This window comes from Thermococcus chitonophagus (assembly GCF_002214605.1).
Classification (GTDB): domain Archaea; phylum Methanobacteriota_B; class Thermococci; order Thermococcales; family Thermococcaceae; genus Pyrococcus; species Pyrococcus chitonophagus.
In genome coordinates, this window is sequence record NZ_CP015193.1 from 775,299 (window position 1) to 828,862 (window position 53,564).

A 53,564-nucleotide genomic window follows, 5' to 3' on the forward strand; every position below is an offset into this window, starting at 1 on the left:
CACCATCTCCTGCATTATAACGGCATTTGCCCCCTTGGGAATCTTGGCCCCGGTAAGGACTTTGATGGCCTTCCCTGGGGTAACCTCCTTCTTTGGTGCCTCTCCTGCGGGAATTTCCTCAACAACCTCGAGCTCGACCGGACTGTACTCCCTAGCTTGAAATGTGTCTTCGGCCCTAACTGCATATCCATCAACGGCCGACCTGTCGAATGGAGGCACCGTAAACCTTGAAACTATGTCTTCAGCGAGCACCCTACCGATGGCTTTTTCAAGCGGTACAACTTCACCCTCTACCTCATCAATGTCTTCCAGAAGAGCCTTAAGGGCCTCCTTGTATGGAGTCAGCTTCTTGAACTCCAACGGCACCACCTGATCTTGAAAAAAGTGTTGAAAAGTTAAAAAGTTACTTGGAGTGCTTCTTGAGGAGGGCAATATAGCTGAGAAAAGTTCCCGTTGAAATTGTGTCTCCAAGCCCAACCGTTGATACCGGGTTTGGAACCAGCCTTGTAGGCACGACAACGACTTTGTACTCCCTCATCCTGAGCTTCCTCTTTGCTTCCTCGAACCTCAGCTTAACGTAGTCGCTCCTCTCATTGAAAGGAACCTTAAGCCCAACTTCATAGTCCTCTGGCTTGGTTATGTCGCCGAGAGATGCCCTCGCTGCAGCTAGCGTTGTTCCGAACTCTAGGCTTTTTGCGAGCTCTTCTTCGCTCAACGGATTGTCCCTGTGGGTTATGTACATGAGGTAGTATATCGTGTGAACCTGAAGTATCTCGAAGTTGAGCTCATCGAGAATTATCATCCCACCCAGTATTGCATCCTCAATCCTGTTGTAGGTGAATATCCTGTCCGCGAGATCCCTATAGCCGAGAACGCTGAGTATGTAGGCAATCTCGGCCTCATCCATTCCAACGCTGTCAACGAGCGGGAATATGTTTGTCACTACTTTCTTTCTGAGCTTCCTGTCTTGGATCGAGGCAAACTCCACGTGAACCTTTATGTCGGCTTCCTTAAGGAGTATTATATCCTCTTTGGCCTTCCTTAAATAGTAGTTTGCATCCTTTCCATCCGAATACTGGAGCCTTAGTCCCTGATATCCTGAAAGGATAGCCCCATCAACCTGTCTGCCTATCTCTGGGAGGAAGGGCCTGAGCTCATCCCTAGTTTCAATTCTGCTTATGCTCTCGAACCTTGAGGACACTATGAACCTCCCCGAGTGGGGAACCTCTATAACTTCCTCCCCAAGCTTGAACTTCATCCCCTTCCTGAACTCGAATATCCTGTTGACCTTGAGCGGATCCCCTTCCCTGTACGCCTCTTGGATTGGCTTCAGCTTAAGCTCTCCATCCTCCACTACTGGATACAGAATTCCCTCCCTGAAAAGCTCGGCAAGCCTCTTTGGTAGAAACGGGGTGTACGCAATTACCTTCTTAACTCTGAGCCCTGCCATGAGGTTGGCTATTATTCCAGCCTGTCCTCCTATCCTCTCCATGTCGTACTTGAACGTCTCATCGAACCATCTGTGCATCTCCTCGTTTACGAGTGGAACTGCCATTGGCTTTCCGGTTTTAAGGGCGTGGATTAGCCTTGCGACGAAGTCAATTGGTTCTTCTATTCTCCTAGGATACTCTTCAATTTTTCTTCTGATTTCATCAGCTCCAAAGGAGTCAATAAGTCCTTGAACTACCTCTGGCTTGAGGTTTACTATTGCATCAACGTTAGCGTTGTAAGCTGTATACGCGCTAAGCCCTCTTACCTCATCGAGCATAATATATCACCTGCAGTGTTATTTAACCACAAGACAATCGTGCAATCCTTTAAAAAACTTTTTCAACCTATTTATAAAGTAAGGTGCCGAGAAGTGTTCAGTCGGTGAGGCTCATGGCGAGGGATGAAGTTAGGAGAATTCTTCCCGCTGATATTAAGAGGGAAGTGCTCATCAAGGATGAGAAAGCTGAAACCAACCCAAAGTGGGGCTTTCCTCCGGACAAGAGGCCCATAGAGCTACACATGCAGTTCGGAGTTATAAACCTCGATAAACCACCCGGCCCAACGAGCCACGAGGTTGTTGCTTGGATAAAGAAGCTGTTCAACTTGGAGAAGGCTGGCCACGGTGGAACTTTGGATCCTAAGGTAAGTGGAGTTTTGCCCGTAGCTTTAGAAAAAGCAACCAGGGTTGTTCAGGCCTTACTTCCCGCTGGAAAAGAGTATGTAGCTTTGATGCATCTCCACGGTGACGTCCCTGAAGACAAAATAGTCAAGGTGATGAAGGAGTTCGAGGGTGAGATAATCCAGAGGCCCCCACTCAGGAGCGCTGTCAAGAGGAGGCTGAGAACTAGGAAGGTTTACTACATAGAGATACTTGAAATTGAGGGGAGGGACGTGCTGTTTAGGGTTGGAGTGGAGGCTGGAACTTACATAAGATCGCTTATTCACCACATTGGATTGGCTTTAGGAGTTGGAGCCCACATGGCCGAGCTCAGGAGGACTAGGAGCGGGCCATTCAAAGAGGACGAAACCCTAGTGACGCTCCACGATTTAGTTGACTACTACCACTTCTGGAAGGAGGACGGCATTGAAGAATACTTCAGGAAGGCCATACAGCCCATGGAGAAGGCCGTTGAGCATCTGCCCAAGGTGTGGATAAAGGATTCAGCCGTTGCCGCCGTTACCCACGGTGCCGATCTAGCGGTTCCCGGAATAGCCAAGCTTAACGCTGGGATAAAGAGGGGGGATCTGGTCGCGATAATGACGCTCAAGGATGAATTAGTAGCCTTAGGCAAGGCTGTGATGACAAGTCAGGAGATGCTTCAGAAGAGCAAGGGGATAGCCGTGGATGTAGAAAAGGTGTTCATGCCCAGGGACTGGTATCCAAAGATGTGGTGAATACTTAATTTTATCTTTAATTATGCCATTTATCCTTGTGGTGGGCTAAATGGAGACCCGAAAGTGTCCTCTCTGTGGTGGTACCATGGTCAAAAGCAGGAGTAAGACTGGAGGATACGCCCGCTACTTCTGGCAACCGCCATGGAAGAGCAAAACTACCGGGCTTTTAAGGCCTGTTTTGGAGGCTACTCCTTGGCTTTGCCTTGATTGCGGGGCTGTGATAGCCTATATTGAGGATGAAAAACTCCAAATCTTAAGGGAAGAGTTCGAAGAAGAAAAGCTCAAAGGTGTTCGGACTTGAAGGTTTACGTGATAGGTTTCACTCCCCAAGAAGTTGAAGAGCTAAAGAAAATCCTGGGGATGGAAGTCTTATGCATCCCGGAGTACTGCAGGGACTGGGTTCTTGCTTCAATAGTATCCCAGGAAAAGCTTGAGGGAAGGAGCGATTGGCACTTCAGAAAGTTCATAATAATCCACGGGGCCACAAATGAAGAGATCAAGAAGATCCTGGGGGCTGTAAAGAGGAAGTTTAAGAATGTTATATTCGCAACAACCACGCCAACCTCGCTAACTTGGAGGCTTGAGGATCTACTCAACGAGCTAATAAGGGAGGATGAATACTTCAAAAACTTAAGAATGAGAAGAGGTCCCTATCTAGAGCTCTGACAGCTTTCCTTTGCTTCTACCTCAAACTCTCTCTTTAGTATCCCCCTCCAGAAATCCACATCTTTACTCGCAACCTCCCTAGTGTCGTAGATTACCTCGAGCCTGTACTTTTCTCCTTTCGTGACGTTCCACCAACATAAGTCAATTCTGTATTCAGTGCTCACGCTCTCCCCGGGCTTTAAGTCAACGACGCTTTCTTTCCCTAAGGGTAGAGAGGTTGGAACCGGCCCCATAAACTTTAACTCTTCGCTGCCCTTGAACAGCCTGTACTTCACCGTTATGAAGTAGATCGGCCTCGCAACTCTAATTGTGTTGTTATCAACATTTACTATCTCTATCTTGGCCAAATACTGGTTGTTCTTGTCGTAGTGCAACTTAACTTTAAGATCAACTTTTCCAAACTTTGAAGGCGTAGTCGTTTGCTCCTGCCCTATGCACCCAACCATTAGTACGACCAACGCTATTAGGAAAAGTGAACCAATCTTCATGAGTGAAAATGTTCACAAATCCTTAAATAACTTTTGGTAGATGCTAGATCATGCCCCACTACTATTCGCGGGAGCCTCAAACTCCTTTAAAAACCAAAACAATTGAAGTCTGCATTAGAGGTTACTGCTTCAAATTTATAACGGCCAGCAGTGTCTTTTCCTTTGGCAAGCTAGATAAAGGGACAGAGCTTTTAATAGAGAGTATGATCCTCAACCCAGGATGGCGAGTTCTCGATTTAGGTTGCGGCTACGGTGCGATAGGGATAGTGGCATCGAGATTTGTTGAGCACGTCGTCATGACTGACGTAAACAGGAGGGCAGTAATGATAGCAAAGAAGAACATAAAGCTGAACAACGTTAGGAACGCTGAAGTTAGGTACGGCAACCTGTACGAGCCCGTCAAGGGAGAGAAGTTCAATTCAATAATCACTAATCCCCCGGTTCATGCGGGAAAGGATGTTCTTGAAAGAATAATAAGGGAAGCACCGTTGCACCTTGAAGATGGTGGCCTTTTGCAGATGGTTATAAAGACGAAGCAAGGGGCGAAGTGGGTAAAGGAGGTCATGGAGGACACTTTTGCCGAAGTTATTGAGCTGGCTAAGGGTAGTGGCTACAGGGTTTACGCTGGGAAGAAATAGTTATAAACGCATCACATTGAATGGTATCGAGGGTAAAGTTTATTAAAGGCTTAATGCAGGACACCTTCACCGAGTGGGAGTGCCGGGATAGCCCAGCCTGGTAGGGCGCGGGCCTTGAGAGCCCGTGGGCGTTTGCCCGCCGGGGTTCAAATCCCCGTCCCGGCGCCAGAATTATCCTTATAATTTAAGGGGTGGTAAAATGGCTGATTTCAGGCACATAGTTCGTGTTGCGGGAGTTGATTTGGATGGACACAAGCAATTAAGGTGGGCGCTCACCGGAATCAAGGGAGTTGGCATTAACTTCGCTACAATGGTCTGTAGAGTTGCAGGGCTTGATCCATTCATGAAGGCAGGCTACCTTACAGACGAGCAGGTCAAGAAAATAGAGGAGATCCTTGCAGATCCAATTGCTCATGGAATCCCAAGATGGGCAGTTAACAGACCGAAGGACTACGACACTGGTAAAGATCTACACCTCATTACGGCCAAGCTTGACATGGCCATAAGAGAGGACATCATGAGGCTTAGGAGGATAAGGGCTTACAGGGGTATCAGACACGAGCTCGGTCTACCAGTTAGGGGTCAGAGAACTAGGTCCAACTTCAGGAGAGGTCAGACAGTTGGTGTGAGCAGGAAGAAGAAGTGATGGGGTGGTGAGAAATGGGAGATCCTAAGAGGCAGAGGAAGAAGTATGAAACTCCACCTCACCCATGGATTAAGGAGAGGCTCGATAGGGAAAGAGTATTGATGGATAAGTACGAGCTGAAGAACAAGAAGGAGCTATGGAAGCACGAGACCCAGCTTAAGAACTTCAGAAGAAGGGCGAGGAGGCTACTCGCTGCAAGGGGTAAGCAGGCCGAGATCGAGAGACAACAGCTACTCGCCAGACTCAGGAGGCTTGGTCTCCTTCCAGAGGATGCAGTCCTTGATGATGTTCTCTCACTGACCATTGAGGACATCCTTGAGAGGAGGCTACAGACGATAGTCTACAAGAAGGGACTAGCTAGGACAATGAGGCAGGCTAGGCAGCTCATAGTTCACGGTCACATCGAGGTCAACGGTCAGATAATAAGGTCACCAAGCTATCTCGTCCTTAAAGAAGAGGAGGACACGATTACCTATGCCAAGACGTCACCCTTCGCGAATCCACAGCACCCCGAGAGGATGATGATTGAGAAGGCTAAGCAGGGTGGTGAGGCATGAGCGAGGAGCAGGTTAACATTAAAAAGAAGGAGAAGTGGGGAATTGCTCACATCTACTCAAGCTACAACAACACGATCATCCATATCACCGACATCACCGGAGCTGAAACGATAAGCAGGTGGAGCGGTGGTATGGTAGTTAAGGCTGACAGAGATGAGCCTTCACCCTATGCAGCCATGATCGCCGCTAAGAGGGCTGCTGAAGAAGCCCTCGAGAAGGGAATTATTGGAGTCCACATAAGGGTGAGAGCCCCAGGAGGAAGCAAGAGTAAGACTCCTGGACCAGGAGCCCAAGCGGCAATTAGAGCTCTTGCTAGGGCAGGCCTCAAGATAGGTAGGGTTGAGGACGTAACGCCAATACCCCACGATGGTACTAGGCCTAAGGGTGGTAGGAGAGGTAGGCGTGTCTGATCTCTCTATTTTATTTTCGCTGGAGGAGTGAAAATGGCTGAGATTGAGATTCTCGAAAAGAGGGATGACTCAATTAAGTTCATTCTAAAGGGTGTTCACGTTGCCTTTGCAAACGCCCTAAGGAGGACTATTCTTGCTGAAGTCCCAACGTTTGCCGTAGATGAAGTTGAATTTTATGAGAACGACTCAGCACTCTTCGATGAGATCATAGCCCACAGGCTTGCTATGATTCCGCTCACAACTCCCGTTGACAGGTTTGAACTTGATGCCCTTGAGCTTGATGATTACACTGTAACCCTCTCCCTTGAAGCTGAGGGCCCGGCAATAGTCTATTCTGGCGACTTGAAGAGTGATGATCCTGATGTTAAGCCCGTAACTCCTGATATTCCAATAGTTAAGCTGGCCAAGGGTCAGAGGCTCGTGTTCAATGCATACGCGAAGCTTGGAAGGGGAAAGGATCACGCAAAGTGGCAGCCGGGCTTTGTCTACTACAAGTACTACACTAAGATCCACATAAGCAAGGAGATTGAGGGCTGGGAAAAGCTGAAGAAGCTTGCTAAGAAGAGGGGACTGCCCATAGAGGAAACGGATTCTGAGGTTATAGTAACGACAATAAAGCCGTTCTACATTCCAAAGGAATTTGAGGAATACGAAGGAGATAAGATTTGGGAAGAGATAGTGCCCGACACTTACGTTTTCACGGTTGAAACTAATGGAGAGCTTCCCGTTGAGGAGATAGTTAGCATTGCGCTCAAGATACTCATGAGGAAGGCCGATAGGTTTATAAATGAACTTCAAAGATTAGCTGGATGATCTGAGCGGGGGTTGCCGAGCCTGGTCAAAGGCGCGGGATTTAGGGTCCCGTCCCGTAGGGGTTCCGGGGTTCAAATCCCCGCCCCCGCACCACACTTTCACGCTCACCCCGCCCTTGTCGGTTTCCCTGCGGCGAGATAATAGCTTAAGGAGGATGGCTTTATGAAGAGGACTGGTCCAACTGATCCAAACCTTAGAAGGCTCATTCGCTTCCTTAGGAAGAAGTCAAATGAGCAGGGTGTAAAGATCTGGAAGGACATAGCTTGGAGGCTCGAAAGGCCCAGAAGGCAGAGAGCGGAGGTTAACGTCAGCAAGATAAACAGGTACGCAAAGGATGGTGAAATGATAGTGGTTCCTGGGAGCGTCCTTGGTGCTGGAAGGCTTGAGAAAAAGGTTATAGTTGCGGCATGGAAGTTCAGTGAAACAGCGAAGAAGAAGATCGTGGAGGCAGGAGGGGAGGCAATAACAATTGAGGAGCTCGTCGAGAGGAACCCGAAGGGAAGTGGAGTAAGGATAATGGAGTGATGGGCCATGAGGATTATTAACGCTGATGGTTTAATCCTTGGAAGGCTCGCTTCAAAGGTTGCAAAGATGCTCCTTGAGGGCGAGGAGGTTGTAATAGTCAACGCTGAGAAGGCGGTAATAACGGGCAACAGGGATGTTATATTCAAGAAGTACAAGCAGAGGACAGGACTTAGAACTCTCACGAACCCCAGAAGAGGTCCCTTTTACCCAAAGAGGAGTGATGAAATAGTTAGGAGGACCATTAGGGGAATGCTTCCATGGAAGACTGACAGGGGGAGGAAGGCCTTCAAGAGGCTTAAGGTCTACGTCGGCGTTCCAAAGGAGTTCCAGGGGAAGCAGCTTGAGACAATAATGGAGGCTCACGTTTCAAGACTCTCAAGGCCGAAGTATGTTACAGTTGGAGAGGTAGCCAAGTTCTTAGGAGGAAAGTTCTGAGGTGGTGTGAATGAGGATCATCCAGACTACTGGTAAGAGGAAGACTGCTATCGCGAGGGCAGTTATTAGGGAAGGTAAGGGCAGGGTTAGGATCAACGGGAAGCCAGTTGAAATTATCGAGCCAGAGATTGCAAGGTTCACGATCCTTGAGCCCCTAATCCTTGCTGGGGAGGAGATATGGAACAGCGTTGATATCGACGTTAAGGTTCAGGGTGGAGGTTTCATGGGTCAGGCTGAGGCCGCTAGGATTGCAATAGCTAGGGCATTAGTAGAGTGGACTGGGGACATGAACCTCAAGGAGAAGTTCATGAAGTACGACAGGACAATGCTCGTTGGAGATCCAAGAAGGACGGAACCTCACAAGCCCAACAGGTCAACCAAGGGTCCGAGAGCGAAGAGGCAGAAGAGCTATCGTTGATCTCCCTCCGTTAATTTTAAAAACTCTTTATTATCGAAAAGCGAGTGGGGTGTTAGTCCTTGATAATCCCCGTGAGATGCTTTACCTGTGGGAAGGTAATTGGAGATAAGTATTACGAGTTCAAGAAAAGGGTTGAGGCCGGGGAGGATCCCGAGAAGGTGCTTGATGACCTTGGTCTTGAGAGATACTGTTGCAGGAGAATGCTCCTCAGTCACGTCGAGTTAATCGATGAGATAATGCACTACAGAGTTTATTAAAAACCAGCCTTTCTTTGTTTAGGCGGGGCCGTGGGGTAGCTTGGCTATCCTCCCGGCCTGGGGCGCCGGTGACCCGGGTTCAAATCCCGGCGGCCCCACCAAAATTTTAGAGGTGATGTCCGTGTTCAAGTACACGAGGTTTGAAAAAGCTAGGATTATAGGTGCGAGGGCCCTCCAGATAGCAATGGGAGCGCCTGTCCTTATAGACGTCCCAGAGGGAATAACTCCTCTTGATGCCGCAATCATGGAGTTCGAAAAGGGCGTGATACCAATAACAGTAATTAGGCCGAGCTGATGCAGAATGAGCGTCATACAGAATGTTATTGGTAGGGTTGTGGTTTTAAGAGGGGGAAAGTATTCGGTTGAAGTGGATGTTGTTACCGATGATGGTTTTGGCAGATTTGCTTCCCCTATTGAAGAGAGCCCTCTTCTCCATATTGCCGAGGCAAGGAGGGCCGTTAGTGAGGTTGATGAAATTATAGGGCCGGAGCTCATTGGCTTTGATGCCGTAGAGCAGGAGCTTATCGACAGCTACCTGTGGGAGATTGACGGGACTGATGACCTAAGCCACATAGGTGCCAACACGGCCTTAGCAGTTTCTGTTGCAATAGCAAAGGCCGCCGCGAGCTCTAGGGATCTTTCTTTGTATTCATACATTGGCGGCACATTCACGACCGAACTCCCAGTTCCAATGCTCACTTTCGCTAGAGATGAGAACTTTGAATACCACCTCATAGTTAGGGATCTTCTCGAGGTTACGGACATAATAGATGCAATCAGCAAGATATTGGAGAGTTCCTCAGGATTAAGCCTAGAAGACCTCTCTAGGGCTTCTGAAGAAGTAGGGATGGAGCTTGGTCTTGAAGTAGCCCTGGGAATTACAATGAAGAAAGAGATGGACATTGAATCTGTGCTGAGTTTAGTCGAGGACAACAACATTGCCTATATAAAACCCATAGGGAAGCCTGAGCTGTTCCTTGAGCTTATAGCTGGAACCCATGGCGTTTTTATAGATGGAGAGTACCTCTTCAGGACTAAGAACATATTGGACAGGAGGTACTACAACGCATTATCAATAAAACCTATAAACCTTGGAACGCTCACCGACTTGTACAACTTCGTGAACGATGTGAAGGCTGAAAAAATAACCCCGATTTTGGCTGAGGCTAAGTATGAGCCCGCCGATGAAACTCTCCCTCATATAGCGCTGGGCCTCAGGTGCCCAGCTATGCTGATAGACTGGAACTCGGTTGAGAAAATTAATGAATTGAATAGAATTGCCGAGGAGTTAGGTGAAAGGGGTAGGATAATAACGTTTGAAGAGTAGGGGAGGTGTTTGGGATGGCTGATGAGTATCTCGTTCCACTCGACCAGTATTTAGCGGCTGGAGTGCACATAGGGACGCAGCAGAAGACCAAAGACATGAAGAAGTTCATCTACAGAGTCAGGCAGGATGGCCTTTACGTCCTCGACGTTAGGAAGACCGATGAGAGGCTTAAAGTGGCAGGAAAGTTCCTTGCTAAGTTTGAACCCCAGAGCATTCTGGCTGTGAGCGTTAGGCTTTACGGTCAGAAGCCCGTGAAGAAGTTCGGTGAGGTTACAGGGGCAAGGGCAATGCCCGGAAGGTTCCTCCCAGGAACGATGACCAACCCAGCAGTGAAGAACTTCTTTGAGCCAGATGTGATAATCATTACAGACCCAAGAGCTGATCACCAGGCAATGAAAGAGGCAGTTGAGATTGGCATTCCAATAGTTGCCCTCGTTGACACCGAGAACCTCTTAAGCTATGTTGATCTTGCAATACCCACGAACAACAAGGGTAGGAAGGCCCTAGCTTTGATCTACTGGATACTCGCTAGGGAGATTCTGTACAACAGGGGAGAGATACAGAGCAGGGAAGACTTCAAGGTTCCGGTTGAGGAGTTCGAGATGAAGATAGTCAGAAGATGACTCCCTTTATTTTTTCTTCTTGGTGTTGAAGTTGCTCGTCTGTACTAAATGTGGAAGGAAATTTGAGGAGAAGTTCCTTCTACAGTGTGAGTGTGGAGGGACATTACTGGTTAGGAGGAACTATGATTCATTCCTTCCAGACCCCAGGTTCTTTGATATTAGGAGGTACCTGAGCTATCTCCCAGTTGATGCTAGCTTCTTGCCAAAAATACCTCCAATAATAACCCCAGTCGTTGAAATTGAGGGAATAGAGTTCAAGCTGGATTACCTCCACCCCACGGGTTCATTCAAAGACAGGGGGACCTTTGTCACAATAGCAAAGCTCAAAGAGGAAGGAATAAGCGAGGTTGTTTTAGACAGTTCTGGAAATGCCGCACTTAGCTTGGCATTTTACTCCATGATATCTGGAATTAAGGTTCACATATTCCTCTCCTATGATGCAAAGCCCGGGAAAATTTCAGCTTTGATGAATCTAAACGCGAAAGTTCACTTCGTTGAAGGTGACAGGATGAAAGTTCATGACAGTGCACTCGAATTTTCTAAAGCCACAGGAATTCCCTACGTCACCCACTGGCTGAATCCATACTTCATTGAAGGGACAAAGACCATAGCTTTTGAAATATACGAAGAAATTGGGGTTCCTGAAGAAATTTTCATACCAACTGGAAGCGGGACTGCTCTTCTAGGTGTTTGGAAGGGGTTTAAGGAGTTAATGGAGATTGGGGAGATAGAGAGACTTCCAAAACTCATTGCAGTTCAGGCGGAGGGCTTCGAAAGCCTCTGCCCGAGATCACCCAGGATCAATAAGCTTGCCGACGGAATAGCAATTCCAAATCCTCCAAGGCTTGAAGACATGAAGAAAGCCCTCGAAGAAACTGGAGGTTATTGTATAAGTGTTGGTGAAGATGATACTTTAGCAGCTCATCACTGGCTTAAAGCGAGAGGTCTTTTGGTTGAGGAAACCTCAGCTACGGCCCTTGCGGGATACTGGAAGGCAAGGGAGGAAGGCATTGCAACGGGAAATTCTTTAATCCTCCTAACCGGCGTTAAGAGGTAATTCTATAAACCTTCCCTCCTAGCATTCTCTGGTGGTGAGGATGATAAGGTATCCAGCCGTGGCAGGCCAATTTTATCCTACAGGTGATGAGCTAATAGAGATGCTCGAGAGGTTCTTCAGCGACCTTAGCGAGGAGGGAAGCGAGAGAAGGATCACCGCGGGAGTTGCTCCTCACGCTGGCTACATATTCTCGGGCTATACTGCCTCGAGAACGTACAAGGCTATATACGAAGATGGCCTTCCGGAGACCTTCGTGATCCTGGGGCCAAATCACACGGGCATGGGCTCTCCAATAGCGGTTTACCCTGAGGGCGAGTGGGAAACTCCCTTGGGGAGAGTTAAGGTTGACAGTGAGATTGCAAAAGCCATCGTTGAGCTTTCAAACATAGCAGATCTTGATGATCTAGCCCACCGCTACGAGCACTCGATTGAAGTTCAACTACCCTTCCTCCAGTATCTCGCTGAGCTGGCTGGGAAGGACTTCACAATAGTTCCAATAACCCTGGGAATTCAAGATGAAGATGTCGCCGAAACTTTGGGTAAGGCTATTTATGAGGCATCGCAATCACTTGGAAGGGACGTTGTTGTTATAGCATCAACAGACTTCATGCACTACGGCTACTTCTACGGCTATGTTCCCTTTACTGGGAGGGCCGAAGAGCTACCAAACATGGTTAAGGAGTGGGACATGAGGGTAATACGGAGGATTCTAGACTTTGATGTCAAGGGGATGTTCGAGGAGATTAGGGCCATGAACCACACCATGTGTGGCCCTGGGGGAGTTGGGGTTGGGATAGTGTACTCAAAGCTGATGGATGCAGTTGAAGCTGAGTTACTCCACTACACCACTAGCTTTGAGGTCAGCAGGAGCACTGATGCCATAGTTGGGTACGCGAGCATAGTTATGAGGAGGTAGGGGAGTTGAGGGTTCTTGCCTCAGCTCCCGCTAAGATAATCTTATTCGGCGAGCACAGTGTCGTCTATGGGAAGCCCGCTATAGCCGCCGCTATAAATCTAAGGACGTACGTTGAGGCCGAGTTAAGGGATGATAAGAAAATAAGGATAGAGGCCCATGACATTAAGGTTCCTGGGCTTACGGTTTCCTTCTCGGAGAACGAGATATACTTCGAGAGCGATTACGGTAAAGCTGCCGAAGTCCTAAGCTACGTGAGGCAGGCCATAGAATTGGCAATGGAAGAAGCTGGGGTTAGGAGGGGAATTAACGTTTCGATAACCTCTCAAATTCCTGTTGGCGCTGGCTTGGGTTCTTCAGCGGCCGTTGCCGTGGCAACCATAGGTGCAGTTTCGAAGCTTTTGGGCCTAGAACTCACGCGGGAGGAAGTGGCAAAGCTGGGCCACAAGGTTGAGCTCTTAGTTCAGGGGGCTTCCAGTGGAATTGATCCTACGGTTTCCGCGATAGGAGGTTTCCTGTACTATGAGAAGGGCAACTTCGAGCATCTCCCCTTCATGGAGCTACCGATAGTTGTGGGATACACAGGTTCAAGCGGTTCAACTAAAGAGCTGGTGGCTATGGTCAGGAGGAGATACGAGAGCATGCCCGAGCTGATAGTCCCCATACTCAACGCGATGGGAAAGCTTGTGGAGAAGGCTAGGGAAGTAATAACATCGGAACTCGACGAGGAGGAGAAGTTCGCCAAGCTTGGAGAGCTAATGAACATAAATCACGGCCTTCTGGATGCCTTAGGCGTTTCAACTAAAAAGCTCAGTGAGCTCGTTTACGCCGCAAGGACTGCCGGGGCACTCGGTGCCAAGATAACTGGAGCTGGAGGAGGAGGGTGTATGTACGCTCTGGCCCCAGGAAGGCAGAGGGAAGTTGCAACTGCAATCACGATAGCGGGAGGAACTCCGATGATAACAGAGATCAGCAGGGAAGGATTGAGGATAGAGGAGGTCATGAAATGATGGTCATAAAGATTGGTGGTAGTGTTCTAAGTGATAAGACGAGGAAGTTCCACTTTAGGGCGGAAGTCGTAAAGAGAATAGCGTACGAGCTCTCAAGGTTCTTCCCCGAGGAGAAGTTTATAGTGGTTCACGGTGGTGGCAGCTTCGGCCATCCTCTCGCTCAAAAGTTCGGAATTAGGGAGGGGCTGAGGGATTACTCAAGTAGGCACGGCTTTGTGGTTACCCACCTAGCCATGCTTGATCTGACTTCGAGAGTTGCCAAGTGTTTCCTCGAAAACAGCCTCCCAGCTTTCCCGATCTCAAGCTCTTCCATATTCATAACTGAGAACGGCAGGATAGTTAAGGGATCCCTTGAGGTGGTTAGAGAGGCTATTGAGAAGGGGTTCATTCCTCTTCTGTTTGGTGATGTCTCCTTCGACGTAAGGAAGGGAATAGAGATTGTTTCTGGGGATGAGATAATCCTCCACCTGGCGAAAGAGTTCAAGCCTGAGAAGGTGATATTCCTGATGGACGTCGACGGTATCTATGATAGGTATCCTGGGGGCCAGCTTCTGAAGGAAATAAGGGTTTCTGATTTGGAAAATCTTGAGGTTCAGGGTTCAGCTGGAATTGATGTCACGGGGGGAATAAGGAAGAAGCTTGAGGTTGCAAAAGAACTCGCAAGATACACCCAGGAGGTGTGGTTCGTTAATGGGTTGATAAAAGATAGGTTGAGCGAGGCGATAATTGGGAATGCCCTGGGCACAGTTGTCATGCCTTAAACCTTTCCCTTCATCCTTTCCTGCAGCTCATACAGCTGGGCTATTCTTTCTATCGTGTCTGCATCCTCTGGTCCCTTGTCGTCTCTCAGGGCAACGTACCTGGGGAACCTTAGGGCGAACCCGCTCCTGTACTTGGGGCTCTTCTGTATCTCTTGGTATGTCACTTCAATAACTATCTTCGGCTCGACCCACACCCTCTTTCCTTCCTCTTTGATGATCAGGGGCTTCAGCATCTTGGTAAACTCTACCAAGTCTTCATCCGTGAATCCGCTCCCGACCTTTCCGACTTCAAGGAACTCTCCCGTTTCTGGATCATATGCTCCCAGGATGAACGATCCTAGCAGGTGTGCTCTCCTTCCCTCTCCCCATTCCGCTCCTATTATAACGAGATCAAGGTTTTCCATAGTTGGCTTTATCTTGAGCCACTTCTTGCCTCTGTTACCTGGCTCGTAAACTGCATCAAGCCTCTTCGCCATTAAACCTTCATGCCCCATCTCAAGGGCCCTCTTGTAGAATGCCTCCGCCTCTTCGACTTTCTTCGTTATTAAATTCTCAGCTATCTTTATCTTTCCGTTCGGCTCTATTATCTCCTCGAGCTTCTTTCTCCTCTCTATGAACTTAGTGTCTATCATGCTGACACCATCAACGTAGAGAACGTCGAAGAGGTTCAACTCGAGCGGTATCTTCTTCATCATCTCTTCTATATTGTGCTTTCTCCTGAACCTCCTTAGGACGTACTGGAAGGGCAGTGGCCTTCCGTTCTCTCCTATCGCCACGAGCTCGCCCTCAACAATTGCCTTTTCTGGCTTTACGGCCTCTTTTATTGCCTCTACTATCTCCGGAATTGCTCTCGTGACGTTCTCCAGCCTCCTTGAGTATACTATTATCCTATCTCCATCCTTGTGCACCTGCACCCTGGCTCCGTCATATTTTATCTCAAACTCGGCCTCCCCACCCATCTCGAGGAGAGCTTCCTTTATGTTAGCGGCCTGCTGTGCCAGCATTGGCTTTATTGGCTTTCCTATCTGTATCGTAACTTTCGCTAGTCCTTCGTTGCCCTCCAACTTTGCCACTTTAGCCACAAATCCAAAGTCACTCGTGAGCATGTACGCCCTCTCAACGAGCTCCACCTTAACGTGGAATGCTAGGGCTATGGCATCCCTCAGTAGGCCTTCAGCAACTCCAGTTCTCATGGTTCCCAGGACTGTCCTCGCTATGTACTTAGCTTCAATTGGCTCGGCGTCCATGAAAAGGTTCGCTAGATACTTCATCTTCTTTTCCTGACTTCCTTCTCCAGTTGTTTCTGCGACTTTGACTAGGGTTTGATACACTCTCTTGATCGTTAGTGGTTGCGAGAAGAAGCTCTTTTGCTTCTTCCTCTTCACGGCAAGTGCTATGCTCTCTCCCAGGTCACCGGTATCTTTTACGGAGTTCTCTATTTCCTTAGCATCAACGCCCGTTGCCATGGCAACGGCCTTTATGAGTAACTTCTCACCAACACCAAGCTCCCTTTCATCCCACTCTGGAAATACGTCTCCCAGGATTAAATAGGGTATGAATTCAAGGTGATCGTCTGGAACTTTTTTAAGGAAATCTGCAACAAGTCTGGTCTTTATTAGTTTCATTGTGGTCTTCTCTAACTTCTGATAAAGTTGGGCTAACTCAAGGTACCTCATATTCACTCCCCAAAAATAAGAGGGAGAAGAGGTATAAAACCTTAGACCTTTTTAACTACAACTTCAGTGGGAGTTGGATTTACAAGGTTATCACTAACTGGGCACCTTTCCTCGACTTTTTCGAGCCATTTCTTAAGGGTTTCTTCGTCTGCATCCGCGTCAACTTTAACAACTGCCTTTATCGATTTGAACCCTGCTCTATCTCCATCTTGGCCCATGAATTTTGCTGGATTGAATATTCCAGTTACCTCTATCTCCAGGTTCCTTATTTCGAATCCCATATCCTTTGCTACCATATGGCCTACTATGTTTATGCAGCCAATTAACGCCGCAAGAACGTATTCTATGGGAGATGGTGCTTCTCCACCCAACTTGTCCATAACTATTTCGTAATCTCCTGCCTTTATAGAAGTCTTTGTTGGAGAGATAGCCTTTCCAACAACCTTAATCTCTAAGTCCTTATATTTTGCCATAGGCATCCCTCATTTCCTCCTTTGTTTTATGTACTTAAAAGTCGTTTCTTAACTTTTCGTTCTTCACTGTAAGGTCTGTATCCATGAATACATTTTCGGAGTTGGCAAAAGACTTTTGAGATTATTGGATTGAAGATAGTGGGGGGATAAGTATGAAGCTGATTGGAGAGCACAAGGCTAAGAAAGGCCTGATAAGGGTTGAAATTGATGAAGATCATGGAGTAGCTAAGAGCATCACGATTACGGGAGATTTCTTTATATATCCTGAAAGTGTCGTCGAAGACCTCGAGACATACCTAATTGGGAAGAAGATCGAGCAACTTGAGAGTGCAATAGAGGACTTTTTCTCTCTGAGGCACGACGTTGAGATGCCTTACCTCAATGTTGAAGACTTTAAAATAGCAGTCAGGAAGGCGCTGGAGGAGTACAAATGAGGAGAAAGTTGAAGTTGTTTGGCCTGCTTATTGGGATTTTTTCTTTGGGGATTATTATTGGCGTGGGAGTAGCTAAGTCAAATCCTTCCGCGGCTGAATATCTCTTCAAGTTTCTTCGAAAAGTTCTTGGCGGTGGCGAGCTACCTACCGGATTTAAACTATTCCTCCTTATCTTCCTTAATAATACAAGGGTAGCTTTGATAATGGCCTTTGGTGGTTTAATATTCGGTGTTCTTCCTCTTATGATAATGTTCTTTAATGGTGCCGTCGTTGGCATGGTGACTTATCACGTATACTCAGCTGGAGAGCCTATAAGAAAAGTTCTCCTTTCAATAATTCCTCATGGAGTTCTTGAAATTCCTGCTTTAACGATAGCAGGTGTTGGAGGCATTAACTGGTTCCTTGAGCTAGTAACTGGGGAGGGTGATCTCCAGAAGAGATTCAGAAAAGGATTTAAAGAAATGCTAAAACTTCTGCTCGTGGCTGTATTCCTTCTCTTCGTAGCTGCGCTTGTAGAGGCTTTCATAACTCCTAAGATCGCTGGAATAAGCTAGCCTCTCCACTTCTTCTATTATTACATCAACTGGATTTTCCATAGAGCTCATAATTAGCCTTATATGCTTCCTGTACATGCTGTTCTTCCTTATTATCTCCCAGGCTTTTGTTGCTACTTCTATTGGATTCGTCGAGTGGAACTTCACGCCAAGCTCGATTAGCCATTTCGTTACTGCAAGAAGCCTGCCTGGATAGGTAGAGATTGCTGGAGTTCCTAGGGCGAGGGCTTCCCTGTTCATAGTTCCTCCTGCACCTATCATGAGTTTTGCATAGAACAGCACGGACAAGGTGTCGATTACCTTTTCAGGTATTATCACATTATCAAACTTTTCAAATACTTCTCTCTGTTCTTCTGTTCTCGGGAAAAGAACTATTGGTAGGTCCGGAAGGAGAGGGATTATATCCTCCAATATGCTCTTTTCTCTGTCTCCGTTGAAGTAATTAGCTTTTACTGGTTCTGGTCTCATGACAATGTAGGAGTACTCTTTAAGTCCGAGATCTTTGAGAACTTCCTTGTTTGGGGTAAATCCGTAGACATTTGCTATCTCTGCTATACCATCTATCCCTCTAAGTGCATTTGGATCTGCTCCACACTTCAATAACTCATAAGCATCTATGACCCTGGGATATATGAGGCGGTTTGTAAATGGGAACATTAATTTATTTTGAGGTATCGCAGTTTCATTGTCAACAAAGCCTATTGATGGTATTCCTAAACCAAAGGCTATCCTAGGGGCTTCTGGATTGTTCTTGTATATTGCTATATCGGGTTTTTCTTCGATTATCAATTTTGATAGCTTATACACCCTTTCAGTGCTTGCTAGAAGCTTTCCTTCAAGTGTGGCTCCCCCATGTTTGCCTATGGATATGTACTCTATTCCGAGCATGTCGAGGACTTGGGTTAACCCATCAAATTCTCTTGTAGTAACTAACACCTCGAATCCACGCCTCTCGAGTTCCCTAATAACTCCTTTGAAAAAATGAGCATGAGGAGCATTTGTTATATCAATCCACACTTTCATAACTCGCACCTACCTTAACTTCCTTGTGGCATCAATATAAGGATTTTTTGAAGATAGCTTTCCTTGACGATTTACAACTATTTCCCATGCTTTCATAAGCGTTATAATCATGTATGATCTTTATTTTGTTTAATTATGGAAATCTTGAGGGCCATTTTTGGAAAATATATTGAATAGAGGGTTTTTAGTTTTTAGCATAATGCACTTAGGAACCCTTAAAATTCAAGCCATGGAAATGGAGGCTGGTGGTATTATGAAGATAGGTGTTATTGGTCTTGGATATATTGGCCTTCCCACCGCAATAATGTTCGCTTCTTCTGGTCATAATGTAATTGGATTGGAAATAAGGAGAGACGTCGTTGAGAAGATAAACTCTGGGAGGGCTCATATAATAGAGCCTGAGATAAATGAGAGGCTGAAAAAGGTTATCGCTGAAGAAAGGTTGAAAGCCACAACTCGACCCGAGGATCTAAGAGGTGCGGAAGCATTTATAGTATGTGTCCAGACTCCACTTTTAGATGATAGTCCTGATCTAAGCTACGTTGAGAACGCTATAAGGACAATTGCTGAGGTTATGGATAGAGGGGCTCTCATTGTTATAGAAAGCACAGTCCCTCCTGGAACAACCGTGAGAATGGCACGGCTTTTGGAAGATTTGACTGGGATGAGGGAAGGAATAGACTTCTACGTTGCTCATGCTCCAGAGCGTGTAATGCCTGGTAGAATTTTCAAGGAGCTTGTTTACAATTCAAGAATTATTGGTGGTGTGAGTCCAAAGGCCGCAGTCTTGGCTGAAAAATTGTACAGATCGTTCGTTAAGGGGAAAATTTATCTTACAACGGCAACAACAGCTGAAATGGTAAAATTAATGGAAAATACGTTCAGAGATGTCAATATAGCACTAGCCAATGAATTTGCGATTCTAGCTCAGCAGTATGGAGTTAATGTATTTGAGGCAATAAGGTTGGCAAATACTCACCCACGGGTTAGAATACACATGCCTGGCATAGGAGTGGGAGGGCATTGCCTTCCTAAGGATCCATATCTGCTCCTATCGAGTGCCAAGAAGGAATTCGGCCTAATAAGATTAGCTAGGCAAGTAAATGAGAACATGCCAAAAATTGCCGTTAACCTGCTCTTTGAAGCATTTGAAAGGGCTGGAGTTGATCCTTCACGCGCAACCGTTGTAGTTCTTGGACTTGCATACAAAGGAGGCACTGACGATACTAGGAATTCCCCAGCATTAAAGCTAGTCAAACTACTAGAGACGAGAGTCGGGGAAGTTAGAACTTACGACCCCTACGTTGGTGGCACACATAAAGACATTAAGGATGCATTGAGGGAAGCAGATGCAGCTATTATAGCGACGGATCATTTGGAATTCAAAACGTTGCCCTGGGAAGAGCTTGGGTCGTTAATGAGGACAAGAATCTTAATTGATGGTAGGGGTATTATAGCCGAACCTCCGGCCGACTTTATATTCCTTGGAATCGGGAGGGGTGACGTTTGAGGCCCGCAATAATCTTTGGTACTAGACCTGAGATAATAAAGTTGTCTCCAGTAATTAGGGCGTTTTTAGAGCGGGATATTCAGCCAATTCTAATTCACACCGGCCAGCACTATGATTATGAAATGAGTCAGGTATTCTTAGAGGAACTTGAACTCCCGGAGATAGACTACCACCTTGAGGTCGGCTCTGGTACACAGGCGGAACAAACCGGAATTGCCATGATAAAGATTGAGAAAGTTCTAATGAATGAGCAACCTGATGTGAGTATAGTTCAGGGAGATACAAACACCGTCTTAGCAGGTGCTCTAGCAAGTGTTAAGCTATTAATCCCAGTTGCACACGTTGAGGCAGGCTTAAGAAGCCATGATAGAACAATGCCGGAGGAAATAAACAGAATACTTGCTGATCATGCGAGTGAAGTCCTATTTGCCCCAACGCTCGAGGCTAAGGAAAACTTAGAGAGGGAGGGGATAAGAAGGAATGTCTACGTCGTTGGTAATACTATAGTTGATGCTGTTCTTCAGAACTCTGAAATTGCGGAGAAGAAAAGTAGAATTTTAGAGGAACTTGGTTTGTCTCCTAAGGAATACATTTTAGTAACTGCTCACAGAAAAGAGAATGTTGACAACAAAGATAGGCTCACAAAGCTTGTTGATATTCTGCTTTCTCTTCCAATTACAGTCGTGTATCCTGTTCACCCCAGGGCTGAAGAGAGGCTAAAAGAGTATGGCCTTTGGCACAAATTGAAAACTGCACCTCACATAATCCTTACGAAGCCTCTTGGCTACTTAGATTTCTTAAAGCTGGAAAAAAATGCCAGAATAATAATGACCGACTCTGGAGGGATTCAAGAGGAGGCAATAATCTTGGGGGTTCCATGCCTAACGCTTAGGTACAATACAGAGAGACCAGAAACAATAAAGGCTGGAGGTAATATTCTCGTGGGTGTTGAGAAGGATTTAGCTCTAAGATATGTGATGAAGCTTTTAGAAGATGAAAAGTTTTATCAGAGGATGGCCTCAGCAAAAAATCCCTTTGGAGATGGGAGGGCCGGGGAGAGAATAGTGAACATACTGATTACACTATGGGAAGAGGGCAACTTGAGAGTCCCTTCTTCAAACTTTATCTCTTAGTCAAGTTTTCAAGTTTATTCATAATTTCGTCAACTTTTTCTTTTATTCTTTCTGTATTTGGGAAGATTTCTAAAAACCTGTAGATGATTGATTTTGATTGCTCTGTGGAGTTCTTGACTATCTCCAGGGTTTCATTGTACATCTCTTCTGCATACTCATAACTTAGTGTCGTGTTCGTCACATACCACTCCGTTGGATCTAGGAGCTTTTTTCTAAGGCTCTCGTCTATACCAGAAACGTTGTATACTCCCCTAGTTAAATTAAGACCATTGTCTGTTTCCTCCATTATTATGGTGTAGTTATGGGATTGGATTGATGTCATAGTAGGCATATTTGATCCAGTTATTGGGAGATTTTGGGGAAGTACTTTCCTATATGTATCAACAACTGCCGAGATTATTAAACCGGCGAATATCAAGCTAATTATAGCTATCAACGCTTTTTTCATCTGTATTCCCCCTTAATTATTAATACCCTTCCCGGTATTAAGTTTTTGCGTTAATTAAATTATAATGTCTAAGCGTTCGCATAAGATTTTAGTGTAATATTCAAGATGATGGTAAAAATCTATAGAGTTTAGCAATTGCTGCCCTAGAGTTCAGGGAGGCAACAATTGATTGATGTAGCAAGGTTATTATACTTTTCCAGTGACTAGTATCCCTCAAAAAGCCTTTCCGCTAAAAATACGGGGAGACCTGCCTCTATAATTTTACTTGCTGCAGTTTCAACATCATATTCAACTCTATAAAACTCTATCTTGCCATCCTTATACAGGAGAGCGTAGCTTGCCCTCCAATCTCCATCTCTAGGCTGTCCCACTGCCCCAGGATTTATTACTCTCCTCCCTTCTATCTCCTTTAGCATGGGAACGTGGGTGTGGCCCACGAGTAAGTCATCTTCTCTTATGTACCTAAGGCAATCGGCAAATTCCGAATCTGGAAGCCATGGAAACAGGTACTCATCTAGGGGGGCCCTTGGTGATCCATGAACCATGTGGTATGACCTCTCTCCATATGTAAAGAACAGCCTAACTGGAAGTTGCCTCAGAAACTCTAAGTTTTCGGTTTTCATGACCCTTTGATGCCACCTCACAGCCTGTCTTGCATAGGGGTTGAAATGCCAATCTGCTCCAAATGCTATAGCGTTATCGTGGTTTCCTCTAATGCACACCATTTTACCTTTTTCGACGTACTTTTGAACGAATTCGACTACTTCATTTGGACTGGCCCCATAACCCACTAAGTCCCCTAGACATACTATCATCTTTGAACTCTTTATTTCCTTCCATACTGCCTTTAATGCTTCATAGTTTGAGTGAATATCAGAAATTATTGCGATCACCATTTCCATCACCAAAAATCAGCCCTGGCTGTATTCCTCATCGCCCTACGGCTCAGGCCGTAGGGAAAGTTCATCATAAGCCCGCCAGTTGATAGTCTTTGTAAAGAATTTAAAAAAGTTATTCAAAGTAGGGCAAATAACGAAAGCCCAAACAGTACTGCTAAGAAGAACGCGACTAGTATTGCAAGGATGAATGCAAAGATGGCCGTGATGAAGGCTTTTATCCAGCTGGTTGAAAATACCACCTTTATTATCCATAAACCTGCAAGGAACGTTAAGAGCAATGCAAGGATATGTCCAATTATTGGGACAAATGCAAAGACTATCCCAAATATGAATCCAAAGATTGGCATTAAAATCAACAAAGCTAAAGCAGCTATAAAGGCTTTCCCAAAGCTTGCTCCCTCAATACCAGCGAGTTTCGCGCCTCCATAAATGAAAACTGCCTCGACTGCTAGGTACAAAATGAACGCCACTATAAAGGCAAATACTCCCAAACCAAAAATTGCCATGTGCCCCATCATGCTTACCACAGAATTTGGTATTAACTGAGCCTTATAAGTCTTTTTAGATCTTCGTTCCTACATATATTCCGTGCCTCGTTCTAACTATCTTCACTTTAATCTTATCCCCTATCTTTGCATCAGTATTTATTACCTGAATCAGCCTGTTTCTAGCTTTTGCTATCATTTCTCCCTCAATTCTTCCCGGAAGGACAACTTCAGCTCTAACAACCTCTCCTCGCTTAAACGCTAAGGGAATGAAGGGCCTGGGGTGCATGCCGAAATGGTGAGGCTTTAATATCAATGGTTTCATTCCGGTTTTTTCCTCAAGTTTTCTCAGCCATTCGTAAAATTCCTTGAAGGGAACTGGTTTCGCTATAACAGGGTTCCTTCCAAACTTGTAGGGAATGTAGTTCTGGAAACCCAAAGCGGGCCACCTTCTCCCTGCTCCTATCTTTCTCGCGAATTCTATGAAGGCCTCAGCCTCATTATCATTAACCCCAAAGATTATTACTGGGGCAATTAAAACGTCAATACCGGCGTTCACTAAAGCTTCAGCCATCTCGAGAACATGGTTTAGATCATAGTTCTTCATTCCCATTAACATCTTTGCCTTCTCAGGATCGAGGGAGTGAATTGACAAATTAACCCTATCAAGACCAGCCTCTGCAAGCTCCTCAACAAGCTTATCGTCGAGCAGAACTCCATTGCTCTGCATTGAAATAACAGAAACGTGAGGATGATCCCTTAACGCTTGCACGAGCTCCACTATGTATGGGTAGAGTAGGGGTTCCCCCTGGGCATCTAAGTGGGCTTCAAGTCCCTTTCCCTTCTGCTGGGCCACCCAATCGAACCACTTCATTAAATAGTCTATATCAATGACGAAGTCAAGTTTTCTTGTTCTTGAGTATGGCCCCTCGTCCACGGAGCAGAAGATGCAACTCAAGTTACATCCAGTTGAACCTCTTACCTGAATTAAATTCGTCCCTCTGTCTATGAGACCGAAGGCGTTGTATCCTAGCAGGGGAATGCCCATCCCCTCATGGATGTACAAGATTTTTCTTCCTGTGTACCTGTTCCTCAGCCTCTCGCCGAGGTAGTTCTGAATGAAGAAGGCAACGAACCTTTCTACCTCTTCATTGTCCGTATTAATAACGAGAAAGCCGTCCTGAACGCTGACATCAACTGCCATGCGGAACTTTCTCTTTATTGCCCTTTCAATTTCCTTCTTTTCATAGTCCGCTATAAGGGTCCTCCTCCAGACTAACCTTATTGTATCTCCATGATCCTCAAAGTATGAGTGTGGCAACTTCAACTTTATCATATCGCCAACCTTTATAGACAAAGCTTTTTAGGTCTTAGCCTTCCTCAGTTAGGGGTTTGGGCTATGGGTGAGAAGTTCGATAAGTACGAGTACCTTCAGGATTTAATGAGGAGGCGAGGCTTTGCTTGGGGAAGCTTTGAGATTTATGGTGGATCAAGGGGATTTTACGATTACGGTCCTCTTGGGGCTACAATAAAGAGGAAAATAGAAAGGAAGATAAGGGAAGCCTTCATTAGAGAAGGGTTCTTTGAGATTGAAACGCCAGATATAACCCCCGAGCAGGTTTTTATTGCCAGTGGTCACGTTGAAAAGTTTGTTGATCCCCTCGTTGAGTGTAAGAAGTGTGGGGCTAGGTTCAGAGCTGATCACCTAATAGAGGAAGCCTTAGGAATAGACGTTGAGGGCAAAAGCGCTGAAGAGATGACGAAGATAATCAGGGAACACAACCTGAGGTGTCCAGAGTGCGGCGGGGAGCTAAGCGATGTCTGGTACTTCAACCTAATGTTCGAAACATACATTGGGCCTTATAAGGACAAAAAGGCCTATTTAAGGCCAGAAACGGCCCAGGGAATCTTCGTGAACTTCAAGAGGTTGAATGCATTTGCAAGGAACAAGCTTCCATTTGGTGTGTTCCAGATAGGGAAAGCATACAGAAACGAGATATCCCCAAGGCAGGGAATGATAAGGCTTAGAGAGTTCACACAGGCCGAGGTAGAGATATTCTTCAATCCAAATGAAACTGAGCATCCGCACTTTGATGAAGTCAAGGATGAGAATCTGAGGCTTTACCCAATAGAGCACCAGCTGAAGGATCTCGGCATGATAGAGGTTACCGCGGAAGAGGCAGTTAAGAAGGGCTATCTCATGAACACGTTCTTCGCTTACTATCTCGTCATGATCAAGAGGATTCTTTTGGATATAGGAATTCCAGAGGACAAGATAAGGTTTAGGCAGCAATTACCCGAGGAGAGAGCCCACTACTCAGCTGACACATGGGATGCGGAGATTTATAGTGAGAGGTTTGGCTGGGTCGAGTGCGTTGGTCTGGCCTATAGAACGGACTATGACCTTAGCAGACACATGAAGATGAGCGGTGCCGACCTTACGGTGATGATACACTACGACAAGCCAAAGATTGTGAAAAAGTTGCAAGTTTCACTCAACATGAAAAGGGTTGGGCCCAAGCTTAAGGGGGATGCAAAGAAAATCAATGAGAATATCAAGTCAATGTCCCAGGAAGAGCTTAAAGCCCTGGTTAAAGAGTTGGAGGAGAAGGGTAAAGTCATCATTGATGGCTACGAGCTCGAAAAGGATGACTTCATAATAAAGGAAGTTGAAGAGAAGATCACGGGAGAGAAGATAGTGCCCCACGTTCTCGAGCCTAGCTTTGGTATAGACAGACCGTTCTACCTGTTGCTGGAGAACTCCCTGGCGGTAGATGAAGACGGAAGGGTTTATCTGAAGATAAAGAAGGACATGGCTCCAATAGAGGTTGCCGTCCTGCCATTGGTTGCCAAAGAACCACTAACAAGCATAGCCTACGACATCTACAGGACACTTCAGAAGGAGGGCTTCATAGTAGTTTACGATGAGAAGGACAGCATTGGAAAGAGGTACATGCGCTATGACGAGATAGGAACGCCTTACTGCGTAACCATTGACAACCAAACCCCTGAGGATGGTATGGTAACGATAAGGGACAGGGACACTAGGGAGCAGATAAGGGTTAAGATAGAGGAGTTGCCCAGGAAGCTTAGGGAGCTGATCTTTGGATAACCCCTAAATTTATTTTTGAGGGGAAAATGAGGATACACCTAATATATCGTCGCCTTCCAAACAGGGTTCTTGAGAGATATGATGAGCTAGTTGCTGACTTGAGTAGTGTGGTTATTGGCAGATCAAAGTTCGAAGGCATGCTTGTCCCTCTAAAAGTAAATGGGGTTGAGGTAATAAGGAATGGTTATGAAATGCTATACTTTGCATTCCCTGGGAAGGATTTTGACATTCTAAAGGTGTACAGTGAAGAGGGAAAATTCGTTGGGCTTTACGTTGACGTGCTTGACTACACGAAGTGGGATGGGAAAACTTTGGAGATGTTAGATTTGTTCCTCGATATCTTCATATTTCCCTCTGGGAAAGCCTTTCTCTTGGATGAGGATGAGATAGAGATGGCCTTGAACTATGGAATTATCTCTCGAGAGAAGTTCCTTAAGGCCTATAGAACCGCTAACAGGATCCTTGAGGAGATAAAAAGCGGAAAATTTCCTCCCAGAGTAGTCTGGGAGTACTCACTCTAACTCCTCAAATTCAACATCAGCGTTTTCCGGCCTCTTAACTTCTTTTGGAGGATGGAAACCCTTCAGCTCCTTAAAGCTCCCCCACATCCTTAGTATCTCTTTGTGAACATGGGTTCCTACGGGGATTACAACTATGTGGGCTGGAGGATGTATCTCCCTTATCCTTCCTATTGCTTTTGAGGCGGGAAGGTCTATTTGGGCGACAACGTGGGCTTTAACTTTCTTCCTAGGCTTCTCTCCAACTATCTGCTCAAAGACCCAGTCTGAAAGTGCAGGGGGAAGTATCCTGGGGGTTCCTCTTATCTTCATTCCCCCGTATCTTACGAGATCGGCCAATGCGATTAGCGCTTTTTCGAAGTTGTCCGTCCTTATCAAAACTATCGTGTTTAGCATTTCTATCCCCAGTTTCCATTAAATTAGCTCGGTTTAAAACTCTATGGTTTCGTTCTAAACTCTTCTAAGGCTTTCATTGCAAATTAGGCCGGATTAAATTTGCGAAACATTTAAAAGACTACTTATAACTTACCCGTTTGGCGAGAGTTCTAAGGAGGTGTGTGGGAAATGAGCTGGACAACTCCCAAGAAGGCCATAATGCTTTCAGCAGTTGCTGAGGGAGGAACGAAGCTCAACGCTTTTGACAATGCACTCCTTAAAATGGGAATAGGAAATGTTAACTTGGTTAAGCTCAGTAGTGTTATTCCAGCCCACATAGAATGGCTCGATGAACTGCCAAAGAACATTCCAATAGGAATGCTCCTTCCAACGGTTTACGCTCACATAGAGAGCGATGAACCGGGTTCAACTATAAGTGCCGCGTTGGGCGTTGGTATAAGCGAAGGCAATGAAGGAGGATTAATTTACGAATACGCTGGCTACTGCACGAAGGAAGAGGCTGAGGAGATGGTAAAGAAGATGGTTGAAGAAGGGTTTAGGGTAAGGGGATGGAAGCTTAAAGAATTCAAAGTTGTCTCGGCGGAGATAACGGTTAAGGATAAGCCAGCAGCTGCAGTTGCCGCAGTTATAATGTTCCCCTACTGAAATTTTCTATAACCTCTTTGACTTCCCTAAGAACTTCCTCGGTGCAATTCCAACACATTATCTCAAAGCTCGGCACCCTTACGCTTACCCTCACCTTGTGTTTCCTCGCTATTTTGCTTACCTCGTAGTTTACCTTGAACGCGAGATCCATCAGCTTCTCCGTAATTCTCTCATCTTCATCTATGTACTGTAAAGGGCAACCTTCTCTCCACTGTCTCCTCCTTCCATGCTCGTACATCCTGTAGGGCCTGATTCCTGCTTCTTCAGCCAGCTTTTCAACTTCTGAAGCTTTGTACTTAATTAAAGGCCTGAAAATTGGAATTCCTATCTTTGGAATTTCGCACAATCGAATGTCCCTAAGGCATTGATCGAGCAGGGTTCCCACTATTTTGTCGTTAGCGTTGTCCCCCTTCGCTATGTATGAAAAGCCGTTATTCAAAGCAAACCATTTGGCATTTTTTAACATGACCTTTTTGCAGTGCACACATATCGGTCCCTTCCTCCCAACGGCTTTTTTGAGCAAGCCCTCAGTTATGTCTATGAGGTAGTGCTCAACTCCAAGCTTCTTTGTGAACTTCATTCCCCACCTCAAAATCTCAGACCAGCTCCATTTGTGGAAGAACGTTAGAGCGGAAACGTTGAATCCAGCTTCTTTTAATATGTACAGGGTTAGGCTTGAGTCTTTGCCTCCAGAGAACATGACAACTACCTTCTTTTCAATAATCCCTGTTTCCTCTCCGAACTTTCTTATCTCCCTTATGACATCATCAAGCATGAAAAAAGAACCGCCGGCGGGGTTAAAAGGGTTTGGGGGCCATTTATGTTCTGTCGGCCCCCTGGGGGTCCCGACGTCATCGCAACCCTCAGTACTCGTCGGGCGATTAATAATACTCTTAAATCCTTATTTCCTTTTCGCTAAACATAAAAGACCATTCCATCGTAGGCAACCAGAACCTTATTGCCCCACCTCCCCTTTACGTACCTGACTAGCTGAAGGAAGGGTAGATTCTTATGGGAGATGTGGCTTAAAATTGTCCTTTCAGCTATTTTAATTCCAATATTGGCAGCCTCATCGACGTTATTGTGGTAGGGATCCTCAAAGCCGGGGGGATAAGTGGCATCAACTATCGCCAGTCTAATCGGTGCCTTCTCAGCTAGGAACTCCCAGGTTTCCTGGGGCAGTCCTTTTGTATCGTAGAGCAACGCTATTCCTTTTCCATCCTCCTCTATGTAGTAGCCAAACGTCTCTATCTGGTGGTTGAGCTTTAGTGCAGTAACGCTTATCCTCCCGATCCTTATCTCTTTCCATGGCTCAATTATCTCGGGCTTTAAATTCTTAGGGTCGTTAAGGATCAGGGCGTCTGCATGCCCTTTGGGAGCGTACAGCTTAGTTTCCATTGCCGTCCATCTGAGTTTGTAGATCCCATAGATGTGGTCGTGGTGCCAGTGAGTCAGGAATATCGCGTTGAGAGGTGCATTGAGATGTTCTCTTATATCGGTTCCAACGTCAAACAGAATTATTTCCCCATTTTCCCCTATAACGGCTAGAGTTGAAGGTTTTCTCTGGGTAAAGCCGAATTTCCTAGCCTCAGAACATGTAGGACAGCTACAGAGGTGAACAGGAATGCCTTCGCTACCTCCGGTTCCGATGAAGTACACTATCATGGATGCTGGGTAGTTCCCCAGCTCTTAAACTTTCCTCCACTTTTCCATTAACCTCTCAATTTCCTTTCTAACCCTCTCCCTGTCCTTTTTATCAACGACTAAGAACACATCTTGGACGCTCCCATCGCTTTTCGCTACAAGTTTTAGGCCAGAATAAGTCTCCCTTGAAACCTTTATCTCAAAACCTCGCGAGTCAGAAGAGTATATCCTCCCAGGGATGACTTTCTTAACCCCAGGGATTTTAGCTATCTCTTCTAAAGGCTTTTCCAACCCTTTCAAGAAGTGATGCTCTCTCTTTACTCCCCTCTTGAAGTGCTTAGGCATGTGTTAAAATTAAAAGAGGGGTTTAAAAAGTTCAGAGGTACCTTGGAGGTAGGCCTGCCCACTGCCTGAGCTTCTCATATGCTATTATCCTTGGAATGTTCTTTGCATCTTTTGGTCCTGGGTTCTTCATGTAGAATGCGTTGACCTCGTAGACTGTTCCAAAGACCTTCCTCTCAACGGCCATCTTACCAAGTCTTGCAAGATCAACTAGTAATCCTGCAAGCGCTGGGCTGTCATTGATCCTTCCGGTGATTATCAGCTCATCGTGGGCTCCGTTGAAGCTTATGTACTCGATGTGCATAGCTATGAACTTCTTGTCACCAAGGGGCTCAAGGTACCCTGTGGGCTTAATGTAGTGTGGAGCATCGTATCCTAGGATGTCCTCAACTACGCTCGACTTTGTGTACTCCTTGCTCTTGTTCCTCTCCTTGTCGGTCAGTGCGAGGAAGTCCGTGTTACCTCCAATGTTGAACTGGGCTATGTCGAGGACATGCCTGTTTCTCTGAGCTAGGTGGCCAAGTATGTCTGCCGTTAGTGGAGTTGCTCCAGTAGCTCCATCGTCACCGAAGATAACGAGGTTGCTCTCCTTTGCAAGCTCAACGAAAGCTGGATCGTTGGCTATGAGGGTTGGTATAGCGTTCACGAATGCGGCCCCTCCAACCTCCCTAGCGTACTGGGCTGCGGCGTAGGCGTAAACCTGGGTTGCGGTTAGCCTGTCCTTGTTGTTCTCCTTTATCGCCTTCTCAAGCTCATCAAGCTTTCCGAATGGAACGAAGGCCTCCGTGGTGGGGACGTTAAGGAAGACTTCTACCTTGTACTTCTTCCACTCGTCAACCAAGTGGTCTACTGCCTCCTTTAGCGTCATCTCGTCCTCCAGTCCAGTCGCCTCTATTGGCAGGTTCCTTAGGCTCCTGAGGTGAACTCCCTTCCTCACATAGACTTCTTGGAGGCTTTCTGGCACGTTGCCCTTCCAGTATCTCTGCACGATCTCTGAAAGCGGCAGGCCAATTTTGGTCTTGTCAACATCGTACGAGACTACGATCTGTATGTCCTCGACCTTTATTGGTAGCTCATTTGCTAGTGGGACTCCATAATAGCCAAGCTCCCCAGCCTTTATCCTCTCGAGTCCCACGGCAAAAATGCTTGCAACGTATCCTTGGCCTATAATAGCAACCCTCACCATCTTTCGTCACCTCCCCAAATTTTTAGAAAAATGCCCAGATATTGAAAGATCTAAAACTAGAAACCACTTATTTATAAAAATCTATTGCTTATAAGCCTTTCGCTTTAGATTTTTGCCATTTACATTTCCAAATTCAAGATTCTGATTGATTATACTAACTTATTCGTGTTTATGGAAATAGTAACGTTTGCTTAATTTTTCGGTATTAAATATGTTACACAAAATTGTGTATCTTCCAATCGCTTAACTTTTAAAGTGCGGTTAGGGAATTCTAATCTGGTGGGAGAAGATGGTAGTGCCATTAAAGAGAATTGATAAGATCAGGTGGGAAATTCCAAAGTTCGATAGAAGGATGCGCGTTCCTGGGAGAGTTTATGCTGATGAAGTTCTCCTTGAGAAAATGAAGAGTGATAGGACGCTTGAACAGGCAGCGAACGTTGCAATGCTTCCGGGCATATACAAGTATTCAATAGTAATGCCTGATGGTCATCAGGGCTATGGTTTCCCTATTGGAGGAGTTGCGGCTTTTGACGTCAGAGAAGGTGTAATAAGCCCCGGAGGCATAGGTTACGATATCAATTGCCTTTCCCCAGGAACCAAGGTTCTCACGGAACATGGCTACTGGGTAAAAATTGAGGCCATGCCTTCAACATTTAAGCTTCAGGGGCTTAAGGTATATAACATAGACGAGGGGCACAATGACAGCTCACCCGTGGTGTTCGTGGCTGAAAGAAAAGTTGAGGAGAATGAAGTTGCAGTTAGGATAGTCACCGAGACCGGAAGAACAATAGAGGGCAGTGAAGACCATCCCGTACTGACTCCCTCCGGCTATATATACATGGGCAACATAAGGGAGGGCGATTACATTATAGTGTACCCATTCGAGGGAGTTGAATTCGAGAAGAAGGAAGGTGTTATACTGTCAGAGGACGACTTCAAAGACGTTGATCCCCAGATACTGAAGTTCCTTAAAGAGAGAGGATTAATCCCCCTCAGATGGAACGATCCAAAGGTTGGAATTCTGGCAAGGATCCTGGGCTTTGCATTTGGTGATGGCCATTTAGGCTACATGGGTGACAGAATATACATCTCGTTCTATGGAACTGAAGAGGCAATGAATGAGCTCAAAAAAGACCTAGAGAAGCTGGGAATAAATGCCACCCTCTACGTGAGGGAGAGAGAGTACGAGATTGGAAAGTACAGGGGGATCTCTAAGTCCGCAGAGCTTAGGGTAACCTCTAGGGCATTTGTTGTGTTGCTAATGAAGCTTGGAATGCCTATAGGGAAGAAGGTTGAGGTTGAATATTCTCTCCCAGGATGGATAAAAGAGGCTCCCCTGTGGATAAAGAGGAATTTCCTCGCAGGCCTCTTCGGTGCTGACGGTAGCGTCGTTGAGTTCAAGAGGTACACTCCAATCTCAATTAACCTGACCCAATCCAAGGTTCCAGATCTCAGGGACAACCTTGAGGCGTTTCTAAGTGAAGTCGCAGACCTTCTCAGAGAATTTGGTGTTAACTCAATGATTTATGAAGTTTCTTCTGACAAAACCGTTACTCTGAGACTTGCCATAGTTGAAGAGGACAGCATAAAGAACTTCCTTGGCAGGATAAACTATGAATATGCTCCAGAGAAGAAAGTAAGAGGTTTGCTTGGATATGCATACTTAGTTAGGAAGCAGCTCGTAAAGGAGGAAAGAAAGGAAGCAGCAAGGATCGCACGTAAAGTCTATGAAAAGACAGGTAGCTTAAAAGCTGCTTATGAGGCCGTTGCTGACAAAGTCAACAAGAGATTCGTTGAGAGGGTAATATACTCAGGAACAGAAGAGGGTAGAGTTCCGCAGAACTTCCCGACGTTTGAAGAATTCGTCCGAGAGTTTGGCTATGAGGGAGGCTTTGTGGCTGAGAGAGTAGTTAAGGTCGAGAAGATAAGGCCCACTTACGACAAATTCTATGACATCGGAGTCTATCACGAGGCCCACAACTTCATAGCAAATGGTGCTGTTGTTCACAACTGCGGTGTCAGACTGATTAGAACGAATTTAACGGAAAAAGAAGTGAGACCAAAGATAAAGCAACTCGTAGATACCTTGTTTAAGAACGTTCCTTCTGGTGTTGGTAGTCAAGGTAGGATAAGACTTCACTGGACGGAAATAGATGATGTTCTAGTGGATGGTGCAAAGTGGGCAGTTGATCATGGTTACGGATGGGGGAGGGATTTAGAGAGGCTTGAAGAAGGAGGAAGAATGGAAGGGGCTGATCCTAACGCGGTGAGTCAGAGGGCAAAGCAGAGAGGTGCTCCCCAATTAGGTTCCCTAGGTTCAGGAAATCATTTCCTCGAGGTTCAAGTGGTAGACAAGATATTTGATCCCGAAATAGCTAAGGTTTATGGCCTCTTTGAGGGCCAAGTCGTGGTTATGGTTCACACGGGTTCAAGAGGTCTTGGGCATCAGGTTGCTAGTGATTACCTCAGGATAATGGAGAGGGCTATTAGAAAGTACAGGATACCATGGCCAGACAGGGAACTCGTCAGCGTTCCATTCCAGAGTGAGGAGGGACAAAGGTACTTCTCCGCAATGAAAGCGGCAGCAAACTTCGCCTGGGCTAACAGGCAGATGATAACCCACTGGGTTAGGGAGAGTTTCCAGGAAGTCTTTAGGCAAGACCCTGAAGGAGACCTTGGAATGGACATAGTTTACGATGTTGCCCACAACATAGGTAAGGTTGAAGAGCATGAGGTTGATGGCAAGAAGGTTAAGGTGATAGTTCACAGGAAGGGCGCAACAAGGGCATTCCCACCAGGACACGAAGCCGTTCCGAGGATTTACAGAGATGTTGGTCAGCCTGTCCTTATCCCAGGATCCATGGGTACCGCGAGCTATGTCTTAGCCGGAACTGAGGGTGCAATGAAGGAAACCTTCGGCTCAACATGCCACGGCGCTGGAAGGGTACTCAGCAGAAAGGCCGCAACAAGGCAGTACAGGGGAGACAGAATAAGGAACGAGTTACTCCAGAGGGGAATTTACGTGAGAGCTGCCTCGATGAGGGTAGTTGCGGAGGAGGCCCCAGGAGCTTACAAGAACGTGGACAACGTTGTTAAAGTAGTTAGCGAGGCAGGAATTGCAAAGCTCGTTGCTAGATTGAGGCCTATAGGAGTTGCCAAGGGCTGATCCCCTTTCACTTTTTATGGTGTTTAAATTGCCCAAGAGGGATTGGGAGAAGAGAGAGAAGAAGAGGATTGCTCTTGAAAGAATTGATACCCTTTTTACGTTAGCTGAAAAAGTCTTCCCATATTCTCCTGAACTTGCGAAGAGGTATGTTGAACTTGCACTTAGCGTCCAGCAGAAAGCGAAAGTCAAAACCCCTCGGAAGTGGAAGAGGAGGTACTGCAAAAAGTGTCACGCTTTTCTTGTTCCTGGGGTTAATGCTCGAGTGAGGCTAAGGACAAAGAGAATGCCTCATGTCGTGATTACATGCCTTGAGTGCGGCCACATAATGCGGTACCCATATCTGCGGGAAGTTAAGAGAAAGAGAAAGGAATAATATGACCAAAAGGTTAAAACCCCTATTCTACTATTATAGTTAATGGAGGTGACTAAAATGAAGATCAGGCTAGCATACCCTGACAAGTTAGTTGTAGTGGAGGGGGATAAGGTCCTAGTCTTTGATGGGAAGCTAGTCGAGGGGGAGTTAAGCGAGGTTATGGCCTATGCAGAGGGTAGCCAGGCAATCCTGCCTGAAGAATTGAAAAAAGTTGCTATGGATATAAAGAGGGCAATTGAGGCAATGAGAATACCAATAGAAGTAAGAAGTAGAGAGATTGGAGTTGAGGCTTACTAAATACCTTTAATTTCCTCCTCTAGGGATTTCTCTAGTTGCTTTTCCCATTCGCTGACGTCAAATTCTTCGAGCTCTGACTCGAGGTCCTCTTTCAAGTGGAGGACACGCCTCTTAAGCTGGCTCTTTGTTTCCTCGTCATAGACTACATAGTAGGGATTCCTCTTGGCTGAAAAGTATAGCATGCCTATGATGATATTCAACAGTACCGATACAAGCAAAACCACTAGAAGGACGTTCATTTCTTCCTCCCCCCGAAGAGAGCCTTGAATATCCTTTTAACTGGGCTTTCTGGTTCTGGAGGCTTCCACCTTATGCCTGCGAGCTTTGCCGCTATCTGCTTGTATGCTATAGCTGCTGGACTTGTGGGATTCTTTATAACGAGGGGAACTCCATATGCTGAGGCCCTCTTGACTTCCGGGTCCTCGGGGACTATGCCCATTACCGGAACCTCAAGGAGAGCCTCAATTTCCTCCTTGCTCAGTTCGGTTTTTTCGCTAGTAACCCTGTTGAGGATTGCACCGAGGGGTAGTGTTCCAAGCTTTTCTGCCACCAGTTTAGTCTTTAGTGAATCCGTTATTGCGGCAATTTCGGGGTTTGTCACAATTATCAGCTCCTTACCTATCAGCAACGCAGTTACTGAGGTCAGCTCAAGACCAGCTGGAGCATCTATGAGAATAAAATCTCCCATCTGTCCTATTTCTCTTATTAGTTCCCTGAGTCTCTCTGGCCTTGCTTTTTTGACTTTCTCAAGGCTTAGTCCTCCGGGAATAACCTTTACGCCAGCGGGCCCTTCGTAAATTGCATCTTTTAGATCTGCTTCTCCAGCAAGAACGTCGTGTAGTGTTACTGGAATGTCCTCCATTCCTAGAATAAGGCTCAGGTTTGCCATTGTTATATCTGCATCTATAAGTATGACCTCTTTTCCAAATTGAGCCAACGCGACACCAATATTAGCAACTGTCGTGGTTTTACCTGTACCACCTTTTCCGGAGGCGAAGACTATTGAGCGACCCTCCACGTTAATCCCCCCTACAACAAGCTAGAGTATCTTACCAGTCTTTTGCACCTTCAAGTTAAATATCTTTCTCTCTTCTTTTAATTTGGGGATAGGAAAAAGTATATGAAGCCTATTAGGGCATAATCTGATTAAGATGAAGGGTAAGAAAAAACCTATTGAGGAACTTCCATGGCAAGAATATGACATTGAGGAGTTCAGAGAGAAGTTTCCAGCACTAGCTAAGGAGCTTGAGGGAAGAGAGGGCATAGAGATCTCTGGAATAAGACTAGATGAGTATCAGGTTCTGGAGGAGGAAGAGGAAGACAAGATAGACTTTTCAGGATATAACCCAACGATAATAGATTTCTTGAGAAGGTGCGAAACTGATGAAGAAGCGTTAGAAATAATAAACTGGATGGAAAAGCAGGGGGAGATAACACCGGAGATGGCCAAACAACTGAGGGTTACATTAGTTCATAAGGGTGTAAGGGCCTTTGGCCCTAAAAAAGAGTGGGGTTGGTACGAGAGGCACGGAAAACACTAGAGGTTCCCAACGACTTGGAGAACCATTCCCTCTATTTTTATTGGTTCAAGTCTCCTGGCGAGAACTATTGCCTTATCTAGCTTTCCTTCACTTTCGGCGTGTATTGTAAACAGGGGATCACCTTCCTTTACCTTTTCCCCAACTTTGACATGTAACATGATCCCCGCACCTTTATCCTCTGGGGCTCCTGCCTCCCTTGCTATAGCTGTTATCGCCTTGTTGTCTATTGCCGTTACGTATCCGCTTGACTGGGCATGAATAGTGTATGTCTTATCTCCTATTGGAATGTCCTCTGGCTTTATATCTGGATTTCCGCCTTGCTCTTCTATTATCTCTCTCATCTTTTGGTATGCCTTTCCGCTCTCTAGGATTTCCCTGGCAACTTTTCTTCCCATACCCTTAGGAGCAACACCTCCCATTTCAAGCAAAATTCCGGCTAGTCCAATGGCTTTCTCAACTAAGCTTCCTGGGCCTTTTCCCGTCATCAGAGTTTCAAGAGCTTCTTTTGCCTCTAATGCAGGCCCAATTGTGTGGCCTATTGGTTGTCCACCATAGGTAATCGCGACTTCCACGTACTGTCCAAGTCTTTTGCCTAACTCAATGAAATCTTTCGCGAGGGATCTTGCCTCCTCCATAGTTTCCACTTTTACTCCTTTTCCAGTTGGGATGTCGATAAGTATATACTGGCTTCCTATCGCATACTTTTTGGACATTATGCTCGCTAGCATTAATCCCCTGGGGTCTAAGCTGAGTCTTCTTTCAACGTGGATAGTTAAATCATCAGCTGGTGCTAGATTGAGAGCTCCACCCCACACCAGGCATGCTCCTATCTTCTCAACGATTCTCTTTATCTCGTCCAAACTCAGCGTCACATTCGTCAGGACTTCAACAACGTCCGCAGTTCCAGCGGCACTTGTGATTGCCCTAGAACTTGTTTTTGGTATCGTTAGCCCAGCTGCAGCAACTATTGGAACAACAATAACGTTTGTTTTATTCCCAGGCACGCCGCCTATGCTGTGAACATCCATAATCGGCTTCCTGTCGATGTCGAGCATATCCCCAGTTTCTGCCATCGCTATTGTCAGTGCCGCGATTTCATCCATATCTAACCCATTTATTTCCAATGCCGTTACAAAGGCACTAATTTCGGTGTTCCTAAGTTTTCTATCAACGATATCTTTAACTATTGTCTCTATTTCAACTTTCCTTAGTTTTTCTCCCCTCATTTTCTTCTTTATGTACCTGACACTCTCTGGAGTGCCTGCTGGCGATAGAGCTACAACTTCCCCTTCGGAGAACTGATGACTCTCTAGGATATCTTCAGAAAGTCCAACTTCGCCCACTCCAACGAAGTCGCTTATTGCGGCGCTTCCGTATACGGATCTTTTTCCACTTTCAATTCTGATTAAGTCATTTGGATGTATCTTCCACTCTTGGGCGTCTTTTGGATTTATGAATATGGTAAATCCTCCGGTCTTTACTTTAAGGATTCTAACTTTGGCCCTCATTGCCTTCACCTGTACTTTAAATTTGTTGAGGAATAGAGATAAAGTTTTAGGATTTAATAAGCGCTTTTAAGAACCTAATAATGTCTATGAATTTGAAGTGTCCAGTCTCAACGTCATACCTAGTTGATATCGGAACCTCTATAATTCTCGCTCCTAACCTCTTAGCTTTTATCAGGACTTCAGTTTCAACTTCGTATCTATTACTCGTAATTTCGGGAATGAACCCTCTCTTTATAGCCCTAAATCCGCTTTGAGAATCTTCTATCATTTCTCCAACTTTTAGGGATATGAGAGTTGAAGTTATCCAGTTGCTTAATTTCCTTATAAGTGGCCTTTTTCCCTTTTTTATTATTCTCTTTCCAATGACAAAATCTGCTTTTCCCTGAATAATTGGCTCCAAAAGTTTTGGTATCTCTCTTGGATCGTGCTGGCCGTCCGCGTCCATAAGAACTATTATGTCGCCATTTGCTTTTTTCACTCCTTCCCTTAAGGCTGCACCTTTTCCAGAGTTTCTTTCTAGCCGGACAACCGTTGCTCCAAACGACTTTGCTACTTCCGAGGTATTGTCTGTTGACCCATCGTCTACCACAATCACTTCATCTACGAAATCTGGGATTTTTGAGAGGACTTCTCCTATTCTCTTTCCTTCATTGTATGCTGGGATGACTATGGTAATCTTGAAACCCCTGAACATGAAAAAACATTTAATGATGTGAGTTAAATACGTTGTGGGTGGTGAGCATGATTATAAGGCTCATGGGCCTATTTTCTCACTTAGCTGGGGCCAAGGAAGTTGAAATAAAAATTAATGGTAGGAAAAGAGTGGGAGACGTTCTTAGGGAGGTTATACCTAGGTTTGATGAAATAAAAGAGAAGATAATAATTATTAATGGTAAAGTGGCAAGTGAGGATGCTGAAGTTACGGATAGTGATGTAGTTAAGGTTATGCCAGTGCTCAGTGGGGGGTAAAAGATGGATCTCGAAAGAGCCCTGAATGCTTTCCATTCAATGAGAGTAAAGCAGATAACGCCTCCTCTAGCTCAGATGCCCGTTGTTGAGGAGAATTCAGCGATAATTGATGTTATGAAGATACTAAGGACAAGGCACCATGTATGGGTTGTAAATAATAAGGAAGATATGAAGCTTGTTGGTGTGATAAGATATCTCGACGTGATAGATATTCTGCTCCCCCCTAGGAGGGCAAGGCTGGGCACGATAAGTTCGCTGTTTAAGTCAATAATGGGAGGTGCTGAGAAGGCTAGGGATGTCATGGAGAGGAACGTTTTAACTATTGAAGAAGATGCCACCGTGCTTGAAGCTCTTGAAAAAATGAAGAAGTATAGAGTTGGTATACTGGCTTTAGTTGATTGTGAAGGCAGATTGAAGGGAGAAATAAGCCTTAGGCTGTTAATAACTGAGTTTCTTAGGTTAATAAGGATGGGGGGTGAAGAATGGAGGCAGCAACATGGATCCTCTTTACAATCGGATTAGCTGTAATATTGGCGAAGATTGGGGATTCAATAATCGAGAGATTTGAACTTCCTGGGGTGTTGGGTGAGCTTTTAATGGGCATGTTTCTAGGAAATCTAGTTTACTTTGGCATCGTAAGTAAAGACTATCTTCCAATAACCATGGGATCTAGCGAGGTGATAGACTTCTTAGCGAAGCTTGGAATAATATTCCTCCTATTCTTAGGTGCCCTTGATACTGATATAGAACAGCTGAAGAGAACGGGAATTACTGCTACAGTCTCTACCCTCCTTGGAGTCTTTGTTCCCCTTGTGATGGGGTATTATGCCCTTAGGTTTATGGGATATGAACACAGGGAAGCCTTTGCCGGTGGTGTCTTGCTAACGGCAACTAGCATAGGTCTAACCGTTAGGGTGATGATGGATCTTGGCGTTTTGAGGAGTGAAGTTGGTGCAGCATCTTTAAGTGCAAGTGTTATGGATGACTTCCTGGGGATTGCCCTCGTAATATTCGCCGTTGGGAGTGGTTCCCTCTTGGGACTTGGCATCAAGATCCTCATATTCTTCATAATTACTGGAGTCCTTGGATGGTACTTCATAGACTACTACGTTAAATTTGCCGAGAAGTTGCATGTTGAGAAGGGTATTCTAGGCTTGATGATTGGCATGATGTTTCTCTTTGCGGCTTTAGCTGAGGGATGGTTTGCCGCTGCAATAGAAGGTGCCTTCATGATGGGTCTAATCCTATCGAAGCTTCCCGAAGGTAAAAGGATAATGGAAGAGGTAAAGAGCATTGGTTATGGTCTTTTAATTCCGATATTCTTCATTCATACGGGGGCAATGCTTAATCTTAGGGTTTTTGAAAATGCTGATGCTTTAAAATTAGCCTTCGTCTTGAGTGTTATTGCAATAGTAGGAAAGATTGCAGGGAGAGGATTTGGAGCATGGATTACTGCTTGGGGTAGGGGAAAGGAGTTTCTGTTCACCCATGAGAACTTTAAGATGTCACTTCAAATGGGTATAGGGTCTGTCCCCAGGACAGAAGTTGCCTTAGTAGACTTGATGGTTGCCATCCATGGGGGAGCAATTTCTCCTGACGATGTTCCGAAGTTTATAGCTGCCACCATAATATTCATAACTGTCTCGGTTCTCGTTACTCCGCCCCTCTTGAAATGGGCGTTTAGGGAGGAAGTTGAAAGGCAGAAAAGAGTAAAGCTTGAAACTAGAAAAGAAAGGATTGAGAAGAAAAAGCGGGCCCGATGATTGGAAAAGGAGTGATCTGATTCGTGATGACCGACTTCCCGCTGAGGGCTTCTTTTTTATTCTTGCAAAATTTTATGACTAACAAATTTACGAACATTAAAGTTCTTATATGTTCATTGGTGTATGTAAAATTCGAGATTTTATAACTTCTTTTGCCAAAATGTTTGCTGAACTTTGGATTCTACACCGAAATGAATTTTATATCCGAGAACTCCATGAACAAAAGGATTTCCACCGTTATTTACCGAAAGTTTTATATAGTTCATTGCCCAAATGTGTATCGCCAATCGACTAAATTGGGGTGATGAACATGGTTGAGCAGGATCCATTTGAGATTGCTGTTAAGCAGTTAGAGAGGGCTGCTCAGTATATGAAGATAAGTGAGGAAGCCCTCGAATTCTTAAAGAGGCCTCAGAGGATTGTAGAGGTCACAATTCCCGTTGAGATGGATGATGGCACCGTCAAAGTCTTCACAGGATTTAGAGTCCAGTACAACTGGGCTAGGGGTCCAACCAAGGGTGGAATTAGGTGGCACCCAGAGGAGACCCTCAGCACAGTTAAGGCTCTCGCTGCTTGGATGACTTGGAAGACCGCTGTTATGGATCTCCCATACGGTGGAGGTAAGGGTGGAATTATCGTTGATCCCAAGAAGCTCTCAGACAGGGAGAAGGAGAGGCTCGCTAGGGGGTACATAAGGGCAATTTACGATGTTATAAGCCCATATGAGGACATTCCAGCTCCTGATGTTTACACCAACCCACAGATCATGGCATGGATGATGGATGAGTACGAGACCATAAGCAGGAGGAAGACTCCCGCATTCGGTATCATCACTGGAAAGCCACTCAGCATTGGAGGTTCACTTGGAAGGAACGAGGCTACCGCAAGAGGTGCATCCTATACCATAAGGGAGGCCGCAAAGGTTCTCGGATGGGATGACCTTAAGGGCAAGACCATCGCAATCCAGGGTTACGGTAACGCCGGTTACTACTTAGCCAAGATAATGAGCGAGGACTACGGAATGAAGGTCGTTGCAGTTAGTGACAGTAAGGGTGGAATCTACAACCCAGATGGCCTCAACGCTGACGAAGTACTCAAGTGGAAGCAGGAACACGGTAGCGTTAAGGACTTCCCAGGAGCAACCAACATAACCAACGAGGAGCTCCTCGAGCTTGAGGTTGACGTCCTAGCCCCGGCTGCAATTGAGGAGGTTATTACCAAGAAGAACGCCGACAACATAAAGGCCAAGATCGTCGCTGAGGTTGCAAACGGTCCAGTTACACCAGAGGCCGACGAGATACTCTTCGAGAAGGGAGTCCTACAGATACCTGACTTCCTCTGTAACGCAGGTGGAGTTACGGTCAGCTACTTCGAGTGGGTTCAGAACATAACTGGCTACTACTGGACGCTCGAAGAGGTCAGGGAGAAGCTCGACAAGAAGATGACCAAGGCATTCTATGACGTCTACAACGTGGCGAAGGAGAAGAACATCCACATGAGAGACGCAGCCTACGTCGTTGCAGTTCAGAGAGTCTACCAGGCAATGCTTGACCGCGGTTGGGTTAAGCACTGATTTCTCTTCTTTCGATTTTCTAATAAATTCTTGTATTTCTGATAATTTTCCCTACCTAATTCTGCAATTATCGCAAACTTTAAAAACCAATACTTTATATACTTTGGTTCTGAATTTATACTAAGGTGGTTCGAAAAATGATAGATGAGAGGGATAAGATAATACTGGATATACTGGTAAAGGATGCGAGAACACCGTTCACGGAGATAGCTAAAAGACTGGGCATCAGCGAGACCGCTGTGAGGAAGAGGGTTAAAGCACTAGAGGAGAAGGGGATCATAGAGGGATATACAATAAGACTCAACCCAAAGAAACTCGGGTACTCCCTAGTGACGATCACTGGGGTTGATACTAGACCTGAAAAGCTCTTTGAAGTTGCAGAAAAGCTAAAGGAGTTTGACTTTGTAAGGGAACTCTACTTGTCCAGTGGAGACCACATGATAATGGCCATTATATGGGCAAGAGATGGGGAAGATCTTGCGGACATAATTTCAAACAAGATAGGAAAGATTGAGGGGGTAACAAAAGTTTGTCCAGCGATAATTCTTGAAAGGCTGAAGTAGGCTCGGTTGCGAGGGTAGTCATCATCTCTCAGCTAGCGAAATTTTCCTCATTGCCTTTACATTTTCAATAGTTAAACCTTAAAAGCGCATGGGTTAGCTTATTCTGAGGTGGGTTTTAATGGTGGTGTATGAGCTTAACGGTAAAAGGCCTAAAATTCATCCAACGGCATTCGTGGACGAGAATGCTGTTGTAATTGGGGATGTAGTTCTTGAAGAGAAGACAAGCGTCTGGCCCTCAGCCGTTTTGAGGGGAGATATAGAGCAGATATACGTAGGGAAGTACTCAAACATCCAAGATAACGTTAGCATTCATACCTCTCATGGTTTACCGACTGAAATAGGGGAATACGTTACAATAGGTCACAATGCTGTTGTTCACGGTGCTAAAGTTGGCAATTACGTTATAATAGGAATGGGTGCGGTAATTCTCGATGGAGCGAAGATTGGGGATCACGTGATAATAGGCGCAGGTGCTCTCGTACCTCCAAACAAGGAGATCCCTGATTATAGCCTCGTAATAGGTATTCCAGGAAAAGTCGTGAGGCAGTTAACTGAGGAAGAGATTGAGTGGACGAAGAAGAATGCCGAGATCTATATGGAGCTTGCCGAGAAACACATGAAGGGGAGAAAGAGAATATGATCTACAGACTTATATCCCATGTTCCTCACATAATTTTTAAGCCGGCATACGACTTATACGAGAGGTACCTGCTAGAGAAAGTTAAAAGTGGAAATTTGCCAAGACATGTAGCTATAATAATGGATGGAAACAGAAGATGGGCTAGAAAGCTTGAAAAGCCTCCATGGTATGGCCACTTATTTGGTTCTAGAAAGCTTGAGGAAATACTTGAATGGTGCCGCGAGCTGGGCATAAGGATACTCACCGTTTACGCATTTTCAACTGAGAACTTTAAGAGATCAAGAGAGGAGGTAAACAGATTAATGCAACTTTTTGAGGAAAAGTTCAGAGAGCTTGTTAAAGACAGGAGGGTTCATGAATATGGGATAAGGGTTAATGTCATCGGACGAAAAGAACTTCTCCCAAAAAACGTTAGAGAGGCTGCTGAAGAAGCGGAGAGGGTAACTCGAAAGTACAACAACTACGTCCTTAACATAGCCTTGGCTTATGGTGGAAGGAGCGAGATAGTTGATGCCGTTAAGGAAATAGTTAAGGATGTTATGAGCGGGAAGCTTGACGTTAATGATATAGATGAAGACCTCCTAAAAAAGTACTTGTACGTGCCAAATATGCCTGATCCGGACATTGTAATTAGAACAGGAGGGGAGGTAAGGATAAGCAATTTTCTGCTCTATCAGATAGCATACAGTGAACTATTCTTCGTTGATGTGTACTTTCCCGAGTTTAGGAAGATAGATTTCTTGAGGATAATAAGGGAGTATCAGAAAAGGGAAAGGAGATTCGGCCGCTAATCTTCGCATCCACCACAGAATTCTGGGAATAGTTCTTCTAAGAACTGCCTGACCCTCTCCTTTGAGAGTTTAAACTGTCTTATCTTTATTATCCCCTTCTCCTGGGCTTCTTTGAGCAACATTTCGGTAACCTTATTTGGATACATCTCTTCGTATACTATTTCCTTTATCCCCGCGTTTATCAGGAGCTTGAAGCAGGTGTCACAGGGAAAGTGTGTGACATAGAGGGTCGCCCCTTCTAAACTTATTCCCTTTCTGGCGGCCATGGCTATTACATTCTGCTCTGCATGGACTGCTCTATGACAGTGCCCGTCGACTAGAATGCACCCAACGTCAATACAGTGATCCATATTCCTGGGGGCCCCATTGTAACCTGTTGCGAGGATATAGCCGTCTTTAACTGCTACTGCCCCGACTCTCAACCGCGGACACGTTGCCCTTAAAGAAACTAGCTTTGCTATAAGCATAAAGTATTCATCCTTAGTCGGCCGGATCTTCTTTATCCTCTCGGCCTTTTCCTTATCTAAGAATATCTCAATGCTCATGATTTTTGGTCATGAGAATAAGTTTATAAAAATTAGTTGAGCTCGTATATCCTGTACATATCAACTATCGCCATTATCCTTGCAATTCTCTCGTCATAAGAGGGATGAGTGCTGACAAGGGTTGTTATATAGAACCTCTCTTCTTTCTTCCTCTCGAGTTGAGGTTGTATAGTTGGTAAGGGAATATCATTTGATCTCAATATTGTCTCGTAGTACTTTAACTCCTCAAGAGCATTCTTTAATGCATACGGGACTTCTGCTATCCTAAGGGCCACATTATCTGCCCTAAATTCCCGCTTTCTTAAGAATCTATGGAGATAGAAGTAATATGCTATTAAGTTAAACAAGGAGAGAATCCTTGCCATAGGAGATTCCCCTAATGCGATTATGGCTATTGTTATCTTCCCACGTAAGCTTTGAAAATCTATTTTTAGGAAGTTTCAATTTCAACGAGACTCTATACAGAAAGACTAATCCTACTAGAACGAAGAGAGAAATAACCAAACCCACTCTTCCTAGTGTTATGATTGCTAGCATCAATTGGAAAAGGAATATCCAATAGAGCATCCCTGATCACTTTTTTAATTTTTGACAAGTAAGCGTATGTTGCCTCTCTAAAGTTTGCCATCAGTGATTCTATTATCTTCTCCACCACTTTCCTCTCAAACTCTTCTCTCGTCGTTGTTATTGTATATACATATCTAATTCCTCCTCTCCCTCTTTCCATTCTCCTTTTTAGCAATCCTTTCTCACAGAGTCTGTTCATCAATATGCTGACTGTGGATCTCCTAAGCTCGGGATATTTCTTCTTCATGTGCTCATAAACTTCCCCTGCGGTGGCCTCCTGAATATCCCACATATATTCCATGATCTCGGCTTCCAACGCTGGAAGAACAGCCTTTATACCCTTTTGATTAAGCTTGAATTCACTAGGTTCCATGAGGTATCCCCCCAGTATATTGGGTATTATTGCTCTTTGGAAATTAAGGTTTTCGCTTTACCATGTCTTCAATTTCCTTCAACTTAATTCCAACTTCCCTTGTTAGCTCTGTTATCTCCCTCTCTATCCTATCTATGTCAAGGTATAGTTTAAAGAGAAGCAAGTAGGCAAGGCCTATCATGGAAGCAAAGAGTGCATCTAAACCTCTTCTTAACCCAAGTATCTTCTGGATTTCCGTTGATATCCTAACGGGAGCTAGCGAGATTATCAGAAGTACAATAAAGAAAAGTTCCCATGTTATCAGGTCCGAGAGCTCTAGCTTCTGATCCCTGAACTTCAAGAATACATATATCATTAGCCCTCCAATAATTACCAAGGCTATGTACTGGATTGTGTACATGAGCATCACCTCCTAAATACATCCAATAGCAGATTAATGGCAATTCTAATGCCTTCAATGACGTTCGTTCCTTTTTTCATGGAGTACTCTGTGTAGACTGCTTTTATAGGGACTTCCTTTATTCTGCACTTATTTCTTGCTGCCTTCATTATTATCTCGCTCGAAACAGCGTACCTATCACACGTTATCTTGATTTTCCTTGCACACTCGGCAGAGATTGCTCTTAATCCGCTTTGAGTGTCAGAGATATATTTCATTGAGAATATGGCAGTAATTAAATCTAATCCAATATTACCTATCCTCTTTATTATGGGCATCTGAGATACGTCTCCCTTTAACCTACTTCCAATTGCCATATCGGCTTTTCCTTCAACAACAGGCTTCATAACTCTCAGGGCGTCCTCAACAAGGTGCTGGCCATCTGCATCAAACGTCACAATTATTCTTGCACCTTTCTTTAATGCATATGCTATCCCAGTCCCAAGGGCTCCTCCCAATCCCCTGTTTATTAAGTGAGTAACGACGTTGACACCTTTAGATTTCGCTATTTCCTCTGTTCTATCCGAGCTTCCGTCGTTCACAACTATTATTCTCTCAGGAGGAAAGACTGCAAGAAGGGAATCCAGAACTTGTCCTATGGTTTTTTCCTCATTATATGCGGGAACCACTACATAGGTTCCCCTTAGCCTGAGTAGTATGTCTCGAAGGGAAGATATGGATGTGCCCTCATATTTCACTCCCCTAACTTCAACGAAATACTTGCCAACGAATGGTAAGTCATCTTTATCTTCAACTTTTATGCCGAGGGATTCAAGAAACCCGGAAAGCTCTCTCTCGGCTCTTACATTCTCCAGCCTCACGTTCCCTTCACCATGCCAAACCTTTATAAATTGGCCCAATTTTTAAACCTTTGTACGTGAGAGGTGAGGAAAATGACCCAGCGTGACGCTCAACTTTATGAATTAAAGAAGAAGATTGACGAGCTCAAGAAGATCAGGGGGAGAGGAACGGAGTTAATCTCACTCTATATTCCTGCCGGTTACGACATAAGCAAGGTTATGCAGCAACTTAGGGAGGAGTATAGTACAGCACAGAACATAAAATCAAAGACCACGCGAAAGAACGTGCTTGGAGCCCTTGAAAGGGCAATGCAGCACCTTAAGCTTTACAAACAAACGCCGGAGAATGGATTAGCTTTATTCGTGGGTAACGTTAGTGAGATGGAGGGAGTCACGGACATAAGACTTTGGGCAATAATTCCGCCAGAGCCCCTGAACGTTAGGTTGTATCGATGTGATCAAACATTTGTTACTGAGCCCCTTGAAGAGATGCTTAGGGTCAAGGATGCTTACGGCTTAATTACTGTTGAGAAGAATGAGGCAACTATAGGGCTTCTCAGGGGCAAGAGAATTGAGGTTCTTGATGAGTTAACCTCTAATGTCCCAGGAAAGACAAGAGCTGGAGGTCAGTCGGCTCGAAGATACGAGAGGATTAGGGAACAAGAAACCCATGAGTTCATGAAGAGAATTGGGGAGCATGCAAACAGGGCCTTTCTTCCACTCCTTGAGAAAGGCGAGCTCAAGGGCATAATAATTGGAGGTCCTGGGCCAACGAAAGAGGAATTCGTTGAAGGGGACTACCTGCACCACGAGCTTAAGAAGAAGATAATTGGAGTTGTAGATATTAGTTACCATGGCGAGTATGGGCTCAGGGAGCTAGTGGCCAAGGCCGCCGACATACTCAGGGATCATGAAGTTATAAGGGAGAGAAACCTCGTCAATGAATTCCTCAAGCACGTCGTTAAGGACACGGGCCTTGCGACCTACGGTGAGAGGGAAGTCAGGAAAGCATTAGAGATAGGGGCCGTAGATACCCTACTGATAAGCGAAGGCTACAACAAGGTCAGGGTTAGAGCCAAGTGCAACAACTGCGGCTGGGAAGAGCTTAAGACCATGAGTGAGGAGGACTTTGAGGTTTACAAAAGAAAGCTGAACAGGTGCCCCAAGTGCGGAAGCCAGAACCTAAGCTTCGAGAAGTGGGATGTGGCTGAGGAATTAATAAAAATGGCAGAGGAATCGGGAGCAAATGTTGAAATTATCTCCCTTGACACTGAGGAAGGTCAGCAGTTCTACAGGGCGTTCGGTGGACTTGGGGCTATATTGAGATTCAAGATTTAGCGCTCAGGATTGGGAATTCTTCTGGCTCATAATCCTCCAATTTTCCATCTAAGAAGTCTTCGTAACCCTTTAGGTCTAAAAGACCATGTCCGCTGAGGTTGAACAATATGACGATTTCTTTGCCTTCTTTTTTCGCTTCTAATGCCTTATCTATTGCAGCTTTTACGGCATGTGCGCTTTCTGGGGCCGGAACTATCCCCTCGGCCTTTGCAAAGAGCACGGCTGCTTCAAAGACCTCAGTCTGGTGGTAGGCTATTGGCTTGACTATTCCGTGGTTAAGTAGAATGCTCAGGGTTGGTGCCAGTCCGTGATACCTCAATCCTCCAGCATGAATTGGGGGAACATAATAGGTGTGCCCTAAGGTGTGCATTTTCATCTTTGGCGTCAGCCTTCCGGAGTCTCCATAATCGTAGGTGTAAACTCCTCTCGTCATGCTGGGGGCTGCTCTTGGTTCCACCGCTATGAATTCGTAATCTGCCTTTCCATCGAGTACATCCTTCACGAAGGGATACGCTAGGCCAGCAAAGTTGCTTCCTCCTCCTACACATCCGATTATAACGTCGGGCTCCTCGAACTCCTTCATCTGCTCTTTAGCCTCGAGCCCAATAACCGTTTGGTGCAGTAGGACGTGATTTAAGACACTACCAAGGGAGTACCTAGCCTTTTCGTCCTTGAGAACGTCCTCAATTGCCTCACTTATTGCAATCCCCAAGCTACCCGGATGATCAGGATTCTCTTTCAAGAACTTCCTCCCAATCTCCGTATTTTCGCTTGGACTTGGGAATATTTCCGCACCGTAAACCCTCATGAGTGTCTTCCTGTATGGTTTCTGGTAATAGCTGGCCCTAGCCATATAGACCCTAACTTTCAGACCCATTAGAGCCCCGGCAAGGCTTAGTGCAGTTCCCCACTGGCCTGCACCGGTCTCTGTAACCAGCCTTTCTATCCCCTGCTTCTTCGCGTAGTAGGCTTGGGCTAAGGCGGTGTTTATCTTGTGGCTTCCGGTAACGGTTGCGCCTTCGTACTTGAAGTATATCCTCGCTGGAGTGCCCAATATTTTCTCAAGGTTTGTTGCCCTGAAAAGGGGCGTTGGCCTGCCTATCTTTGAGTACATCTCCCTAACTTTCTTTGGTATCTCAATGTATCTTTCTTGGCTCATCTCTTGTTTTACGAGCTCCTCTGCAAAGATTCTCTTTAACTTTTCTGGGTTTATTGGTTCGTTGGTTTCTGGATCTAGAGGAGGTGCTAGGGGTTCTGGTAGATCTGGCAGTATATTATACCATTTCCTGGGTATTTTACCATCTGGGAGAACTACTTTCATGAAATCACCTCCGGGAGAATAGCCTCTACTCTAATGGGAGCTCCAAAAACAAGCCCCCCTATTCAAGCCAAAAACGATCACTCCTGCATGTCATGGAGCATCGAAGAAAAGGAAAAGTAAACATTAAAAAATGTTTGGACAGGTAAAGCTACCTAGAGGTTATGTAGGAAACACCAGCTGCGGCAAATATTAAGACCTCTAAGATCTTGTACGCATTTTCCATAGTTTCTGCTGTGAACTCTACCTCTTTCCCGCTCTTTCTGTGGACAAATGGTAGCAACTCTGCAACCTCAGCATAGGCACTGTTCAAGAACCTGACCTCAACCTTTACAGGCCTTTCAAGGGTAAATGGTTTTAGCTCTTTCTTCTCAAGCTTTTCAACTACTATTCTTGTTTTCTCCCTGAGCTCATCCTCAATTTTTTTCAATGATGGGCTTATCGCTGAATACCTTCCTGAGGCCCTCTTTAAGGTCACAAATTCTGCCCATGGTAAAAGTTCGAGATCTTTCTTCAGGGCCTCATCACCGGCAACGAGGCCTACTGGAACTTCCCACTCTCCAAGTAGCATTGCATTCATTAGACACTCGCTTATTTCTATTCCGTTTATGGTTATCCTGTCTATCGTCGCTCCGCTGTACGTGTGATCGAACGTTGCATAGCTTGTTCCGGCCTTAGCATGGTACCCCAGGAATATTGCTAAGTCACTCCCCCTGGCAAATGCAACCATGCTGAGCGGTCTTGGAAATCCCCTAACTAGCGAAACGAAGTCTGGCATCTCCTCGGGAATCACGTTGACCATTGGGCCGTGTGAGTCTGCAACAACTACTTCCTCGAACCCTTGAGCATGGAGCTCTTCTGCCACCGTCCTTACTATCCTAGTTGCCACCTTCCTTGCCTCATTGTACAGGGCTCCCTTTACAAAAAGGTGCTCCCTGCTGACTATATATGGCAACCCCTCAAGGTCAACTGATATGAAGGCCCTCATATGAACCACCAATAGTATTTAGATCGATGAGATATAAATATTACCAATATTATCAGTATCTTAACGTAAGAAACCCTTGGTTGAGAACTTCCCAATTTATAAGGTGTGCTACTGAAGTCTAGTTTGGTGATAACATGCACGAGTGGGCCTTGGCGGATGCCATAGTTAGAACAGTCCTTGATTATGCTCAAAAGGAGGGAGCCTCGAAAGTCCTTGCAGTTAAAGTTATCCTTGGAGAATTGCAGGATGTGAACGCTGATATCGTTGGATTTGCAATGAGAGAGCTTTTCAAAGGCACGATAGCAGAGAACGCAGAGATAATATTCGAAGAGGAAGAGGCAGTATTCAAGTGTCGTGCATGTGGACATGAGTGGAGGCTTAAGGATGTAAGGGACAAGCTAGACGACAGGATAAGAGAGGACATTCACTTCATTCCAGAGGTTGTTCATGCTTTTGTTTCATGTCCCAAGTGTGGAAGTCACGATTTTGAGGTGGTAAAGGGGAGGGGTGTTTATATAGGGGGAATAAAAATCGAAAAGGAGAGTGAGTGAAATGATAGACCCAAGGGAAATTGCGATTTCGGCAAGACTTGAAAAAGTTAAAAGGGTAATTCCGGTTGTCAGCGGAAAGGGGGGAGTTGGTAAATCCCTAGTATCTACTGTTTTAGCTCTGTCTTTAGCTGAAGCTGGCAATAAAGTTGGTCTTTTGGATCTAGACTTCCATGGAGCAAGTGACCATCTTATCTTGGGTTTTGAGCCCAAAGACTTTCCTGAGGAAGATAAAGGGGTTGTCCCTCCTGTGGTTCATGGAATAAAGTTCATGAGCATAATCTACTACACCGAGAATAGGCCGACTCCCCTTAGGGGCAAGGAGATAAGCGATGCCCTCATAGAACTCCTGACGATAACAAGGTGGGACGAGCTTGACTACCTGATAATAGACATGCCTCCTGGGCTTGGTGATCAGTTCTTGGACGTGCTAAGGTTCCTCAAGCGTGGGGAATTTCTAATAGTTGCAACACCCTCAAAATTAGCCTTAAATGTCGTTGAAAAGCTAATTCAATTGTTAAAAGAGGAGAACAGGGAGATACTTGGCATAATCGAGAACATGAAGCTTGATGAGGAGAAGGATGTTAGGGAGCTCGCGGAGAAGTATGGAGTTAGGTACCTCGCCGGCATTAAGTTCTATCCAGACCTTGAGCTGAAGATAGGGAACGTTGATGAGCTCATGAAAACGGAGTTTGCAGAAGAGATAAAGAGGGTTGCTACCTCAATCTGAGGGCATCCTCTATTATTTTTGCATGGTCGAAGGCAAGTTTTTCCTTTACCTCTTCTATTTCTTTGATTGGGATGACAGTTACATCCCCTGCGTCATCTCCAGCCTTAAGTTCCCCGCTTCCAACGGCAAGAAATGCTATTGTAATCGTGTGACCTCTTGGATCTCTGTTTGGATCGGAGTAAACTCCAACTATCCTTAAGAGCTTAACATCGAGTCCTGTTTCTTCCTTTGCTTCTCTTATTGCTGCTTCCTCTACTCTTTCGCCGTATTCGACAAAGCCCCCAGGGAGAGCTAGATAACCCTTATAGGGTTCATTCTTTCTCCTTATCAGGACGATCCCGTTGTTGTATATTATAACAAGGTCAACCGTCACTCCAATACATCTGTGCATCTCAGCCATTAACCCGTGCTCATCGGCAATTCTCTTGACTTTCTCTCGAAATTCCGTGATATCGTAGCCTTTAGGGGCCTTTATCAAAAGGACGTAGCGATCCATCTTCACCACCCGCTCAGGGAAGTCCCTCCCAATCATCGCGATTCAGCCAATCGAGGCTTCATCATCGCGGTTCAAGTATTCCTTCAACCCTAGGTTCAAGAACTTTGCCGTCTCCTCAAGTGCAAACTCTAGTCCTCTTCTGATGCCAAACTTCCCAACTCCATAAGTCAACAAGGCTAAAAATGCATCCCCGGCCCCCGTTGGGTCTCTAACGCTAATCTTTTTTGGCCTAAACTTAATTGTTTCCTCAGCTATTAAAACTCCTTCTCTGCTCCCATTTGTTATCGCAAGTATCTCTGGCTTTCCTGGGTTTATTATCTTCTGATACTCTTCGAGGGAAGTATGAACTACTTTACAGTTGGAGAGGAACCAACCGTCAATTTCTTTCAGGCCGACGTACTCTTTTAGCTCTCTTACAAATCCTTGGACGTCAAGGGAAGGCTTCCTAAATAGCGAAACCTGGTTGGGAGTAATCTCGTTGGCCACTGGGTTTATTATGACTTCTCCTCGGGTCTCTAGGAGTTCATGATCTTTAAATGGATCTCCCTTGGATAGAACCTTGATGGCCCTCTCTTCCCCTCTGTAAATGAGTTCGTAAACTACGCTTGATTTCCCCTCTATGGGGACCAGCTCAACGTATTCCTCAACTTCCTTCAGCCATTCCCTTGGGTAATCCTGCCCCACCTTCGTAATAACCCTCACATCGGCAAACTTTGACAAAACTAGGGAGGAATAATAAGCTCCTCCGCCCGGTCTTTTCTTTCCTCCTATGATATCGATGGTGAAGTTTCCAATGACGGTGAACATCATGAACTTCCGTACGCGCCATGTTTTTAAATCCTCTCCGGAACCTTGCATCATGCCGTACCTAGTAATTGAACACCTAGAGGAGATAAGCGAGTGGTTGCTGTTGGAGTACAAGCATGTTGCCCACTGGTGGGGGGATAAGTTGATCTTCACAAACGTAAGGCCAGAAGAGCGGAAGATTCTCTCGGAAATCGGTAGCGTGATAACTGAAAGTATAACAAGGTTGCCCTTCGATAAGTCGAAGATCATAATCTTGGATCTTCAAGCTGAAGAAGAATTAAAGCCAGAGGATATAGAGGATGACACTATAATAGTCGTGGGGGGAATCTTGGGCGATGCAATTCCAAGGGGCAGGACGAAGGAGTTTATAACATCTAAGATGCCGGGGGTTAGGGTCAGGCACATAGGGAAGCCCCAGTTCTCGATTGATGGCGCTTCAATAGTTGCAAAGCTTATCGCCGACGGAAGAAGGCTGGAAGAAATTGAATATGAGGAGAATCCGACGATAAAGCTTGATGACTTC

Annotated in this window: 68 protein-coding genes, 3 tRNA genes and 1 pseudogene (2 of these 72 cut by a window edge); 44 read left to right on the forward strand and 28 right to left on the reverse strand. The window is 45.4% G+C overall.

Annotation, left to right across the window (positions count from 1 at the left end):
* Window positions 1-360: the beginning of a molybdopterin molybdotransferase MoeA gene (locus A3L04_RS04340; RefSeq protein WP_068578866.1), read on the reverse strand. It extends 825 nt beyond the left edge of the window; the window shows 360 of its 1,185 coding nt (coding positions 1-360); the start codon lies at window positions 358-360; its stop codon lies beyond the left edge, outside the window.
* A gap of 43 nt (window positions 361-403) precedes the next feature.
* Window positions 404-1,768: an ADP-specific phosphofructokinase gene (gene pfkC / locus A3L04_RS04345; protein WP_068578865.1), complete on the reverse strand. Its 1,365-nt coding sequence runs from the start codon at window positions 1,766-1,768 to the stop codon at window positions 404-406.
* A gap of 113 nt (window positions 1,769-1,881) precedes the next feature.
* Here pfkC and A3L04_RS04350 point away from each other — a divergent pair, with 113 nt between their 5' ends.
* The 3 genes from A3L04_RS04350 to A3L04_RS04360 are packed head-to-tail and all read left to right on the forward strand — an operon-like array spanning window position 1,882 to window position 3,552.
* The gene (locus tag A3L04_RS04350) at window positions 1,882-2,886 is read left to right on the forward strand and encodes an RNA-guided pseudouridylation complex pseudouridine synthase subunit Cbf5 (RefSeq protein WP_068578863.1); all 1,005 of its coding nucleotides are present in this window, start codon (window positions 1,882-1,884) and stop codon (window positions 2,884-2,886) included.
* Window positions 2,887-2,935: 49 nt separating this feature from the next.
* Window positions 2,936-3,187: a hypothetical protein gene (locus tag A3L04_RS04355; protein ID WP_068578861.1), complete on the forward strand. Its 252-nt coding sequence runs from the start codon at window positions 2,936-2,938 to the stop codon at window positions 3,185-3,187.
* Window positions 3,184-3,552 (forward strand): DUF3783 domain-containing protein, encoded by a 369-nt coding sequence (locus tag A3L04_RS04360; RefSeq protein ID WP_068578859.1) that lies wholly within the window; start codon window positions 3,184-3,186, stop codon window positions 3,550-3,552. Before A3L04_RS04355 ends, A3L04_RS04360 begins: the two co-directional genes overlap by 4 nt.
* Here A3L04_RS04360 and A3L04_RS04365 read toward each other — a convergent pair.
* Window positions 3,537-4,040, reverse strand: a complete 504-nt coding sequence (locus A3L04_RS04365; RefSeq protein WP_068578857.1) for a hypothetical protein — start codon at window positions 4,038-4,040, stop codon at window positions 3,537-3,539. The genes A3L04_RS04360 and A3L04_RS04365 overlap by 16 nt on opposite strands.
* A 50-nt stretch (window positions 4,041-4,090) precedes the next feature.
* Between A3L04_RS04365 and A3L04_RS04370 the strand changes: the two genes are divergently transcribed.
* The 19 genes from A3L04_RS04370 to A3L04_RS04460 all read left to right on the forward strand — a co-directional run bounded on the left by A3L04_RS04370 (window position 4,091) and on the right by A3L04_RS04460 (window position 14,430).
* The gene (locus tag A3L04_RS04370; protein WP_068578855.1) at window positions 4,091-4,678 is read left to right on the forward strand and encodes a class I SAM-dependent methyltransferase; all 588 of its coding nucleotides are present in this window, start codon (window positions 4,091-4,093) and stop codon (window positions 4,676-4,678) included.
* A gap of 81 nt (window positions 4,679-4,759) precedes the next feature.
* A tRNA-Ser gene (locus A3L04_RS04375) sits at window positions 4,760-4,846 on the forward strand.
* Between the two features lie 31 nt (window positions 4,847-4,877).
* Window positions 4,878-5,324: a 30S ribosomal protein S13 gene (locus A3L04_RS04380; protein WP_068578853.1), complete on the forward strand. Its 447-nt coding sequence runs from the start codon at window positions 4,878-4,880 to the stop codon at window positions 5,322-5,324.
* Between the two features lie 14 nt (window positions 5,325-5,338).
* Window positions 5,339-5,881 (forward strand): 30S ribosomal protein S4, encoded by a 543-nt coding sequence (locus A3L04_RS04385; RefSeq protein WP_068578851.1) that lies wholly within the window; start codon window positions 5,339-5,341, stop codon window positions 5,879-5,881.
* Window positions 5,878-6,291, forward strand: coding sequence for a 30S ribosomal protein S11 (locus tag A3L04_RS04390; protein WP_068323532.1), 414 nt, complete (start codon window positions 5,878-5,880; stop codon window positions 6,289-6,291). The genes A3L04_RS04385 and A3L04_RS04390 overlap by 4 nt, the downstream gene beginning before the upstream one ends.
* A 33-nt stretch (window positions 6,292-6,324) precedes the next feature.
* The gene (locus A3L04_RS04395; RefSeq protein ID WP_068578848.1) at window positions 6,325-7,104 is read left to right on the forward strand and encodes a DNA-directed RNA polymerase subunit D; all 780 of its coding nucleotides are present in this window, start codon (window positions 6,325-6,327) and stop codon (window positions 7,102-7,104) included.
* 5 nt (window positions 7,105-7,109) lie between these two features.
* Window positions 7,110-7,197: transfer RNA gene (locus A3L04_RS04400), tRNA-Leu, on the forward strand.
* 69 nt (window positions 7,198-7,266) lie between these two features.
* Complete coding sequence (locus A3L04_RS04405) at window positions 7,267-7,629, forward strand: 50S ribosomal protein L18e (protein WP_068578844.1); 363 nt, start codon at window positions 7,267-7,269, stop codon at window positions 7,627-7,629.
* A 6-nt stretch (window positions 7,630-7,635) separates the two neighbouring features.
* Window positions 7,636-8,064 carry a 50S ribosomal protein L13 gene (gene rplM, locus A3L04_RS04410; RefSeq protein WP_068578842.1) on the forward strand — a complete coding sequence of 143 codons (429 nt, stop codon included), beginning with the start codon at window positions 7,636-7,638 and terminating at the stop codon, window positions 8,062-8,064.
* Between the two features lie 10 nt (window positions 8,065-8,074).
* Window positions 8,075-8,482: a 30S ribosomal protein S9 gene (locus tag A3L04_RS04415; RefSeq protein WP_068323540.1), complete on the forward strand. Its 408-nt coding sequence runs from the start codon at window positions 8,075-8,077 to the stop codon at window positions 8,480-8,482.
* Between the two features lie 59 nt (window positions 8,483-8,541).
* Entirely contained in the window at window positions 8,542-8,739 is a 198-nt protein-coding gene (locus A3L04_RS04420) for a DNA-directed RNA polymerase subunit N (RefSeq protein WP_068578840.1), read from the forward strand.
* Between the two features lie 24 nt (window positions 8,740-8,763).
* Window positions 8,764-8,840 (forward strand) — tRNA-Pro (locus tag A3L04_RS04425).
* Window positions 8,841-8,860: 20 nt separating this feature from the next.
* Window positions 8,861-9,034 (forward strand): DNA-directed RNA polymerase subunit K, encoded by a 174-nt coding sequence (locus tag A3L04_RS04430; protein WP_068323541.1) that lies wholly within the window; start codon window positions 8,861-8,863, stop codon window positions 9,032-9,034.
* A gap of 6 nt (window positions 9,035-9,040) precedes the next feature.
* A complete protein-coding gene (locus A3L04_RS04435; RefSeq protein WP_068578839.1) occupies window positions 9,041-10,066 on the forward strand; it encodes a hypothetical protein in 1,026 nt (341 codons plus the stop codon).
* Between the two features lie 14 nt (window positions 10,067-10,080).
* The gene (gene rpsB / locus A3L04_RS04440) at window positions 10,081-10,689 is read left to right on the forward strand and encodes a 30S ribosomal protein S2 (protein WP_068323545.1); all 609 of its coding nucleotides are present in this window, start codon (window positions 10,081-10,083) and stop codon (window positions 10,687-10,689) included.
* Between the two features lie 31 nt (window positions 10,690-10,720).
* The gene (locus tag A3L04_RS04445; protein WP_068578837.1) at window positions 10,721-11,746 is read left to right on the forward strand and encodes a pyridoxal-phosphate dependent enzyme; all 1,026 of its coding nucleotides are present in this window, start codon (window positions 10,721-10,723) and stop codon (window positions 11,744-11,746) included.
* Between the two features lie 40 nt (window positions 11,747-11,786).
* On the forward strand, window positions 11,787-12,662 hold the full coding sequence (locus tag A3L04_RS04450) for an MEMO1 family protein (protein WP_068578835.1): 876 nt from the start codon (window positions 11,787-11,789) through the stop codon (window positions 12,660-12,662).
* Window positions 12,663-12,667: 5 nt separating this feature from the next.
* A complete protein-coding gene (locus A3L04_RS04455) occupies window positions 12,668-13,669 on the forward strand; it encodes a mevalonate kinase (protein ID WP_068578833.1) in 1,002 nt (333 codons plus the stop codon).
* Window positions 13,666-14,430 (forward strand): isopentenyl phosphate kinase, encoded by a 765-nt coding sequence (locus A3L04_RS04460; protein WP_068578831.1) that lies wholly within the window; start codon window positions 13,666-13,668, stop codon window positions 14,428-14,430. The genes A3L04_RS04455 and A3L04_RS04460 overlap by 4 nt, the downstream gene beginning before the upstream one ends.
* Here the strand turns inward: A3L04_RS04460 and A3L04_RS04465 are convergent.
* Both A3L04_RS04465 and A3L04_RS04470 read right to left on the reverse strand, forming a co-directional pair.
* Complete coding sequence (locus tag A3L04_RS04465) at window positions 14,427-16,106, reverse strand: ATP-dependent DNA ligase (RefSeq protein WP_068578829.1); 1,680 nt, start codon at window positions 16,104-16,106, stop codon at window positions 14,427-14,429. The two genes, A3L04_RS04460 and A3L04_RS04465, sit on opposite strands and share 4 nt — an antisense overlap.
* Window positions 16,107-16,147: 41 nt before the next feature.
* Window positions 16,148-16,579: an OsmC family protein gene (locus A3L04_RS04470; RefSeq protein WP_068579632.1), complete on the reverse strand. Its 432-nt coding sequence runs from the start codon at window positions 16,577-16,579 to the stop codon at window positions 16,148-16,150.
* Window positions 16,580-16,731: 152 nt separating this feature from the next.
* Here A3L04_RS04470 and A3L04_RS04475 point away from each other — a divergent pair, with 152 nt between their 5' ends.
* A complete protein-coding gene (locus A3L04_RS04475; protein WP_068578826.1) occupies window positions 16,732-17,013 on the forward strand; it encodes a lipoate protein ligase C-terminal domain-containing protein in 282 nt (93 codons plus the stop codon).
* Window positions 17,010-17,567 carry a stage II sporulation protein M gene (locus tag A3L04_RS04480; RefSeq protein ID WP_068578824.1) on the forward strand — a complete coding sequence of 186 codons (558 nt, stop codon included), beginning with the start codon at window positions 17,010-17,012 and terminating at the stop codon, window positions 17,565-17,567. Before A3L04_RS04475 ends, A3L04_RS04480 begins: the two co-directional genes overlap by 4 nt.
* On the opposite strand, the gene A3L04_RS04485 is transcribed toward A3L04_RS04480, so the two are convergent.
* Window positions 17,478-18,590 (reverse strand): DUF354 domain-containing protein, encoded by a 1,113-nt coding sequence (locus A3L04_RS04485; RefSeq protein ID WP_068578823.1) that lies wholly within the window; start codon window positions 18,588-18,590, stop codon window positions 17,478-17,480. The genes A3L04_RS04480 and A3L04_RS04485 overlap by 90 nt on opposite strands.
* 253 nt (window positions 18,591-18,843) lie before the next feature.
* Here A3L04_RS04485 and A3L04_RS04490 point away from each other — a divergent pair, with 253 nt between their 5' ends.
* Both A3L04_RS04490 and wecB read left to right on the forward strand, forming a co-directional pair.
* Entirely contained in the window at window positions 18,844-20,100 is a 1,257-nt protein-coding gene (locus tag A3L04_RS04490; protein WP_068578821.1) for a UDP-N-acetyl-D-mannosamine dehydrogenase, read from the forward strand.
* Complete coding sequence (wecB, locus tag A3L04_RS04495) at window positions 20,097-21,233, forward strand: non-hydrolyzing UDP-N-acetylglucosamine 2-epimerase (RefSeq protein WP_068578819.1); 1,137 nt, start codon at window positions 20,097-20,099, stop codon at window positions 21,231-21,233. The genes A3L04_RS04490 and wecB overlap by 4 nt, the downstream gene beginning before the upstream one ends.
* Here the strand turns inward: wecB and A3L04_RS04500 are convergent.
* From A3L04_RS04500 to A3L04_RS04515, 4 genes are all read right to left on the reverse strand, one after another.
* Window positions 21,223-21,681, reverse strand: coding sequence for a hypothetical protein (locus A3L04_RS04500; RefSeq protein ID WP_068578816.1), 459 nt, complete (start codon window positions 21,679-21,681; stop codon window positions 21,223-21,225). The two genes, wecB and A3L04_RS04500, sit on opposite strands and share 11 nt — an antisense overlap.
* 203 nt (window positions 21,682-21,884) lie before the next feature.
* Entirely contained in the window at window positions 21,885-22,577 is a 693-nt protein-coding gene (locus A3L04_RS04505) for a metallophosphoesterase family protein (RefSeq protein WP_068578814.1), read from the reverse strand.
* A 119-nt stretch (window positions 22,578-22,696) separates the two neighbouring features.
* On the reverse strand, window positions 22,697-23,098 hold the full coding sequence (locus A3L04_RS04510) for a hypothetical protein (RefSeq protein WP_068578813.1): 402 nt from the start codon (window positions 23,096-23,098) through the stop codon (window positions 22,697-22,699).
* Window positions 23,099-23,141: 43 nt separating this feature from the next.
* Entirely contained in the window at window positions 23,142-24,401 is a 1,260-nt protein-coding gene (locus A3L04_RS04515; protein WP_068578811.1) for a radical SAM protein, read from the reverse strand.
* Between the two features lie 63 nt (window positions 24,402-24,464).
* On the opposite strand from A3L04_RS04515, the gene glyS reads away from it, so the two are divergent.
* Both glyS and A3L04_RS04525 read left to right on the forward strand, forming a co-directional pair.
* Window positions 24,465-26,177 carry a glycine--tRNA ligase gene (glyS, locus tag A3L04_RS04520; protein ID WP_068578808.1) on the forward strand — a complete coding sequence of 571 codons (1,713 nt, stop codon included), beginning with the start codon at window positions 24,465-24,467 and terminating at the stop codon, window positions 26,175-26,177.
* Window positions 26,178-26,203: 26 nt separating this feature from the next.
* Window positions 26,204-26,698: a DUF402 domain-containing protein gene (locus tag A3L04_RS04525; protein WP_068578806.1), complete on the forward strand. Its 495-nt coding sequence runs from the start codon at window positions 26,204-26,206 to the stop codon at window positions 26,696-26,698.
* On the opposite strand, the gene A3L04_RS04530 is transcribed toward A3L04_RS04525, so the two are convergent.
* The gene (locus tag A3L04_RS04530) at window positions 26,690-27,091 is read right to left on the reverse strand and encodes a DUF356 domain-containing protein (RefSeq protein ID WP_068578804.1); all 402 of its coding nucleotides are present in this window, start codon (window positions 27,089-27,091) and stop codon (window positions 26,690-26,692) included. The genes A3L04_RS04525 and A3L04_RS04530 overlap by 9 nt on opposite strands.
* Window positions 27,092-27,259: 168 nt before the next feature.
* Between A3L04_RS04530 and A3L04_RS04535 the strand changes: the two genes are divergently transcribed.
* Window positions 27,260-27,736, forward strand: a complete 477-nt coding sequence (locus A3L04_RS04535) for a pyruvoyl-dependent arginine decarboxylase (RefSeq protein ID WP_068323624.1) — start codon at window positions 27,260-27,262, stop codon at window positions 27,734-27,736.
* On the opposite strand, the gene A3L04_RS04540 is transcribed toward A3L04_RS04535, so the two are convergent.
* The 4 genes from A3L04_RS04540 to A3L04_RS04555 all read right to left on the reverse strand — a co-directional run bounded on the left by A3L04_RS04540 (window position 27,717) and on the right by A3L04_RS04555 (window position 30,908).
* On the reverse strand, window positions 27,717-28,511 hold the full coding sequence (locus tag A3L04_RS04540; RefSeq protein ID WP_068578801.1) for a DUF7411 family protein: 795 nt from the start codon (window positions 28,509-28,511) through the stop codon (window positions 27,717-27,719). The two genes, A3L04_RS04535 and A3L04_RS04540, sit on opposite strands and share 20 nt — an antisense overlap.
* 140 nt (window positions 28,512-28,651) lie before the next feature.
* Entirely contained in the window at window positions 28,652-29,401 is a 750-nt protein-coding gene (locus A3L04_RS04545; RefSeq protein ID WP_068578799.1) for an MBL fold metallo-hydrolase, read from the reverse strand.
* A gap of 24 nt (window positions 29,402-29,425) precedes the next feature.
* A complete protein-coding gene (locus A3L04_RS04550; RefSeq protein ID WP_068578797.1) occupies window positions 29,426-29,725 on the reverse strand; it encodes a DUF2103 domain-containing protein in 300 nt (99 codons plus the stop codon).
* A gap of 31 nt (window positions 29,726-29,756) precedes the next feature.
* The gene (locus A3L04_RS04555; RefSeq protein ID WP_068578795.1) at window positions 29,757-30,908 is read right to left on the reverse strand and encodes an inositol-3-phosphate synthase; all 1,152 of its coding nucleotides are present in this window, start codon (window positions 30,906-30,908) and stop codon (window positions 29,757-29,759) included.
* 289 nt (window positions 30,909-31,197) lie between these two features.
* On the opposite strand from A3L04_RS04555, the gene A3L04_RS04560 reads away from it, so the two are divergent.
* The 3 genes from A3L04_RS04560 to A3L04_RS04570 are packed head-to-tail and all read left to right on the forward strand — an operon-like array spanning window position 31,198 to window position 34,744.
* Window positions 31,198-34,074 (forward strand): intein-containing RctB family protein, encoded by a 2,877-nt coding sequence (locus A3L04_RS04560; protein WP_068578793.1) that lies wholly within the window; start codon window positions 31,198-31,200, stop codon window positions 34,072-34,074.
* Between the two features lie 28 nt (window positions 34,075-34,102).
* Complete coding sequence (locus tag A3L04_RS04565; RefSeq protein ID WP_068578791.1) at window positions 34,103-34,447, forward strand: ribonuclease P protein component 4; 345 nt, start codon at window positions 34,103-34,105, stop codon at window positions 34,445-34,447.
* A gap of 57 nt (window positions 34,448-34,504) precedes the next feature.
* Window positions 34,505-34,744: a hypothetical protein gene (locus tag A3L04_RS04570; RefSeq protein WP_068578789.1), complete on the forward strand. Its 240-nt coding sequence runs from the start codon at window positions 34,505-34,507 to the stop codon at window positions 34,742-34,744.
* Here A3L04_RS04570 and A3L04_RS04575 read toward each other — a convergent pair.
* A complete protein-coding gene (locus A3L04_RS04575) occupies window positions 34,741-34,983 on the reverse strand; it encodes a hypothetical protein (protein ID WP_068578787.1) in 243 nt (80 codons plus the stop codon). The genes A3L04_RS04570 and A3L04_RS04575 overlap by 4 nt on opposite strands.
* A complete protein-coding gene (minD, locus tag A3L04_RS04580; RefSeq protein ID WP_068578785.1) occupies window positions 34,980-35,762 on the reverse strand; it encodes a cell division ATPase MinD in 783 nt (260 codons plus the stop codon). Before minD ends, A3L04_RS04575 begins: the two co-directional genes overlap by 4 nt.
* 133 nt (window positions 35,763-35,895) lie before the next feature.
* On the opposite strand from minD, the gene A3L04_RS04585 reads away from it, so the two are divergent.
* The gene (locus A3L04_RS04585) at window positions 35,896-36,285 is read left to right on the forward strand and encodes a DUF2095 family protein (protein WP_068578783.1); all 390 of its coding nucleotides are present in this window, start codon (window positions 35,896-35,898) and stop codon (window positions 36,283-36,285) included.
* Here the strand turns inward: A3L04_RS04585 and A3L04_RS04590 are convergent.
* Window positions 36,282-37,793, reverse strand: coding sequence for an AMP phosphorylase (locus A3L04_RS04590; protein ID WP_068578781.1), 1,512 nt, complete (start codon window positions 37,791-37,793; stop codon window positions 36,282-36,284). The two genes, A3L04_RS04585 and A3L04_RS04590, sit on opposite strands and share 4 nt — an antisense overlap.
* Window positions 37,794-37,839: 46 nt before the next feature.
* Window positions 37,840-38,487, reverse strand: coding sequence for a glycosyltransferase family 2 protein (locus A3L04_RS04595; protein ID WP_068578779.1), 648 nt, complete (start codon window positions 38,485-38,487; stop codon window positions 37,840-37,842).
* 47 nt (window positions 38,488-38,534) lie between these two features.
* Here A3L04_RS04595 and A3L04_RS04600 point away from each other — a divergent pair, with 47 nt between their 5' ends.
* The 7 genes from A3L04_RS04600 to uppS all read left to right on the forward strand — a co-directional run bounded on the left by A3L04_RS04600 (window position 38,535) and on the right by uppS (window position 44,092).
* Window positions 38,535-38,762 (forward strand): MoaD/ThiS family protein, encoded by a 228-nt coding sequence (locus A3L04_RS04600; protein ID WP_068578777.1) that lies wholly within the window; start codon window positions 38,535-38,537, stop codon window positions 38,760-38,762.
* 3 nt (window positions 38,763-38,765) lie between these two features.
* The gene (locus tag A3L04_RS04605; RefSeq protein WP_068578775.1) at window positions 38,766-39,284 is read left to right on the forward strand and encodes a CBS domain-containing protein; all 519 of its coding nucleotides are present in this window, start codon (window positions 38,766-38,768) and stop codon (window positions 39,282-39,284) included.
* Window positions 39,245-40,525: a cation:proton antiporter gene (locus A3L04_RS04610; RefSeq protein ID WP_068578772.1), complete on the forward strand. Its 1,281-nt coding sequence runs from the start codon at window positions 39,245-39,247 to the stop codon at window positions 40,523-40,525. The genes A3L04_RS04605 and A3L04_RS04610 overlap by 40 nt, the downstream gene beginning before the upstream one ends.
* Window positions 40,526-40,835: 310 nt before the next feature.
* Window positions 40,836-42,098, forward strand: coding sequence for a glutamate dehydrogenase (gene gdhA, locus A3L04_RS04615; RefSeq protein ID WP_068578770.1), 1,263 nt, complete (start codon window positions 40,836-40,838; stop codon window positions 42,096-42,098).
* Between the two features lie 137 nt (window positions 42,099-42,235).
* Window positions 42,236-42,661, forward strand: a complete 426-nt coding sequence (gene lrpA, locus A3L04_RS04620; protein WP_068578768.1) for an HTH-type transcriptional regulator LrpA — start codon at window positions 42,236-42,238, stop codon at window positions 42,659-42,661.
* A gap of 118 nt (window positions 42,662-42,779) precedes the next feature.
* Window positions 42,780-43,301 (forward strand): gamma carbonic anhydrase family protein, encoded by a 522-nt coding sequence (locus A3L04_RS04625; RefSeq protein ID WP_068578766.1) that lies wholly within the window; start codon window positions 42,780-42,782, stop codon window positions 43,299-43,301.
* Window positions 43,298-44,092, forward strand: coding sequence for a polyprenyl diphosphate synthase (gene uppS, locus A3L04_RS04630; protein ID WP_068578765.1), 795 nt, complete (start codon window positions 43,298-43,300; stop codon window positions 44,090-44,092). The genes A3L04_RS04625 and uppS overlap by 4 nt, the downstream gene beginning before the upstream one ends.
* On the opposite strand, the gene A3L04_RS04635 is transcribed toward uppS, so the two are convergent.
* The 5 genes and pseudogenes from A3L04_RS04635 to A3L04_RS04655 all read right to left on the reverse strand — a co-directional run bounded on the left by A3L04_RS04635 (window position 44,089) and on the right by A3L04_RS04655 (window position 46,837).
* Window positions 44,089-44,637 (reverse strand): deoxycytidylate deaminase, encoded by a 549-nt coding sequence (locus A3L04_RS04635; RefSeq protein WP_068578763.1) that lies wholly within the window; start codon window positions 44,635-44,637, stop codon window positions 44,089-44,091. The two genes, uppS and A3L04_RS04635, sit on opposite strands and share 4 nt — an antisense overlap.
* A 32-nt stretch (window positions 44,638-44,669) precedes the next feature.
* Window positions 44,670-45,002 carry a M48 family metalloprotease gene (locus A3L04_RS11245; protein WP_239233794.1) on the reverse strand — a complete coding sequence of 111 codons (333 nt, stop codon included), beginning with the start codon at window positions 45,000-45,002 and terminating at the stop codon, window positions 44,670-44,672.
* A 212-nt stretch (window positions 45,003-45,214) separates the two neighbouring features.
* Window positions 45,215-45,577 (reverse strand): annotated as a pseudogene (locus A3L04_RS04645) (BlaI/MecI/CopY family transcriptional regulator); the annotation flags it as partial.
* 43 nt (window positions 45,578-45,620) lie between these two features.
* Window positions 45,621-45,977, reverse strand: a complete 357-nt coding sequence (locus tag A3L04_RS04650) for a DUF2304 domain-containing protein (RefSeq protein WP_068578757.1) — start codon at window positions 45,975-45,977, stop codon at window positions 45,621-45,623.
* Window positions 45,978-45,982: 5 nt separating this feature from the next.
* A complete protein-coding gene (locus tag A3L04_RS04655) occupies window positions 45,983-46,837 on the reverse strand; it encodes a glycosyltransferase family 2 protein (protein WP_068578755.1) in 855 nt (284 codons plus the stop codon).
* A gap of 72 nt (window positions 46,838-46,909) precedes the next feature.
* Here A3L04_RS04655 and prf1 point away from each other — a divergent pair, with 72 nt between their 5' ends.
* Window positions 46,910-48,154 (forward strand): peptide chain release factor aRF-1, encoded by a 1,245-nt coding sequence (gene prf1 / locus A3L04_RS04660; RefSeq protein ID WP_157092442.1) that lies wholly within the window; start codon window positions 46,910-46,912, stop codon window positions 48,152-48,154.
* Here the strand turns inward: prf1 and A3L04_RS04665 are convergent.
* Window positions 48,144-49,475, reverse strand: coding sequence for a TrpB-like pyridoxal phosphate-dependent enzyme (locus tag A3L04_RS04665; protein WP_068578752.1), 1,332 nt, complete (start codon window positions 49,473-49,475; stop codon window positions 48,144-48,146). The genes prf1 and A3L04_RS04665 overlap by 11 nt on opposite strands.
* A 148-nt stretch (window positions 49,476-49,623) precedes the next feature.
* Window positions 49,624-50,460: a M55 family metallopeptidase gene (locus A3L04_RS04670; protein WP_088859110.1), complete on the reverse strand. Its 837-nt coding sequence runs from the start codon at window positions 50,458-50,460 to the stop codon at window positions 49,624-49,626.
* A gap of 134 nt (window positions 50,461-50,594) precedes the next feature.
* Here A3L04_RS04670 and hypA point away from each other — a divergent pair, with 134 nt between their 5' ends.
* Window positions 50,595-51,011 carry a hydrogenase nickel incorporation protein HypA gene (gene hypA, locus A3L04_RS04675; RefSeq protein ID WP_068578749.1) on the forward strand — a complete coding sequence of 139 codons (417 nt, stop codon included), beginning with the start codon at window positions 50,595-50,597 and terminating at the stop codon, window positions 51,009-51,011.
* Window position 51,012: 1 nt separating this feature from the next.
* Window positions 51,013-51,738 (forward strand): Mrp/NBP35 family ATP-binding protein, encoded by a 726-nt coding sequence (locus A3L04_RS04680; protein WP_068578747.1) that lies wholly within the window; start codon window positions 51,013-51,015, stop codon window positions 51,736-51,738.
* On the opposite strand, the gene A3L04_RS04685 is transcribed toward A3L04_RS04680, so the two are convergent.
* Window positions 51,725-52,234 (reverse strand): NUDIX domain-containing protein, encoded by a 510-nt coding sequence (locus A3L04_RS04685; RefSeq protein ID WP_068578745.1) that lies wholly within the window; start codon window positions 52,232-52,234, stop codon window positions 51,725-51,727. The two genes, A3L04_RS04680 and A3L04_RS04685, sit on opposite strands and share 14 nt — an antisense overlap.
* A gap of 42 nt (window positions 52,235-52,276) precedes the next feature.
* Entirely contained in the window at window positions 52,277-53,044 is a 768-nt protein-coding gene (locus tag A3L04_RS04690; RefSeq protein WP_068578743.1) for a PfkB family carbohydrate kinase, read from the reverse strand.
* A 49-nt stretch (window positions 53,045-53,093) separates the two neighbouring features.
* On the opposite strand from A3L04_RS04690, the gene A3L04_RS04695 reads away from it, so the two are divergent.
* A protein-coding gene (locus tag A3L04_RS04695; protein WP_068578741.1) for a hypothetical protein crosses the window boundary here: on the forward strand, window positions 53,094-53,564 show its 5' portion. 156 nt of this gene lie beyond the right edge of the window; the window shows 471 of its 627 coding nt (coding positions 1-471); it begins with the start codon at window positions 53,094-53,096; its stop codon lies off the right edge, out of view.

Coding starts and splice junctions, on each gene's coding strand:
- pfkC (WP_068578865.1), bottom strand. CDS start 1,768: ATGCTCGATGAGGTAAGAGGGCTTAGCGCGTATACAGCTTACAACGCT.
- A3L04_RS04350 (WP_068578863.1), top strand. CDS start 1,882: ATGGCGAGGGATGAAGTTAGGAGAATTCTTCCCGCTGATATTAAGAGG.
- A3L04_RS04355 (WP_068578861.1), top strand. CDS start 2,936: ATGGAGACCCGAAAGTGTCCTCTCTGTGGTGGTACCATGGTCAAAAGC.
- A3L04_RS04365 (WP_068578857.1), bottom strand. CDS start 4,040: ATGAAGATTGGTTCACTTTTCCTAATAGCGTTGGTCGTACTAATGGTT.
- A3L04_RS04370 (WP_068578855.1), top strand. CDS start 4,091: ATGCCCCACTACTATTCGCGGGAGCCTCAAACTCCTTTAAAAACCAAA.
- A3L04_RS04380 (WP_068578853.1), top strand. CDS start 4,878: ATGGCTGATTTCAGGCACATAGTTCGTGTTGCGGGAGTTGATTTGGAT.
- A3L04_RS04385 (WP_068578851.1), top strand. CDS start 5,339: ATGGGAGATCCTAAGAGGCAGAGGAAGAAGTATGAAACTCCACCTCAC.
- A3L04_RS04390 (WP_068323532.1), top strand. CDS start 5,878: ATGAGCGAGGAGCAGGTTAACATTAAAAAGAAGGAGAAGTGGGGAATT.
- A3L04_RS04395 (WP_068578848.1), top strand. CDS start 6,325: ATGGCTGAGATTGAGATTCTCGAAAAGAGGGATGACTCAATTAAGTTC.
- A3L04_RS04405 (WP_068578844.1), top strand. CDS start 7,267: ATGAAGAGGACTGGTCCAACTGATCCAAACCTTAGAAGGCTCATTCGC.
- rplM (WP_068578842.1), top strand. CDS start 7,636: ATGAGGATTATTAACGCTGATGGTTTAATCCTTGGAAGGCTCGCTTCA.
- A3L04_RS04415 (WP_068323540.1), top strand. CDS start 8,075: ATGAGGATCATCCAGACTACTGGTAAGAGGAAGACTGCTATCGCGAGG.
- A3L04_RS04435 (WP_068578839.1), top strand. CDS start 9,041: ATGAGCGTCATACAGAATGTTATTGGTAGGGTTGTGGTTTTAAGAGGG.
- rpsB (WP_068323545.1), top strand. CDS start 10,081: ATGGCTGATGAGTATCTCGTTCCACTCGACCAGTATTTAGCGGCTGGA.
- A3L04_RS04450 (WP_068578835.1), top strand. CDS start 11,787: ATGATAAGGTATCCAGCCGTGGCAGGCCAATTTTATCCTACAGGTGAT.
- A3L04_RS04460 (WP_068578831.1), top strand. CDS start 13,666: ATGATGGTCATAAAGATTGGTGGTAGTGTTCTAAGTGATAAGACGAGG.
- A3L04_RS04465 (WP_068578829.1), bottom strand. CDS start 16,106: ATGAGGTACCTTGAGTTAGCCCAACTTTATCAGAAGTTAGAGAAGACC.
- A3L04_RS04470 (WP_068579632.1), bottom strand. CDS start 16,579: ATGGCAAAATATAAGGACTTAGAGATTAAGGTTGTTGGAAAGGCTATC.
- A3L04_RS04475 (WP_068578826.1), top strand. CDS start 16,732: ATGAAGCTGATTGGAGAGCACAAGGCTAAGAAAGGCCTGATAAGGGTT.
- A3L04_RS04480 (WP_068578824.1), top strand. CDS start 17,010: ATGAGGAGAAAGTTGAAGTTGTTTGGCCTGCTTATTGGGATTTTTTCT.
- A3L04_RS04485 (WP_068578823.1), bottom strand. CDS start 18,590: ATGAAAGTGTGGATTGATATAACAAATGCTCCTCATGCTCATTTTTTC.
- A3L04_RS04490 (WP_068578821.1), top strand. CDS start 18,844: ATGAAGATAGGTGTTATTGGTCTTGGATATATTGGCCTTCCCACCGCA.
- A3L04_RS04500 (WP_068578816.1), bottom strand. CDS start 21,681: ATGAAAAAAGCGTTGATAGCTATAATTAGCTTGATATTCGCCGGTTTA.
- A3L04_RS04505 (WP_068578814.1), bottom strand. CDS start 22,577: ATGGTGATCGCAATAATTTCTGATATTCACTCAAACTATGAAGCATTA.
- A3L04_RS04510 (WP_068578813.1), bottom strand. CDS start 23,098: ATGATGGGGCACATGGCAATTTTTGGTTTGGGAGTATTTGCCTTTATA.
- A3L04_RS04515 (WP_068578811.1), bottom strand. CDS start 24,401: ATGATAAAGTTGAAGTTGCCACACTCATACTTTGAGGATCATGGAGAT.
- glyS (WP_068578808.1), top strand. CDS start 24,465: ATGGGTGAGAAGTTCGATAAGTACGAGTACCTTCAGGATTTAATGAGG.
- A3L04_RS04525 (WP_068578806.1), top strand. CDS start 26,204: ATGAGGATACACCTAATATATCGTCGCCTTCCAAACAGGGTTCTTGAG.
- A3L04_RS04530 (WP_068578804.1), bottom strand. CDS start 27,091: ATGCTAAACACGATAGTTTTGATAAGGACGGACAACTTCGAAAAAGCG.
- A3L04_RS04535 (WP_068323624.1), top strand. CDS start 27,260: ATGAGCTGGACAACTCCCAAGAAGGCCATAATGCTTTCAGCAGTTGCT.
- A3L04_RS04540 (WP_068578801.1), bottom strand. CDS start 28,511: ATGCTTGATGATGTCATAAGGGAGATAAGAAAGTTCGGAGAGGAAACA.
- A3L04_RS04545 (WP_068578799.1), bottom strand. CDS start 29,401: ATGATAGTGTACTTCATCGGAACCGGAGGTAGCGAAGGCATTCCTGTT.
- A3L04_RS04550 (WP_068578797.1), bottom strand. CDS start 29,725: ATGCCTAAGCACTTCAAGAGGGGAGTAAAGAGAGAGCATCACTTCTTG.
- A3L04_RS04555 (WP_068578795.1), bottom strand. CDS start 30,908: ATGGTGAGGGTTGCTATTATAGGCCAAGGATACGTTGCAAGCATTTTT.
- A3L04_RS04560 (WP_068578793.1), top strand. CDS start 31,198: ATGGTAGTGCCATTAAAGAGAATTGATAAGATCAGGTGGGAAATTCCA.
- A3L04_RS04570 (WP_068578789.1), top strand. CDS start 34,505: ATGAAGATCAGGCTAGCATACCCTGACAAGTTAGTTGTAGTGGAGGGG.
- A3L04_RS04575 (WP_068578787.1), bottom strand. CDS start 34,983: ATGAACGTCCTTCTAGTGGTTTTGCTTGTATCGGTACTGTTGAATATC.
- A3L04_RS04585 (WP_068578783.1), top strand. CDS start 35,896: ATGAAGGGTAAGAAAAAACCTATTGAGGAACTTCCATGGCAAGAATAT.
- A3L04_RS04590 (WP_068578781.1), bottom strand. CDS start 37,793: ATGAGGGCCAAAGTTAGAATCCTTAAAGTAAAGACCGGAGGATTTACC.
- A3L04_RS04595 (WP_068578779.1), bottom strand. CDS start 38,487: ATGTTCAGGGGTTTCAAGATTACCATAGTCATCCCAGCATACAATGAA.
- A3L04_RS04600 (WP_068578777.1), top strand. CDS start 38,535: ATGATTATAAGGCTCATGGGCCTATTTTCTCACTTAGCTGGGGCCAAG.
- A3L04_RS04605 (WP_068578775.1), top strand. CDS start 38,766: ATGGATCTCGAAAGAGCCCTGAATGCTTTCCATTCAATGAGAGTAAAG.
- A3L04_RS04610 (WP_068578772.1), top strand. CDS start 39,245: ATGGAGGCAGCAACATGGATCCTCTTTACAATCGGATTAGCTGTAATA.
- gdhA (WP_068578770.1), top strand. CDS start 40,836: ATGGTTGAGCAGGATCCATTTGAGATTGCTGTTAAGCAGTTAGAGAGG.
- lrpA (WP_068578768.1), top strand. CDS start 42,236: ATGATAGATGAGAGGGATAAGATAATACTGGATATACTGGTAAAGGAT.
- A3L04_RS04625 (WP_068578766.1), top strand. CDS start 42,780: ATGGTGGTGTATGAGCTTAACGGTAAAAGGCCTAAAATTCATCCAACG.
- uppS (WP_068578765.1), top strand. CDS start 43,298: ATGATCTACAGACTTATATCCCATGTTCCTCACATAATTTTTAAGCCG.
- A3L04_RS04635 (WP_068578763.1), bottom strand. CDS start 44,637: ATGAGCATTGAGATATTCTTAGATAAGGAAAAGGCCGAGAGGATAAAG.
- A3L04_RS11245 (WP_239233794.1), bottom strand. CDS start 45,002: ATGGCAAGGATTCTCTCCTTGTTTAACTTAATAGCATATTACTTCTAT.
- A3L04_RS04650 (WP_068578757.1), bottom strand. CDS start 45,977: ATGTACACAATCCAGTACATAGCCTTGGTAATTATTGGAGGGCTAATG.
- prf1 (WP_157092442.1), top strand. CDS start 46,910: ATGACCCAGCGTGACGCTCAACTTTATGAATTAAAGAAGAAGATTGAC.
- A3L04_RS04665 (WP_068578752.1), bottom strand. CDS start 49,475: ATGAAAGTAGTTCTCCCAGATGGTAAAATACCCAGGAAATGGTATAAT.
- A3L04_RS04670 (WP_088859110.1), bottom strand. CDS start 50,460: ATGAGGGCCTTCATATCAGTTGACCTTGAGGGGTTGCCATATATAGTC.
- hypA (WP_068578749.1), top strand. CDS start 50,595: ATGCACGAGTGGGCCTTGGCGGATGCCATAGTTAGAACAGTCCTTGAT.
- A3L04_RS04680 (WP_068578747.1), top strand. CDS start 51,013: ATGATAGACCCAAGGGAAATTGCGATTTCGGCAAGACTTGAAAAAGTT.
- A3L04_RS04685 (WP_068578745.1), bottom strand. CDS start 52,234: ATGGATCGCTACGTCCTTTTGATAAAGGCCCCTAAAGGCTACGATATC.
- A3L04_RS04690 (WP_068578743.1), bottom strand. CDS start 53,044: ATGATGTTCACCGTCATTGGAAACTTCACCATCGATATCATAGGAGGA.